Raw genomic sequence first — 55,910 nt, forward strand, 5'->3', positions numbered from 1 at the left:
GCAACCACCAGGCGCTTCCCCTGTTCACCGGCGTTCATGCGCCCGTCGCCGGCCCCCGTCCGGGGCCCGCCGGGGCGTTCGGCGGGTGCCGGGCGGAGGGCCGGCGAGGGGGCCGGGAGGGCGGGGTCAGCGGATGGCGAAGCCGTCGTACCCGCCCCGGGGTGTGCTCCATATCTCGGTGACCCCGTCCACGCGGCCGGGCGTGTCGCCGGTCCGCAGCCAGTCGAGGAGACGGTGGCAATGGTCACTCGGACCCTCGGCCACCACCTGCACCCGGCCGTCGTCGAGGTTCAGGGCGAAGCCCGTGAGGCCGCCGATCTCCAGGGCGTTTGCCCTGGTGAACCAGCGGAAGCCCACTCCCTGTACCCGTCCGCGCACCCAGGCGGTCATCCGTACGTCGTCGCTCATGGCTGCACGCTAGCGGGCGGATTGCCCGAACAGCACGTCGCGGCGGCTTCCCATGGCGTACAGTCCGACGAAATGCGCCTCACCCACACGGGTGCACGTCTTTCGGTCATTCCCACGCAGCGTGACGCTCCGTGGCACATCCATGCCGAAAGCAAAGGCCGCAAAGACCCAGCAAAGAGCCAGCTCAGGGAGGCAGGGCAGATGGGACGCCACCGTCGCTCCGGCGCCGCGCCCGCCGAGGCAGACTACGCGACCGGCACCGACCACGGTCAGGGGGGTGCCCGCCGCAGGCGGCGCGGCCACCCCGTCCGCACGGGACTGCTCGGCGCCTCGGCGGCGGTCGCCGTCGGCGCCGTCGCGGTCGCCACGGGTCTCCTCCCGGGCGGCGAGACCCTCACCGCGGGCAGCGCGGGCAGCAGCCGGCCGGTCGCCACGGAGGCCCGGCAGGCCCCCGAGCTGACCACGCAGGGCGGGGCGACCCGGACCCCGGCGGACGAGTCGGCGGGCACCGGCACCCGTACGGGCACGGGCTCGGGTTCCGGCGGGGAGGCGCCCACGGCCGCACCGAAGACCCCGGCGTCCGCGTCGGCCTCCCCCAAGGCGGCCCCCAAAGCGACTCCCACGCCCACCCCCACGCCCGCCCCCACGAAGACCGCCGCCCCCTCCCCCACGCCGTCGAAGGCCCCCGCCCGGACCCCTGCGGCCCCCGCCACGCAGGCCGCTCCGAAGCCCTCGAAGGCACCGGCCACCACTCCGGCCGCCCAGGACTCCGCCACCCCCGCCCGGACCCAGGCCCCGGCCACGGCCCCGGCCCAGGAGGCCCGGACGAGCGAGGCGGCCGGGGCCGGTTCCACCGCCGACCGCGCGGACGCGGCCGAGGCCGAGGTGCTGCGCCTGGTGAACACCGAGCGCGGCAAGGCGGGCTGCTCCCCGCTGCGCCCCTCGGAGGACCTGGACCGGCTGGCCGGCGCCCTCAGCGCCGACATGGCGAACCGCTCCTTCTTCGGCCACACCGACCCCGACGGCGCCACCCCCTGGGACCGCGCCCGGGCGGCGGGCGTCACCGGCCTCGGCGCCGAGAACATCGCCCGCGGCCAGGTCGACGCGGCCGCCGTGATGGTCTCCTGGATGAACAGCGACCAGCACCGCGCCAACATCCTGAACTGCGACTTCACCACCCTGGGCGTCGGCGTCCACTTCGCCGACGGCGGCCCCTGGTGGACCCAGGACTTCGGCTCCTAGGCCACGCCTTCCGGAGCGACGACCCGCCCGCCCCACGCGCTCACTTTTCGAAAGCGCACTCTGGTGGCGAGCGGGTCGCGCGCGTACGGTGGAGGGCATGACCGACGATCTCGCCTTCGACGTGTTCGCGCGCGGATGCGCCTCGCGGGTGACGCTGGAGCACGTCACCGGACGCTGGGGCGGCCTCACCCTCGGGGCGCTGCACGAGGGGTCCTTCCGCTTCAACGAGCTGCGGCGCCGCGTCGACGGCGTCAGCGAGAAGATGCTGGCGCAGACCCTGCACGCCCTGGAGCGGGACGGACTCGTGCACCGGGAGGCGCAGCCGGTCAATCCGCCCCGCGTCGACTACCGGCTGACCCCGCTCGGGCGGGAGGTCGCCGAGCGGCTCGTCGGGCTGATCGAGCTGGTGGAGGGGCGGATGCCGGAGATCGTCGCGGCCCGGGAGGCGTACGACGCCGGGCGGGCGCCCGTCACGGGCTGACGCGCGGCGGGCGCTGGCAGCGCGGGCAGAAGTAGCTGGACCGGTTCATCCAGGCGCGGCGGCGCATCGGCGTGCCGCAGCGGCGGCAGGGCTCGTCCTCCCGGCCGTAGGCGTCGAGCGAGCGGTCGAAGTAGCCGGACTCGCCGTTCACGTTCACGTAGAGGCTGTCGAAGCTGGTGCCGCCGGCCGCGAGCGCCGCGTTCATCACGTCGCGGACGTGGCCGAGGAGCTCGGCCGAGCGGGGGCGGGTGAGGGTGGCCGTCGGCCGGTCGTAGTGCAGCTTGGCGCGCCACAGCGCCTCGTCGGCGTAGATGTTGCCGACGCCGCTGATCAGCGACTGGTCGAGGAGCGCCCGCTTGATCGTCGTGCGGCGCAGCCGGAGCGCGGCGTGGAAGGCGGCGTCGTCGAAGGCGGGGTCCAGCGGGTCGCGGGCGATGTGCCCGATGACGTCCGGCAGTCCGTCGGCGCTGTCGGGGGCCGTGTCGTGGAGCGAGAGGCCGCCGAAGGTGCGCTGGTCGACGAAGCGGAGTTCCGTGCCCGTGGTGTCGGCGAAGCGGATCCGGACGCGCAGGTGCTTCTCGTCGGGGGCGTCCTCCGGCTGCACCAGGAGCTGTCCGCTCATTCCGAGGTGGCCGAGGACGGAGCCGGCGCCGTCGGCGAGCGGCAGCCACAGGTACTTGCCCCGGCGGCGGGCCGGCTCGAAGCGCTGCCCGGCCAGCCGGGCGGCGAAGTCCGCGCCGCCCGCCGGGTGGCGCCGCACGGCCCGCGGGTGCAGCACCTCGACCCCGGCCACGGTCCGGCCGGCGACCCAGCGCTCCAGTCCGCGCCGGACGACCTCGACCTCGGGCAGCTCGGGCACGGCACTCCTCCGGAGGACGACGAAAACGGTGGTCCTCGCAGCCTACCGCCGTCCCGTCCCCGCCCGGTTCCCCCCGGGGCGGCGCCCGGAAACGGCTCCGCCCGCCCCCTGGGGAGGGGCGGGCGGGGAGAAAGACTTCCGCTGAAGGGAGCGGGAGCCGGAGGAACGGTCAGGCGGTGGCCGGAGCGGCCCCGTCCTTCCGGTCCGGGCCGGTGTCGGCCGCGGCCTTGGCCGCCGCCTCGCGCTCGTCCGCGTCGGCGCGGATGGCGCGCCACGCGGATTCGGCGGCCTGCTGCTCCGCCTCCTTCTTGCTGCGGCCGGTGCCGGTGCCGTACGAGACACCACCGACGCGGGCGGCAGCGGTGAAGGTCTTCTCGTGGTCGGGGCCCTCCTCGGAGACGAGGTACTCCGGCACGCCGAGTCCCTCGGCCGCCGTCAGCTCCTGGAGACTGGTCTTCCAGTCCAGGCCGGCACCGAGGTTCGAGGACTTCTCGATCAGCGGGTCGAAGAGCCGGTGCACCAGCTCGGACGCCGCTTCGAGGCCCTGGTCGAGGTAGACCGCGCCGATCACCGCTTCCAGGGTGTCGGCGAGGATGGATGCCTTGTCCCGGCCGCCCGTGCCCTCTTCGCCCCGGCCGAGCCGGATGAAGGAGCCCAGGTCGAGGCCGCGCCCGACGTCCGCCAGCGCACGCGAGTTGACCACCGCGGCCCGAAGCTTGGCCAGCTGGCCTTCGGGGAGATCGGGGTGGGTGCGGTAGAGGGTGTCGGTGACCACCAGGCCGAGCACGGAGTCCCCGAGGAACTCCAGCCGCTCGTTGGTGGGCAGACCGCCGTTCTCGTACGCGTACGAGCGGTGGGTCAGCGCACGCACCAGAAGGGCGGACTCGAGGTGATACCCGAGCCGCCCTTCCAGAAGCGTGTGGGACGAGGCGCTGTTGATGTTGTCAGACATCGTGCCTCTCACCAGCCCGCTCAGACCGAGAGGACCTGGCGCTTGTTGTAGGTGCCGCAGCTCGGGCACGCGATGTGCTGCAGCTTCGGCTCCTGGCAACGCTCACACGAAACCAGGGTGGGGACCGCAGCCTTCCACTGCGACCGGCGGTGGCGCGTGTTGCTGCGCGACATCTTCCGCTTCGGAACAGCCACGGCTACTTCTCCTGCTTCTCGTCGACACCGGTAGCGGCGTCGCTCATGTTGTCCTTCTCGTCGGCTCCCAGCGAACCGGCGAGTTCCTGCAGTGCCGCCCAACGGATGTCGGTGGCGTCGTGGTGGTGGTCGGGGTTCTCGTTCAGGTTGATTCCACAGTCGGAACACAGACCTGCACAGTCCTCCCGGCACACCGGCTGCATGGGCAGCGCGAGCACCACTGCGTCACGCAGCACGGGTTCGAGGTCGAACATGCCGTCCTCGAGGGGGATCATGTCCTCGTCTTCATCGTCCTCGCCGTCCGCGGCCGCCTTGACGCGGCCCCGGTCGTCGGAGTCGGGGTACGAGAACATCTCCTGGAAGTCCGCGTCGAGCTCCAGCTCGACGGGCTCCAGACACCTTACGCACTCCCCCTCGGCCGATGCACGGGCGGTGCCTGTGACAAGCACCCCTTCCATGACCGACTCGAGTCGGAGCTCGATCTCCACCGGGGCGCCCTCGGGCACTCCGACGACCCCCGCGACGCCGAGATCGGCGGGCGCTTCGATCGTGCGGGAGATCCGCTGGAGGGCACCGGGACGCCGCCCCAGCTCGTGTGTGTCGAACACGAGGGGGTTGCGGTGGTCGAGGCGCGTGCTCAGGGTTCTTCCTGCTTTCGGATCGTTCGCGTCGCAAGTCTTCAGGGGGCTGCCGCTCGCGGGCAGCATGGATCGCGGCATACACGCGACCGAAGGGCCAGGATACTGGACGCTTCGCCCAGGGCCCAATCCGGTCCCTTCGGGGGCTACTGCCCCTGTTCGTACCGGCGCAGCTGCTCCAGGTCGATCATGCTCGTGTCGAAGAAGCTGGTCTCGTCGAGCGCCGCGGCCTGCGGCTGGACCTGCGGCTGCTGCTGGTACGCGTACGGGTCCTGCTGCTGGTAGGCGTACGGATCGGCCTGCGGGGGCTGCTGGTACGCGTAGGGGTCCTGCTGCTGGTAGGCGTACGGGTCCGTCTGCGGGGGCTGCGGGTAGCCGTAGGGGTCCTGCTGGGCCGGGATCTGGGCGGCGACGGGCGCGTGCGCCGGGGCGGCGGGCGCGACGGCGGCCGGCTCCGGGTCGGCGAGCTCGGCGAGGCCCGCCAGGTAGTCGGCGTCGCTGGTGTGCACGGCGTGGCCGAGGCCGTCCTGGGCGGCCATGTGCTCGCCGAGGGCGTCGGTGGCGATCCGGCCGTGCAGCTTCTGCCGGCCGCGTCCGACGGCCTCCAGGGTCTTGGAGAGGACCGCCTCGAAGGCGCCCAGCTTGGCGTCGACGTACGCGTCGGCCCGCTGGATCAGGGTCTGCGGGTCGGCGCTGTACTCGGGGGCGTCCTGCTCCGGGTAGCCGTTCTCGTCAAGGCCCGGACCGCGGCCGAGGAGCTTCTCGCGGCCCCGGTCGACGGAGCCGATGGTCTTGTTGAGGACGACCTCGAAGTTGGCGAGCTTGGAGTCGACGTACTCGTCGGCCTCGGCGCGGATCTCCTCGGCCTCGCGGCGGGCCTCGGAGAGGATCCGGTCGGCCTCCTCCTGGGACTGCCGGGCGATCTGGGTGTCGGAGACGATCGTGCCGCGCTCGGCGTGGGCGGCCTCGATGATCCGCTCGGCCTCCTGGCGGGCCTGCTCGACCATCTGCTCGCGCCCGCCGATGAGCTCCTGGGCCTGGGCGAGGGAGTTCGGCAGGGCGTCCCGCACCTGGGCGAGGAGGTCGAGCAGATCGGCGCGGTTGACCACGCAGGAGGCCGACATGGGCATCGAGCGGGCGTTCTGCACCGTCGCGACGATCTCTTCGAGCTTCTTCTGCACGTCCACCGGGTGCTCGCCACTCTCTACAGCTGGATGGAGACGGACGGGACGACTGTAAGGGCAGTCGCGGCCCGTCCGACACCAGGTGACGGAGCGTCAGCGGCGGTGGCCGCGCGTCACTTCTCCCGGAGGCGCTCGGCGAGCCGCTCCTGGACCACCGGCGGCAGCAGGTGGGAGACGTCGCCGCCCCAGGCCGCGACCTCCTTGACCAGGGAGGACGACAGGAAACTGTAGGTCGGGTTGGTGGGCACGAACAGCGTCTCGACGCCCGACAGACCGTGGTTCATCTGGGCCATCTGGAGCTCGTAGTCGAAGTCGCTGACCGCGCGCAGGCCCTTGACGATGGCGGGGATGTCGCGCTGCTTGCAGAAGTCGACGAGGAGGCCGTGGAAGGACTCCACCTCGACGTTGCCGAGGTCGGCGGTGGCCTCGCGGATCAGGTCGATCCGCTCCTCGACCGTGAACAGGCCCTTCTTGGCGGGGTTGATCATCACCGCGACGTGCACGACGTCGTAGAGCTTGGAGGCCCGGCCGATGATGTCGAGGTGTCCGTTGGTGATGGGGTCGAACGACCCGGGGCAGACGGCGCGGCGCATCGTGTCTTCCTCGCTCTCCGGTGCGGTCATCAGAGGTCCTCTCCGGCCGCGACACGGCCGTACCAGAACGTTCCCTCACCGTAGCGGCGGGAGCGCAGGGCCTCGAAGCCGTCCGGCCAGCCGAACTCCCCGCCCCGCGTGGCGCGCTCCACGGTGACGACGGCATCCTCGCTCAGCCAGCCGCCCGCGCGCAGTGTGAGGAGGATCTCCCGCAGCTCCTCGTCGGGGACGGCGTAGGGCGGGTCGAGGAAGACCAGGTCGTACGGCTCGGCCGGGGCCGGTCCCGCGGCGACCTGCTCGGCCCGGCCGGTGCGGGCCTCGGCGCCGGGCAGGCCGAGCGCGCGGACGTTCTCCCGGACGGTGCGGGCCGCGCGGGCGTCGGCCTCGACGAGCAGGGCGTGGGCGGCGCCGCGGGAGAGCGCCTCCAGGCCGACGGCTCCGGAGCCCGCGTACAGGTCGGCGACCCGGGCGTCCTCGATGCCGTGGAGCGCCTCCCAGGTGGAGAAGAGGCCCTCGCGCGCCCGGTCGGAGGTGGGGCGGGTGCCGTTGCCGGGGGGCACGGCCAGGCGCCGTCCGCCGGCGGTGCCGGCGATCACGCGGGTCATCGTCGTCCTCGATCGTCGCTCGCGTACCGCGTCCGCGGCACCCGACCAGCTTAGGACGGCTCCTCCCGTCACCCCTTCTCCAGGTACTCCTCCCGCTCCTCGCTCAGCAGGGCGTCCAGGGCGGTGCGCAGCCCGGGGTGGGCTTCGAGGTCCGGATCGGCGAGGACGAGGGCGGTGGCCTCCTCGCGGGCGGCGGCGATGACCTCCTCGTCGTCGATGACGGTGAGGACGCGGAGGGAGGAGCGGGCCCCGGACTGGGCCTGGCCGAGGACGTCGCCCTCGCGGCGCTGTTCGAGGTCGATGCGGGAGAGCTCGAAGCCGTCGAGGGTGGCGGCGACGGCGCCGAGGCGCTGCCGGGCGGGACTGGCCTCGGGCATCTCGGTGACGAGGAGGCAGAGGCCGGGGGCGGAGCCGCGGCCGACGCGGCCGCGGAGCTGGTGGAGCTGGGAGACGCCGAAGCGGTCGGCGTCCATGATCACCATGGCGGTGGCGTTGGGCACGTTGACGCCGACCTCGATGACGGTGGTGGCGACGAGGACGTCGAGGTCGCCGGCGGCGAAGCGGCGCATGACGTCGTCCTTGTCGTCGGGGTGCATGCGGCCGTGCAGGGCGGCGATCCGGAGTCCGGCGAGGGGCCCGGCCCGGAGCTGGTCGGCGACGTCGAGGACGGCGAGCGGGGGCCGCTTCTCGGCGTCGTCCTCGGCGGAGGGCTTGCGCTTGGCGGCCTTCTTCCGGTCCTCCTCGTCGCCGATCCGGGGGCAGACCACGTACGCCTGGTGGCCGCCCTCGACCTCCTCGCGGACCCGCTCCCACGCGCGGGCGAGGAAGTGCGGCTTGTCGGCGGCGGGGACGACGTGGCTGGCGATCGGGGAGCGTCCGGCGGGGAGCTGGTCGAGGACGGAGGTCTCCAGGTCGCCGAAGACGGTCATGGCGACGGTCCTGGGGATCGGGGTGGCCGTCATGACGAGCAGGTGCGGGGGCTGCTTGCCCTTGCCCCGCAGGGCGTCGCGCTGCTCCACGCCGAAGCGGTGCTGCTCGTCGACGACGACCAGGCCCAGGTCGTGGAACCCGACCTTGTCCTCGATGAGGGCGTGGGTGCCGATGACGATCCCCGCCTCCCCAGTGACCAGGTCGAGGAGGGCCTGGCGGCGGGCGGCGGCGCCCATGGAGCCGGTGAGCAGCACGACCTTGGTGCCCTGGTCCGCGCCGCCGAGCATCCCCCCTTCGGCGAGCTCGCCCATCATCTCGGTGACGGACCGGTGGTGCTGCTGGGCGAGGACCTCGGTGGGGGCGAGCATGGCGGCCTGTCCCCCGGCGTCGACGACGGCGAGCATGGCCCGCAGCGCCACCATGGTCTTGCCGGACCCGACCTCTCCCTGGAGGAGGCGGTGCATGGGGTGGTCGGTGGCGAGGTCGTCGAAGATCTCCCTGGAGACCTTGTTCTGGCCTTCGGTGAGGGTGAAGGGGAGCTTGGCGTCGAAGGCGGTGAGGAGGCCGTCGGCGGCGGGGCGGCGGGGGACGGCGGGGAGCTGGGTGTCGGCGTGCCGGCGGCGGGCGAGGGCGACCTGGAGGACGAAGGCCTCGTCCCACTTGAGCCGGTCGCGGGCGGCGGCGACGTCGGCCTTGGTGCGGGGGCGGTGGATCAGCGTCAGGGCCTCGGGGAGGCCGGCGAGGCCGCGGCCCTCGCGGAGCGTGCCGGGGAGCGGGTCGACGGCCTCGGCGGCGAAGGGGAGGACGCTGTCGACGGCCTTGGCGATCTTCCAGGACTCCATCTTGGTGGTGGCCGGGTAGATCGGGATGAGGGCGCCGGCCCAGGTGTCCACCGCCACGTCCCCGTCGCCGCGCAGGAGTTCGTAGGCGGGGTGGGCGAGCTGGAGGCGCCGGTTGAAGAGCGAGACCTTGCCGGAGAACATCGCGCGGGTGCCGGGCAGCAGGTCGTGGTGCGGCTTGTGGACGCCCTTGCCGAAGAAGACCAGCTGGAGGCGGCCGTAGCCGTCGGTGAGGGTGACTTCGAGGCGCTGGGTGCGTCCCTTGGCGCCGTTGAAGGTGTGCACCCGGGCGTCGGCGACCTGGGCGACCACCGTGACGTGCTCGTCGAGGGGCAGCTCGGAGAGGGTCGTCAGCTCGCCCCGCTCCGTGTACCGCCGGGGGTAGTGGTGGAGGAGGTCGCCGACCGTGTGCAGGTCGAGGGCCTCGGCCAGGACCTTGGCGGTGGCGGGACCGAGGTGCTTCTTGAGGGGTTCGTCGAGCGCGGGCACGCGTCCCATTGCACACCACGGCGCCGACAATCGGGGCGAGGGCCGTGGACGACCCACTGGCGGCCTCCCGGCTACTCGACCCCGATGAGGAGCGGCGGGGCCCCCTCGCCCGCGTGGTACGTGACGGTGTCGACGGCCAGGTAGCCGCGGCGGACGTGGGTCTCCAGGGTGTCGGCGAGGCCGGGCGGGGTGCCGTCGGCGACGACGAGGGTGACGAGTTCGCCGCCGGCCTGGAGCATGCGGTCGAGGACCGTGCGGGCGGTCTCGGTGAGGTCCTGGCCGATGACGGCGACGTCGCCCTCGATGAGGCCGAGGACGTCGCCGGCCTGGCAGACTCCGGCGGAGGTGAAGGACTGGCGTTCGGCGACGGCGAGTTCGGCGTAGCGGGTGGCGCCGGCGGCGGCCGTCATGGCGACGACGTCCTCGTCGAAGCTGCGTCCGGGTTCGTGGACGGCGAGGGCGGCGATGCCCTGGACGGCGGCCCGGGTGGGGATGAGGGCGACCCGGATGCCCTCGGCGCGGGCCCGTTCGGCGGCGGCCGCGGCGGCGGCCCGCAGGTCGGTGTCGTTGGGCAGGAGGACCACCTCGCGCGCGTGGGCGCGGCGGACGGCGGCGAGGAGTTCGTCGCCGGCGGGGGGTTCGCCGGGCCGGGCCTGGACGGTGGTGGCACCGGCCTCGGCGCAGAGTCCGGCGAGGCCCTCGCCGGGGAGGACGGCGACGACGGCGCGGGGGGCGCGTTCCTCGCGCGCGTGGCCGGGCTCCTCGACGGGGGCGCCGGGGGCCGGGGCGGCGGACGGGCCGGGGGCCGGGGCGGGGAGGGTGCTCGCGAAGTGGGTGATGCGGATCCGGTGCGGCCGGCCGGCCTCGACTCCGGCCTCGACGGCGGCGCCGGGGTCGTCGACGTGGACGTGGACGTTCCACAGGCCGTCGCCGCCGACGACGACGAGGGAGTCGCCGAGGGCGTCGAGGCGGGCCTTGAGGAGGTCGACGGCCGCGTCCCCGGCCTCCAGGAGGTAGAGGACCTCGTAGGCGGGCCCCTGCGCGGCGGGCCCGCAGCCCTCCCCCGTACCGGCCCCGCCCGGCTCCCCCGAAGCCGAAGCCGGTGCCGAAGCCGAAGCCGGTACCGATGCCGAAGCCGGTGCCGGGACCAGGGGCGGCGAGGGGACCCCCGCCGGGGACGGCTGCCGCGGCGCGCGGCCGGTCACGGTCTCCACGAGCGCGCCGAGGACGGTCACCAGGCCCCGTCCGCCGGCGTCCACGACCCCGGCGCGGCCGAGGACGGCCAGCTGGCCGGGGGTGGCCTCCAGGGCGGTCCCGGCCGCCTCGTGGGCCCTCCTGGCCACGTCCGGGAGGGTTCCGCCGCCCGCGCAGCCCGCGGCCGCGGCGGTGGCGACGGTGAGGATGGTGCCCTCCTCGGGGTGGGCGACGGCCGCGCGGGCGGCGCGGGCGGCGGCGTCGAGGGCGCGGGCGAGGTGGTCGCCGTCGGCGGCCTCGGCGAGCACCCCGGCCATGCCGCGCAGCAGCTGGGACAGGATCGTCCCGGAGTTGCCGCGGGCGCCGAGGAGGGCGCCGTGGGCCAGGGCCCGCACGGCGTCGGCGGTGTCGGGGGCGGAGGCGCCGGCGGCCCCGGGGGCGGTGAAGACGGCCTCGACGGCCCGGTGGGCGGCGTCGGCGGTCAGGTAGAGGTTGGTGCCGGTGTCCCCGTCGGCGACCGGGTAGACGTTGATGGCGTCGATCGCGGCGCGTTCCCGCCCGAGGGCCTCGGCCGTCCGCGCGCTCCAGGCTCGGACCGCCTCCGCGTCGAGGACGAGACGCTCGTCACTCCGGACGGCGGGGTCGAAGGGCTGCGGGGCGCGCGACAACGGGGGTCCTCCTTCGGCGGTGAAGCTCACCGCAGGGTAGACCGGGGTCCTCGTGACCCGGGGGCCGGGACGGGGTCGGCCCGGACCGTGGTAGTTTCGTTCCACGGAAGCAGTCGTTGTATGCTGCTTCGGTTGCCCGGCACTCGCCGGGCCATCCCCGGCAAGCCACTTCAGACTCCTGATTCCGGTGCGCCGGATCTCACTGTAAATCTGAAGTCTTTGGAGTGACCCGTGGCTGCCAACTGCGACGTCTGCGGCAAGGGGCCGGGCTTCGGCAACAACATTTCGCACTCGCACCGCCGTACGTCTCGTCGCTGGAACCCGAACATCCAGCGTGTGCGTGCCGTGGTCGGTCGGACGCCGAAGCGGCTCAACGTCTGCACCTCGTGCATCAAGGCCGGCAAGGTCTCGCGCTAATTCGCGACGTTTCCGTGTCGTAGCGCAGCCCCTGCGGTTGCCTTGAAAGGCCGGTTCACCTCGGTGAACCGGCCTTTTGCCTTCTCTGCGCCACGAGCCCTGCCCGCTTGACGCGAAGGGCGGGTCCGACCTCGGGGGTCGGACCCGCCCTTCGTCGTGCCGGTGGGTCAGCGGCGCAGTTCCCACCCGTGGTCCACGGGCCCGATGCCCGCGCCCAGGGAGAATCCGGCGGCGACCGCCCCGGTCACGTACGCCTTCGCCGCCCGTACCGCCTCCGGGACGGCCAGGCCCTTCGCGAGGCCCGAGGCGATCGCCGAGGCGAGCGTGCAGCCGGTTCCGTGGGTGTGCCGGTTGTCGTGGCGGGGGGCGCGCAGCCAGTGCTCCTCGGTGCCGTCGGTGAGCAGGTCCACGGCCTCGGCGCCGGTGGGCAGGTGGCCGCCCTTGATCAGGACCCACTCCGGTCCGTACGACAGCACGCCCTCCGCCGCGTTCCTCATGTCGCCCTCGTACACGACGTGCACGCCCGTGAGCTGTGTCACCTCGTCCAGGTTGGGCGTGGCGACGGTCGCGACGGGCAGCAGGGCGTTCCGCACGGAGTCCAGGGCGGAGGCGGCGAGCAGCGGGTCGCCGTGCTTGGAGACCCCGACCGGGTCCACGACCACCGGCACCCCGGGGGTGCCGGCGAGGAGTTCGGCGACGGTCTCGACGAGGACGGCGGAGGCCAGCATGCCGGTCTTCACGGCCTGGACGCCGATGTCGTCGACGACGGCCCGGTACTGGGCCCGCACGGCCTCCTCGGGCAGCTCCCAGGCCCCCCGCACGCCCTGCGAGTTCTGTGCGGTGACGGCGGTGATCACGCTCATGCCGTGGACGCCGAGGGCGAGCATGGTCTTGAGGTCGGCCTGGATGCCGGCGCCGCCGCCGGAGTCGGACCCGGCGACGGTCAGCACCAGGGGCGGCCGGGCGGTCACTCGGTCTCCCCGAAGTGGTCCCAGCCGCCCGCGCTGTGCCAGGGGGCGCCGTCGACGGTCACCTGGGGCAGCGCGGAGGGGGCGATGACCTCGCCGATGACCTTCCAGCGGGCGGGCAGCTTCACGTCGGGCGGGAAGGTGGCGACGATCGCGTGGTCCTCGCCGCCGGTGAGGACCCACTGGAGCGGGTCGACGCCGACGGCCTGGCCGATGTCGTGCATCTGGCCGGGGATGTCGATGAGGCCGGAGCGCAGGTCGATGCGGACGTTGCTGGCCTCGGCGATGTGGCCGAGGTCGGCGATGAGGCCGTCGCTGACGTCGCACATGGCGGTGGCGCCGAGTCCGGCGGCGGCGGGGCCCGCGTGGTACGGCGGTTCGGGGCGGCGGTGCGCCTCGACGAAGGCCCGCGGGGAGCGGAAGCCCCGGGAGAGGACCGCGTAGCCGGCGGCGGACCAGCCGAGCCAGCCGGTGTAGGCGACGACGTCGCCGGGCTCGGCGCCGCCCCGGGTGACCGGGTCGTGGTTGCGGAGGTCGCCGAGGGCCGTGATGGAGACCATGATCGTGTCGCCGCGGACGACGTCGCCGCCGACCACCGCCGCGCCCGCGACCTGACATTCGTCGCGCAGGCCGTCCATGAGTTCCGTGGGCCAGGTGACGGGGAGTTCGGCGGGGACGACGAGGCCGAGGAGCAGGGCGGTGGGGACCGCGCCCATGGCCGCGATGTCGGCGAGGTTCTGCGCGGCGGCCTTGCGGCCGACGTCGTACGCCGTCGACCAGTCGCGCCGGAAATGACGTCCTTCGAGGAGGATGTCCGTGCTGGCCACCACGCGCCGGTCGGGGGCGGAGACCACGGCGGCGTCGTCGCCGGGCCCGATCCGTACCGCCGGGGTGGAGGTGAGCCGGGACGTGAGCTCCTTGATGAGCCCGAACTCGCCCAGTTCTCCGACTGTGCCCTTCACCGCGTCTCACCTCGTGTCGTCGTGCCGGCCGGCCCGCGGCGGAGCGTCCGCTCGCGCCGCGGGTCGCGGGCCGTCACCGTGCTGGGTACCGTCAAGTTGACCGTCAACTTCTGTCCTGTGTACGCCACACCCCGAGTGCCCCGGAAGGCGCGGGTCTCCCCGCGGCCCTCGGCGACGCGGTACCGTGGCGTCCCTTTCTCCCACAAGATCCTCGTGGCCGCCCTGGAGGTTCCGTGGTACAGGCGTACATCCTGATTCAGACCGAGGTGGGCAAGGCGTCGACCGTCGCCGACACCATCGCCAAGATCCCGGGGGTGATCCAGGCAGAAGACGTGACCGGACCGTACGACGTGATCGTGCGGGCCCAGGCCGACACGGTCGACGAACTCGGCCGCATGGTGGTCGCGAAGGTCCAGCAAGTGGACGGCATCACGCGCACCCTGACCTGCCCGGTCGTCCATCTGTAGCCCCCGTCTACCCTTGGCCGGTGATGTCTTCCCACCGGCCTCTCGGCCTGCCCGTCTCAGCCGCCGTCCTGCTGCTGGCCGTGACCGGCTGCTCCGCCGGCGCCCGGGCGTCGGTACCGGCACCGGCCCCGCCCGCGGCGGAGGCGGCGCTCTGCCGTGCGCTGGCGAAGGAGCTCCCGGACACCGTGGCGGGGCAGGAGCGGAGCGATCCGTCCCCCGACTCCGAACTGACCGCGGGGTGGGGCGACGGAGCGATCGTACTGCGCTGCGGGGTCCCCCGGCCCGAAAAGATGAGCGATCCGCAGGCGCGGGCGATATCCGCCGACGGCGTGCGCTGGATGCTGGAGCAGCCGGAGGGCGGCGGCCCGCGGTTCACCACGGTGTACCGCGAGACGTACGTCGAGCTCGCCCTGGACGAGCGGTACGCCCACGACGTCGCGCCGCTGGTCGACCTGGCCGCCCCGGTGGAACGCGCGGTGCCCTGCGCCCTGGAGCCCGAGTGCCGCTAGGGCCCGCCGCGCCGTGGGGACCCCACGCGCCGTGAGGGCCCGCCCCCCTGCCGGGGACGGGCCCGGCAGGGCTAGCGCAGGCCCGTGGAGCGGGTCAGCGCGGCCTGGATGAGCCGGTCGACCAGCTCGGGGTAGCTCACGCCGCTCTCCTGCCACATGCGCGGGTACATGGAGATCGGGGTGAAGCCGGGCATGGTGTTGATCTCGTTGATGACGAAGTCGCCTTCCTCGGTGAGGAAGAAGTCGGCGCGGACCAGGCCCTCGCAGGAGACGGCCTCGTAGGCGGCGACGGCGAGGCGCTGGACCTCGGCGGTGGCCTCGTCACCGATCGGGGCGGGCACCAGGCCGGAGGCCGAGTCGATGTACTTGGCCTCGAAGTCGTAGAAGTCGTGGTCGGTGACCGGCGGGATCTCGGCGGGCACGCTGGCGCGCGGGCCGTCCTCGAACTCCAGGACGCCGCACTCGATCTCGCGGCCGCGCAGCAGCGCCTCCACGATGATCTTCGGGTCGTAGCGGCGGGCCTCCTCGACGGCCTCGTCGAGGCCGGAGAGGTCGTCGACCTTGGTGATGCCGACGGAGGAGCCGCCGCGGGCGGGCTTCACGAAGAGCGGCCAGCCGTGGTCGGCGGCGAACTCGACGATCTTCTTGCGGGCCTCGGCCGGGTTGCGGTCCCACTCGCGCGGCCGGATCACCTCGTACGGGCCGACGGGCAGGCCGTAGGAGACGAAGACGCGCTTCATGTACTCCTTGTCCTGGCCGACGGCGGAGGCGAGGACGCCGGCGCCGACGTACGGGATGCCGGAGAGTTCCAGGAGGCCCTGGAGGGTGCCGTCCTCGCCGTACGGGCCGTGGAGCACCGGGAAGACGACGTCGACCTCGCCGAGGGCCTGCGGCAGGCTGCCGGGCTCGTGCAGGACGACCTCGCGGCTGGCCGGGTCGACGGGGAGGACCACGCCGCCGGTCTCCGACTCGGCGAGCTGGGCGACGTCCGGCAGGGAACGCTCGGCGATCGCCATCCGCTCGGGGGCGTCGGCGGTCAGCGCCCAGCGCCCCTCCCGGGTGATGCCGATGGGCAGCACGTCGTACTTGGTCCGGTCGATCGCCTTGAGGACGGCGCCGGCGGTGACGACGGAGATGGCGTGCTCCGAGCTGCGTCCGCCGAAGACGACGGCCACGCGCGGCTTGCGGGGGCTCTGGGTGTTCTCGCTCATATCGCGTTGAGCGTACCTTGCGGTGTCCGAACTCCTGAGCGCCCCGCTGACCGCCTCCCGCGTCCGGCTCAGCGGCGTTCGGGCTTGGCGCTGCGCGACATCAGTTCCTTGAGCGCGACCGTCGGCGGCTTGCCGTCGTGGACGATCGAGACGACCGTCTCGGTGATGGGCATGTCGACGCCGTGCCGGCGGCCCAGGTCGAGCACCGACTCGCAGGACTTGACGCCCTCGGCGGTCTGCCTGGTGGCCGCGACGGCCTCCTGGAGGGTCATCCCGCGGCCCAGGTTGGTGCCGAAGGTGTTGTTCCGGGAGAGCGGCGAGGAGCAGGTGGCGACGAGGTCGCCGAGGCCCGCGAGGCCGGAGAAGGTGAGCGGGTCGGCGCCCATGGCGAGGCCGAGGCGGGTGGTCTCGGCGAGGCCGCGGGTGATGAGCGTGGCCTTGGAGTTGTCGCCGAGGCCCATGCCGTTGGCGATGCCGACGGCGAGGCCGATGACGTTCTTCACCGCGCCGCCGAGCTCGCAGCCGACGACGTCGGTGTTGGTGTACGGGCGGAAGTACGGGGTCATGCAGGCGGCCTGGAGCCGCTGGGCGACCGACTCGTCGACGCAGGCGGCGACGGCGGCGGCGGGCTGCCGGGCGGCGATCTCGCGGGCCAGGTTGGGGCCGGTGAGGACGGCGACGCGCTCGGCGGGGACGCCGGCGACCTCGGTGATGACCTCGCTCATCCGCTTGGCGGTGCCGAGTTCGATGCCCTTCATCAGGGAGACGAGCACGGTGTCGGGGCCGAGTTTCGGAGCCCAGGCGGCGAGGTTCTCGCGCAGGGTCTGGGAGGGGACGACGAGCACGGCGAAGTCGGCCCCCTCGGCGGCCTCGGCCGCGTCGGCGGTGGCCGTGATGCCCTTGGGGAGTTCGACGCCGGGCAGGTAGTCCGGGTTGGTACGGGTCTCGTTGATGGTCCCGGCGAGCGCGGGGCGGCGGCCCCAGAGGCTCACCTCGCAGCCCGCGTCGGCCATCACCATGGCGAAGGCGGTGCCCCAGGACCCGTTTCCGAAGACGGCGGCCTTGGTCACTTGGCGCCCTCCTCTGCGGCCTTGCGGCGCTTCTCCCGGAGGGCGCGGCGCGGGTCGTACGGCTCGGCGGGGGCCTGCTCGCCGCGGACCTCCTCCAGGAGGGCGGTGATGGCGGCCATGATCGTCTCGGTGGCCTCGCGCAGCACGTCGGGCGTGGGCTCCAGGCCGTCGAAGCGGGAGAGGTCGACCGGCGGGCCCGCCTGGACGATCAGCGTCTTGCGCGGGAAGAGCTTGAACTTGTCCTTCTTGGCGTACGGCGGCATGGCGAGGTTCGCGCCCCACTGGGCCACCGGGATGACGGGCGCCTTGGTGAGCAGGGCCACGCGGGCGGCGCCGGTCTTGCCCGGCATGGGCCACATGTCGGGGTCGCGGGTGAGGGTGCCCTCGGGGTAGAAGGCGACGCACTCGCCCCGTTCGATGGCGTCGACGGCGGCGCGGAAGGCGCCCACGGCGTCGGCGGTCTCGCGGTAGACGGGGATCTGCCCGGTGTTGCGGAGCATGGTGCCGACGAAGCCGGACTTGAAGAGGCCCGCCTTGGCCAGGAAGCGGGGCACCCGGCCGGTGTTGTACTGGTAGTGCGCGTAGGAGAGCGGGTCGAGGTAGGAGTTGTGGTTGACCGCGGTGATGAAGCCGCCCTCGGCGGGGATGTGCTCCGTGCCGCGCCAGTCCCGCTTGAACAGAACCACCAGGGGGGGTTTGGCGATGACCGCCGCGAGGCGGTACCAGAAGCCGATTCTGCGGCGGGGCACTCGGGGCACCTTTCTCCGGGTCTTGCTGGCAGGGGGTCAAGTGTCGCCCCATGCTCCTGCTCTGTCGAGTGACACCGTACGCCCCGGGACCGGGGCCGTCCCGCACGGGCGGGACAGAAGGGCGGCGATGAACACGGATGAGGACGACGGGTGGTCCCTGGTGGTGCCCCTGAAGCCCCTGGCCCTCGCGAAGAGCCGGCTGGCCCCGGCCTCCGGGGAGCGGCTGCGGCCCCGGCTGGCCCTGGCCTTCGCCGAGGACACGGTGGCGGCGGCGCTGGCCTGTCCGGAGGTGCGGGACGTGGTGGTGGTCACGGACGACCCCGCGGCGGGCCGGGCGCTGGCCGGGCTGGGGGCGCGGATCGTGCCGGACGCCCCGGCGGCGGGGCTCAACGCGGCGCTGGCGCACGGGGCCCGGGCGGTACGGGAGCGGCGGCCACGCGCGCGCGTGGCGGCGCTGAACGCGGACCTGCCGGCGCTGCGGCCCGGGGAGCTGGCGCGGGTCCTGGCGGCGGCCCGGCAATTCCCCAGGGCATTTCTCGCGGATGCCGCCGAAATAGGTACGACATTCCTCTCGGCCGGTCCGGGCGTGGAATTGGAACCGGCTTTCGGAGGTCCGTCGCGGCTTCGGCATTTGTCGTCGGGAGCGGTGGAAATACGGCTGACCGGGGTGGATTCCGTGCGCCGGGACGTGGACACCGGCGAGGACCTGGCGGCGGCGGGGGCGCTGGGGCTCGGCCCCCGGACGGCGGTCCGGCGGGCGGCGCCGGCCGGATAGGCTGCGGCCCATGCAGGCGACCGCGTACACGTACGACCCCGAGACCCGCAGCGGCAGTGTGCTGCTCGACGACGGCACCCCGGTGGAGTTCGGGACGGATGCCTTCGACGCGGGCGGGCTGCGGCTGCTGCGGCCAGGCCAGCGGGTCCGCGTCGAGACGGCTCCGGGGACCTCGGGCCCGGACCTCCGCATCACCCTGGTGACGCTCCAGACCTTCTGACCGGCCGGGCCGGATCCTCCCCGGCCTCCCCGCCCTTTTCGGGTCTTCGGGGCCTCCAGGGCCCCGGGGGGTCTCGCCCCCGCTCCCCCGCTCCCCCGTCCCGTCCGCCGGAACGCGCCGCGGGCCGGGCTCCCGTGCGGGAGCCCGGCCCGGCGGACCTGCGACGACCGGCCTGCTACTTCTTGGCCGCGGTCTTCTTCGCCGCGGTGGTCTTGCGCGCCGTCGTCTTCTTGGCGGGCGCCTTCTTCGCCGTGGCCTTCTTGGCCGGGGCGGTCTTCTTGGCGACGGTCTTCTTCGCCGCGGGGGCCGGGGTGGCCTTCTTGGCGGCGGCGGTCTTCTTGGCGGCCGCCGCCGTCTTCTTGGTGGCCGCGGAAGTCTTCTTCGCGGCCGCGGCGGTGGTCTTCTTCGCCGGGGTCGCCTTCTTCGCGACGGTGGCGGTGGTGGTCTTCTTCGCCGGCGTGGCCTTCTTGGCGGCGGCCTTCTTGGCCGTGGTGGCCTTCTTGGCCGCGGCCTTCTTCACGGTGGCGGAGGCGCCGCCGGTCAGGCTGCCCTTGGGGGCCTTCTTGACGGAGACCTCACCACCCTTGGGGAGCTTCTTCGAGCCGCTGACCAGGTCCTTGAAGCCCTGGCCCGCGCGGAAGCGCGGCACGGAGGTCTTCTTGACCCGCACGCGCTCACCCGTCTGGGGGTTGCGGGCGTAACGGGCCGGGCGGTCGACCTTCTCGAACGAGCCGAAGCCCGTGACCGAGACCCGGTCGCCCGAGACCACGGCGCGCACGATGGCGTCGAGCACGTGGTCGACGGCTTCGGCGGCCTGCTGGCGACCGCCCAACTTGTCGGCAATCGCTTCTACGAGCTGCGCCTTGTTCACGTCTTCCCCTTCGGAGACTTTGCCAGAACGAAACTGTTCAAGCTTTTTCGCACGTTAGGCATGTATATACCGCAAATCAAACACGAAACGGTCTAATCACCCTAGTGCCGCAACGCGGAAGTGCCGTTGCGGAGTTCCTGGTGTCAGTCGCCTTCGGGGAATCGACCCTCGTCGAGGTCCTTCATCAACCGGTCCAGACGCGTCGCCGCGTCCGCGAGATCGTGCTTCGCCGCGGCCGTGACGACCAGCAGCTTCCGGGACAGCGCCATCCTTACGCCCTCCGGGACTTGCAGTGCGCGCACCCGGGAGTGCGCTTCCTTCAATCGGTCGGCGACTTCCTCGTAGAGCTTGAGTTGGTTGTCGCGTTCCATGCACCGATTGTGCCATCTAGGGCGAGTTGTCGCCCGACAGGGTCTCAACAAGCGACTGCGCCCCCCACCGGAGGGTGGGGGGCGCAGTCTTGGAAAAGCGCTGCTCAGGCCGTAATTGTACGGGGCTTGAAGGACGGCCTGGCCGCCTCGTAGGCCGCGATGTCGGCTTCGTTCTGAAGGGTGAGGCTGATGTCGTCCAGGCCGTTCAGGAGCCGCCAGCGGGCGTTCTCGTCGAGCTCGAAGTCGGCGTCGATCCCGGGTGCCAGGACCTTGCGGGACTCCAGGTCGACGGTGACCTCGGCGGTCGGGTCGGCCTCGGTCAGCGCCCAGAGGGCGTCGACGGTCTCCTGCGGCAGGACGACGGTCAGCAGACCGTTCTTCAGCGAGTTGCCGCGGAAGATGTCGGCGAAGCGGGAGGAGATGACGGTCTTGAAGCCGTAGTTCTGGAGCGCCCAGACGGCGTGCTCGCGGGAGGAGCCGGTGCCGAAGTCGGGGCCGGCGACCAGGACCGTGGCGCCCTGCCGCTCGGGGCGGTTGAGGACGAACTCGGGGTCCTTGCGCCATGCCTCGAAGAGGCCGTCCTCGAAGCCGTCGCGGGTGACCTTCTTGAGCCAGTGCGCGGGGATGATCTGGTCGGTGTCGACGTTGCTGCGGCGCAGCGGGACGGCCCGGCCGGTGTGCGTGGTGAAAGCTTCCATGGTTCCTCAGACCCCCGCGGTGGTGACGGCGTCGGACAGGTCGGCCGGGGAGGCCAGATGGCCCAGTACGGCGGTGGCGGCGGCGACCTGGGGGGAGACCAGGTGGGTGCGGCCGCCCTTGCCCTGCCGGCCCTCGAAGTTGCGGTTGGAGGTGGACGCCGAGCGCTCGCCGGGGGCCAGCTGGTCGGGGTTCATGCCCAGGCACATGGAGCAGCCCGCGTGCCGCCATTCGGCGCCGGCCTCCTTGAAGACCTTGTCCAGGCCCTCCTCGACGGCCTGGAGGGCGACCCGGACGGAGCCGGGGACGACCAGCATGCGGACGCCGTCGGCGACCTTGCGGCCCTCCAGGAGCGAGGCGGCGTTGCGCAGGTCCTCGATGCGGCCGTTGGTGCAGGAGCCCACGAAGACGGTGTCGACCTTGATGTCGCGCAGCGGCTGCCCGGCGGTCAACCCCATGTACTCCAGGGCCTTTTCGGCGGCGAGGCGCTCCGAGGGGTCCTCGTACGCGGCCGGGTCGGGGACGTTCGCCGAAAGCGGGGCGCCCTGGCCGGGGTTGGTGCCCCAGGTGACGAAGGGGGCCAGCGCGGCGGCGTCGATGACGACCTCGGCGTCGAAGACGGCGTCCTCGTCGGACTTCAGGGTCTTCCAGTACGCGACGGCGGCGTCCCAGTCCTCGCCCTCGGGGGCGTGGGCGCGGCCCTTGAGGTAGGCGAAGGTGGTCTCGTCGGGGGCGATCATGCCCGCGCGGGCACCGGCCTCGATCGACATGTTGCAGATGGTCATGCGGGCTTCCATCGAGAGCTTCTCGATGGCGGAGCCGCGGTACTCCAGGACGTAGCCCTGGCCGCCGCCGGTGCCGATCCGGGCGATGATCGCGAGGATCAGGTCCTTGGCGGTGACGTCGGCGGGCAGCTCGCCGTCCACGGTGATGGCCATGGTCTTCGGGCGGGCCATGGGCAGCGTCTGGGTGGCCAGGACGTGCTCGACCTGGCTGGTGCCGATGCCGAACGCCAGGCCGCCGAAGGCGCCGTGCGTGGAGGTGTGGGAGTCGCCGCAGACCACGGTCATGCCGGGCTGGGTCAGGCCCAGCTGCGGTCCCACCACGTGGACGACGCCCTGCTCGACGTCGCCGAGCGGGTGGAGCCGTACGCCGAACTCCGCGCAGTTCTTGCGCAGGGTCTCCAGCTGGGCGCGGGAGACGGGGTCCGCGATCGGCTTGTCGATGTCGAGGGTGGGGGTGTTGTGGTCCTCGGTGGCGATGGTGAGGTCGAGGCGCCGCACCTGCCGGCCGTTCTGACGGAGACCGTCGAAGGCCTGGGGGCTGGTCACCTCGTGGAGCAGGTGAAGATCGATGAAGAGGAGATCGGGCTCGCCCTCGGCGCGCCGGACGACGTGGTCGTCCCAGACCTTCTCCGCGAGTGTCCTACCCATCGCTTTCCCTCCGGCCGGCGGCTGCGCCGGCACCACTAGAGACCGTTTCGCGGTCCGTTGTGCGGCCGCCTCACCAGAGTGACAAGTTCCTCGGGAAATTGAACTTGCGTTTCACAGAGTGAGACGCGAATATCGTTGCATGGACAACTCTAGCGGCGTAGGCGTTCTCGACAAGGCAGCCCTTGTCCTGAGCGCTCTGGAGTCCGGTCCGGCCACCCTCGCAGGACTGGTCGCGGCGACGGGACTCGCACGACCCACGGCCCACCGTCTGGCCGTGGCATTGGAACACCACCGGATGGTCGCCCGCGACATGCAGGGCCGTTTCATCCTCGGTCCGCGGCTGGCGGAGCTGGCCGCCGCGGCGGGCGAGGACCGTCTCCTGGCGACGGCCGGGCCGGTGCTGACGCACCTGCGGGACGTCACGGGCGAGAGCGCGCAGCTCTACCGGCGCCAGGGCGACATGCGGATCTGCGTGGCGGCGGCCGAGCGGCTGTCCGGCCTGCGGGACACCGTCCCGGTGGGCTCGACGCTGACCATGAAGGCCGGCTCGTCGGCGCAGATCCTGATGGCCTGGGAGGAGCCCGAGCGGCTGCACCGGGGCCTCCAGGGCGCCCGTTTCACGGCGACGGCCCTGTCGGGCGTGCGGCGCCGCGGCTGGGCCCAGTCGATCGGCGAGCGGGAGCCGGGCGTCGCGTCCGTCTCCGCGCCCGTGCGGGGCCCGTCGAACCGCGTGGTGGCCGCCGTGTCGGTCTCGGGTCCGATCGAGCGCCTGACGCGCCACCCCGGCCGCATGCACGCCCAGGCGGTCATCGACGCCGCCGCCCGCCTCAGCGAGGCCCTGCGCCGCAACGGCTGAGCTTCCTCTGTTGATCTGTACGTTCCCCGGCCCACCGCTCCAACGCCGCAGCGGTGGGCCGGAGTTGTGTCCGGACGCGCGCCGGACCCGGGTACAGCGAAGAAGCCCTCCCCCGAAGGGAAGGGCTTCTCTGTCGCGTACCCCCGACCGGATTCGAACCGGCGCTACCGCCTTGAGAGGGCGGCGTGCTAGGCCGCTACACAACGGGGGCTTTGGATCTTGCGGGCGGTGAATTCACCGTCGCAGATCCGAGCTGGTCTACCAGGACTCGAACCTAGACTAACTGAACCAGAATCAGTCGTGCTGCCAATTACACCATAGACCAATACGTGGTTAGACCAGCGTCGTACCCCCGACCGGATTCGAACCGGCGCTACCGCCTTGAGAGGGCGGCGTGCTAGGCCGCTACACAACGGGGGCCCTAGCGATCCTGCATCGGCATCATCGGGAGCTACCCAGGTGATGCCGCGGGAAGGATCTGTACCCCCGACCGGATTCGAACCGGCGCTACCGCCTTGAGAGGGCGGCGTGCTAGGCCGCTACACAACGGGGGCTCGTGGATGCCAATCCACTGTTTGCAGATGAGCTCTGCGAGCTGGCCTACCTGGACTCGAACCAAGACTAACTGAACCAGAATCAGTCGTGCTGCCAATTACACCATAGGCCACCGGGGCAACTTCCCCACCAGGGAGGATCTTGCTCGGCTTGCGCTTTGCGGGTTCCTGCCTTTTGGCTTGTTCCCCTCGGCGCAGGAAGAACATTACCCGAAGGTGGACGGTGCTCCAAAACGGGTATCGCCGAGGAGCAGCGGGGGGAGCTGGTGGAGGTCGGTGACCCGGTGCAGGCCGGGCTGCCCGCCGGTGCCGGCGCGGTCCAGCCAGATGCCGAGGAGCCCCGCCTCCCGGGCGCCGAGCGCGTCGGTGTCGGGGCGGTCCCCCACGTACGCCACCTCGTGCGGCGGCAGGCCCAGGGCCGTACAGGCGGCGTGGAACGCCTCGGCGGCCGGTTTGGCGGAGCCCAGCTCGGCGGCGCACAGGACGGCCTCGAAGTGGTCGCGGACGCCGAGGGCCCGCAGCTTGGGCTCCTGGGCGTGGATGCTGGAGTTCGACAGGACGGCCTGCCGGTAGTCGCGGGCGAGCAGGTCGAGGACGGGCAGCGCGTCCGGGAAGAGCTCCCAGGCGGCCTCGTAGTGGGTGACGTACCGGTCGAACCAGGCGTCGGCCTCGGCGTCGGTCATCGCCCGGAGGTCCAGGAAGTCGCGGACCCGCCGGCGGCGCTGGTCCTGCCAGGTGCCGGTCGGGTCCTCCTCGTAGAGCCGCCAGTGCAGCTCGGTGAGCTCCTTCCAGCGGACCAGGGCGTCCTCGACGGAGCCGTGCAGCCCGGCCAGGCCCTCGGCGGCGAGGTGGGCGCGCATCCCGGCGCGGTCGGCCGCCGCGTAGTCGAAGAGCGTGTCGTCCACGTCCCAGAGGACGGCGCGGATGGTCATGGGACCGACGGTACGCCGCCGGGGGGCCGGCGGGAGCGGTTTCAGAGGGCCTTGGCGAAGCGGAAGGGCCGGAAGTCCGTGACGAAACAGGCGACCTCGCCGTCGGCGTCGCGGCCGACCCAGGTCGGGTAGAGCCCGTCGCCCCAGCCCGAGCCGAAGACGGCGACGCTGTGGCCGTTCTCACCCTCGGCGACGAAGGCGTCCGGGTTCTCCGGGCCGTCCAGGACCTCCCAGATGACGCCCTCCTCGTCGGCGGTGCCGGGGAAGGAGTGGTGGGCGGCGGCGTCGAGGAAGCAGCCGAGCCCGGCGTCGACGCCGTAGCCGAAGCAGTCGTCCTCCGGGGCGGGCTCACCAGGGACCAGGGCGGGCTCCCAGCGGACCGCGGGGACGTCGCGGACGACCAGGCGGGCGGCGGCGTTCACGGTGTGGCCGTAGGGGTACGTGAAGGACGCCTCGGCGGTCTGGACGCGGTAGCGGCCGGGCGGGACCCCGACCACGAAGGGCTCGGGGGGCTCCTCGTCGTCCCCGAGGTGGACGATCGGGTCGCAGGCGACGAGCCGGCCGGTGGGGAGGGTGATCTCCCCCACCTCCCGCACCCGGAAGACGACGTCCCCGCGGTCCTCGGTCGGCACGACCGCTCCGGGGGTGAACCAGTGGGCGAAGTCAGGCACTGTCATGGACATGCGCCGACTGTAGAGGGCGGGTGCGACAAGGGGGCGGGCACGGCGACGGGGCGGCGGCCGGAGGGGTGCTCCGGCCGCCGCCCCGTGGCGTGCGTGGTGCCGTGGTTACGCGGCGAGCTTCGCCAGGGCCGCGTCGATGCGGGCCAGGGTCCTCTCCTTGCCCAGGATCTCCAGGGACTCGAAGAGGGGCAGGCCGACGGTGCGGCCGGTGACGGCGACGCGGACCGGGGCCTGGGCCTTGCCGAGCTTGAGGCCGTGGGCCTCGCCGGCGGCGAGGACCGCGCCCTTGAGCGACTCGGCGTCGTTCCAGTCGGCGGCGTCGAGCTTCTCGCGGGCGGTGGTGAGGAGGGCCGCGGGCTCGCCCTTCATCGCCTTGTCCCACGAGGGCTGGTCGAAGACCGGCTCGGGCAGGAAGAGGAAGTCGACGTTGGCCGTGATCTCGGAGAGCACGGTCAGCCGGGTCTGGGCGTAGGGGGCGATCCGCTCCCAGGCCGCGCGGTCGAAGTCCTCCGGCGCCCAGGGGGCGTGCGGGGCCCGGAGCCAGGGCTCGCAGGCATCGGCGAAGGCCTTCTCGTCCAGCATGCGGATGTGGTCCGCGTTGATGGACTCGGCCTTCTTGAGGTCGAAGCGGGCCGGGTTGGAGTTGACGTCGTCGATGTCGAACTTCGCGACCATGTCCTCGATCGAGAAGACGTCCTGGTCGGCGGAGAAGGACCAGCCGAGGAGCGAGAGGTAGTTCAGGAGGCCCTCGGGGAGGAAGCCGCGCTCCCGGTAGAGGTTGAGGGACGCCTGCGGGTCGCGCTTGGAGAGCTTCTTGTTGCCCTCGCCCATCACGTACGGCAGGTGGCCGAACTGCGGGATCTCCTTGGCGACGCCCAGCTCGATCAGCGCCTTGTACAGGGCGATCTGGCGGGGGGTGGAGGAGAGCAGGTCCTCGCCGCGCAGGACGTGGGTGATCTCCATCAGCGCGTCGTCGACCGGGTTGACCAGGGTGTACAGCGGGGCGCCGTTGGCGCGCACGATGCCGTAGTCGGTGACGTTCTCCGGCTGGACGGTGATCTCGCCGCGGACCAGGTCGGTGAAGGTGGTCGCCTCGTCCGGCATCCGGAAGCGGACGATGTGGCTGCGGCCCTCGGCCTCGTACGCCTGCTTCCGCTCGTCCGTGAGGTCGCGGCAGTGGCCGTCGTAGCCCGAGGCGCGGCCGGCGGCGCGGGCCGCCTCGCGGCGCTCGTCGAGCTCCTCGGTGGTGCAGTAGCAGGGGTACGCGTAGCCGCCGGCGATCAGCTTGTCGGCGACGTCCTTGTAGAGGTCCATCCGCTGCGACTGGCGGTACGGCGCGTGCGGGCCGCCGATCTCGGGGCCCTCGTCCCAGGTGAAGCCGAGCCAGCGCATCGAGTCGAGCAGCTGCTGGTACGACTCCTCCGAGTCGCGCGCGGCGTCGGTGTCCTCGATGCGGAAGACGAACGTGCCCCCGTTGTGCCGGGCGAAGGCCCAGTTGAAGAGAGCGGTGCGGACCAGGCCCACGTGGGGGTTGCCGGTCGGCGAGGGACAGAAACGGACGCGGATATTCGCGTTAGCCACGCTTGATCACCTTGTTGGTGAGAGTGCCGATGCCTTCGATGGTGACGGCGACCTCGTCGCCGACGGTGAGGGGGCCGACCCCGGCGGGGGTGCCGGTGAGGATGACGTCGCCCGGGAGCAGCGTCATGGCCTCGGTGATGTGGACGACCAGGTCCTCGATGGAGCGGATCATGTCGCTCGTCCGACCGAGCTGGCGTTGTTCGCCGTTGACCGTGGCCTGGACGGCGAGGTCGCTCGGGTCGAGGTCGGTCTCCACCCAGGGGCCCAGCGGGCAACTCGTGTCGAAGCCCTTGGCGCGGGCCCACTGGGCCTCGTTCCGCTGGACGTCGCGGGCGGTCACGTCGTTGGCGCAGGTGTAGCCGAAGATCACGTCCTTGACGCGCTCCCGGGGCACCTCGCGGCACATGCGGCCGATCACCACGGCCAGTTCGGCCTCGTGGTGCAGCTCGCTGGAGAAGGAGGGGAACTCGATGGCGTCGCCGGGGCCGATCACCGAGGTGGTCGGCTTGAAGAAGGCGACCGGGACCTCAGGGACCTCGTTGCCGAGCTCCTCGGCGTGCTCCGCGTAGTTGCGGCCGATGGCCACGACCTTGTTGGGGAGCACCGGCGGCAGGAGGCGGACCTTGCTCAGCGGGACCTTGGTGCCGCTGAGCTCGAAGTCGGTGTACGGGATGCCCTTGATGATGTCGATGACCAGGCCGCCGGACTCGACGGTCCCCTCGCCCTCGACCGCGCCGAAGGCGACGTTGCCGTCGATGGAGAATCTGGCGATGCGCACGAGTGCTGTCGCCCCTCACTTGGTACTGGCTGGAGTCTGACGCTCCAGGCTAACGCGGCGGGGGCGGCCGACCGGCGGGGACGCCCGCCGGAGGGGCGGGGCCGGTCCGGTCAGACCTCGGCGAGGTAGGCCGGCACGTAGGGCGCGGGGGCCTGCATGAGGACCGTGCGGCGCGGGTTGGCCGTGGTGCCGGGGAGCTCCGCCGCGTACTCGGGGGTGGCGCCGCGGCCGAGGTCGGCGGCGTCCGGGAGGTGGGCGAGCGTGGAGCGGCGCGGGTTGGCCGTGGTGGCGGGCGTGGGTGCAGTCATCGCGCTGGCAGACCTTGTTCCGGGACGGGCGCCCGTGGGGGCGCGAGGATGGGCTAAAGCGTCAGGCTAAATCAAGACGTTCCCTTCGAATGCATGGCCAAGACATCCACGGACGTGTGAGTTTGCTCACCACTGGGCGAATATTCCGGGCATTACGGGCGTCGATGTCAGGTCACGGAAAGGGACATTCCGCCACTGAAGCATTTATTCCGCTCCTGATCATCGCGACTGGGACACTCGGGGACGCCCAGCCATTGGAGGGGAAAAGTCCGAATCCTCCGTGATCATCTTCTACACGCGGTGATCTCCCGCGTACGGGTTGTCATCCCTTCTGCGGTACAGACCTCAGCCCTTGTTGGAGGTCCGGCACTGTGCTGGAATTCCCGCACCGCCGCGGGTTTCGACGCCGGCACGCAGGGGGCGCAACGCAGCGCCGGCCGAGTGGCGGAGAAGGGGGATCTGCGCCGGTCACCGACGACCACCCGGGGCGTGCCGACGCGCCCCGAAGACGCCGACACCGTCCTTCCGGTTTTCACCCGGAAGGACGCCTGGTCCAGAGGTTGCGACGCTAGTGCAGGGACGTTTCAAGAGGGATGGCGCGGGCTCCGCCCCGGCCCGCAAGGGCCGCGCGGAGGCTCCGGCGGAGCAGGAACCGCGTGCCGGGACCGATCGTGGTCCCGCGGCCCCGCACTCCGCCCAGCAGGCGCCCGGCCAGGGTGCCCAGGGCAGGAAGCGGGACAGGACCGCACGGCCGAACGGCGAGCCCGGCGAGGGCTCCGCACGCCGTTCCGGCCCGTCCGCCGCGCCCGGCGAGCAGGCCGGCGCGCCCGACGCCGGCGAGCGGCGCGGCGACAAGGGCGGCGCCCCGGCGGTCCCCGAGAACGCGGTCGGCCCCCGAATAGCCCTGCGCAACTGGCGCATCTCCACGCGCCTCGTGGCCCTGCTGACCCTCCCCGTGGTCGCGGCCACCTCCCTCGGCGGCATCCGCATCAGCGAGTCGCTCCAGGACATGGAGCAGCTCGACCACATGCAGCTGCTCACCAAGCTGACCCGTGAGGCGACCGGCCTCGCCCAGGCCCTCCAGGCCGAGCGCGACCTGTCCGCCGGTCCGCTGGCCAACGGCCGCCCGGCGAGCGACTACCAGGTCGCCAACCCGCGCCGGAACACGGACCGCAAGTACAACGCCTTCCTCGACGCCACCCGCGAGGTGCCCAGCGCCGCGGAGGACGAGGCGCTGCGGAGCATCCGCTCCAACGTCAACACCATCGCCTCCCAGGTGCTGGACCTCCACAACATCCGGACGAACGCCTACAAGGGCGGCGTCTCGCACTCGGTGACGGTCGAGGCCTACAGCCGGCTCATCCGCTCGCTGCTCAGCCTGTCCCAGGACATGGCGCAGGCGACCAGCAACCCCGACATGATCAAGCGGACCCGCGCGCTCGCCGCGTTCTCGTCCGCCAAGGAGTACGCCTCCATCCAGCAGGCGATCATCGCGGGCGCCCTGCCGGCCAGCGACAAGACCTCCGGCCGGATCCAGCCCGGTGACCGCCTCTACGGCGAGGCCGCGCTCAACGGCGAGAGCAACGCCTTCAAGTCCTTCACCGCGGTCTACGAGGCGACCGGCGGCCAGGCCACCGACCTCACCGACTCGCTGCGCTCCGGCAACCCCACGATCGTGGACGCCGAGAAGTACGCCGAGCGCGTGCTGAAGTCCGACGAGGCCATGCCCAGCGGCGCCAAGCGCGGCTACCTCAACTTCACCGACGAGTACGAGACCAAGATCGCGGCCATGGGCCGCATCGAGAACGAACTCCTCGGCGACATGGAGACGATGGCGCGTGAGCTGCGGCAGGAGTCGCAGCGCGAGGCCATCATCAACGGTGCGCTGATCCTCCTCGTCCTCGGCGTCTCGCTCGTCGGCGCCTTCGTCGTGGCCCGGTCCATGATCCGCTCGCTGCGCCGCCTCCAGGACACCGCGACCAAGGTCGCCCAGGAACGCCTGCCCGAGCTGGTCAAGCAGCTCTCCGAGTCCGACCCGCAGGACGTCGACACCTCCGTCGAGTCCGTCGGCGTGCACTCCCGCGACGAGATCGGCCAGGTGGCCGCGGCCTTCGACGACGTGCACCGCGAGGCCGTCCGCCTCGCCGCCGAGCAGGCCCTCCTCCGGGGCAACGTCAACGCGATGTTCACCAACCTCTCGCGCCGTTCGCAGGGCCTCATCCAGCGCCAGCTCTCGCTCATCTCCGAGCTGGAGTCCCGCGAGGCCGACCCGGACCAGCTCTCCTCGCTCTTCAAGCTGGACCACCTCGCGACCCGTATGCGCCGGAACGGCGAGAACCTCCTCGTCCTCGCCGGCGAGGAGCCGGGCCGCCGGTGGACCCGCCCGGTCCCGCTGGTCGACGTGCTCCGCGCCGCCGCCTCCGAGGTGGAGCAGTACGAGCGCATCGAACTGGCCGCGGTCCCGGCGACGGACGTCGCCGGCCGGGTCGTCAACGACCTCGTGCACCTCCTCGCCGAGCTGCTGGAGAACGCCACCTCGTTCTCCTCCCCGCAGACCAAGGTCCGGGTCACCGGTCACGCGCTGCCCGACGGCCGCGTGCTCGTCGAGATCCACGACACCGGCATCGGCCTCTCCCCCGAGGACCTGGCGGCGATCAACGAGCGGCTCGCCTCGCCGCCCACCGTGGACGTCTCCGTCTCCCGCCGCATGGGCCTCTTCGTGGTCGGCCGCCTGTCCCTGCGGCACGGCATCCGGATCCAGCTGCGTCCGTCCGACTCGGGCGGCACCACCGCGCTCGTCATGCTGCCGGTCGACGTCGCCCAGGGCGGCCGCAAGCCGGCCCCGAAGACGGGTCCCGGCTCCCAGGGCCCGGCCCCGCAGGGCGGCAACGCCCCCGGCGGGCGGCTCCCCGGCGGCCCCGGCGCGGCCGGTGGTCCCGGTGCGGGCGGTCCCGGCGGTCGTCCGGGCCTCGGCGGTCCGGCGGCCCCGGCCGGCCGGCTCGGCGCCGGTCCCGGTGCCGCGCGTCCCCAGGTCGGTCCCGCGGGCGGTCCGCGCACCGCGCTGCCCACCCGGGACGGCGCGCCGCTCCCGGGCGGTCCGCAGGCGCCCCAGGCCCCGCAGCCCCAGCAGCCCCAGCAGCCCCAGCAGCCCCAGCCGGCCAACGCCCAGCTGGAGCAGACCGGTCAGCTCCCGCAGCTCCCGCAGCCTCCGCAGCCCGGCCCCGGCGCCGGTCTCATCGGCGGCGCGGCCAGCGCCATCCCGTCCCGTACGGACGTGTGGGGCGGCCGTCCGCAGGGACCGCAGAACCCGCAGGCGCCCCAGGCCCCGCAGCAGCAGGACCCGCTGGGCGCCCCGAACGGCTTCCCGCGCGCCGAGCTGCCCGGCGGCAACCCCCAGCCGCAGCGCCCGCAGGCCGCGAGCTGGGGCAGCGACCCGGCCCAGCAGCAGCCGGTGCGCCGCCCGCAGCAGGACATGACGCCGCTGGACGCCCCGCGCGGCCACGACGACATGGAGTCCACGGGCTCGTACGCCGCGCCGCAGGGTCCGGGCTCCACGGGCCAGTTCCCGCGGCCGGACTTCGACGCCCCGCAGGCGCCCCAGGCACCGCAGGCCCCGCAGTACCAGGACCCGGCGTCCACCGCGCAGTTCGCGCGGCCGGACTACGACGCTCCGCAGGGCCCCGGCTCCACGGGCCAGTTCCCGCGCCCCGACTTCAACGCCCCGCAGGCGCCCCAGGCGCCGCAGGCGCCCCAGGGTCCGGACTCCACGGGCCAGTTCCCGCAGTACCAGGGCGGCCGGCAGCAGTACGGCAACCAGCCCTTCGTGCCGCAGGCGCAGCCCCAGCAGCACGGCTTCCCGCAGAACGCGCCGCAGCAGGCCCCGCAGCGGAACGGCTTCGCCCCGGCGCCCCAGGCCCCGGCCCCGCAGCACCAGGCCCCCCAGGCCCAGCAGCAGGCGCCGTACCAGGCGGCCGGGCCGCAGGCCCCTCAGCAGCAGGCGCCGCAGGGTGTCGAGCCGCGCCGTCCGCAGCTCGGCCGACCGCGCCGTCCGGAGGCCCTGCCTCCGGCGCCGGGTGGCCCGGGTTCGCCCGGCGAGGGCCGCACGCCGCTCTACGACTCCCTGGAGACCAACTGGTTCCAGCAGGAGCAGGGGCAGCAGCAGGGCCAGCAGCAGGCTCCGGTCCCGCCGGCGCCGCGGCAGCGGACGCCCGAGGTCGAGCAGACCATGCAGACCCCGGTCGTGCAGCAGCCCGCCCAGGGCACCCCCGACGGCGGACGGCCGGCCAACTGGCGGCCCTCGCCCAACGACGATCTGGTGCGCCAGGCCGAGCGGGCGCGCAAGCCCTCCGCCGGCGGGGTCACCACCTCCGGTCTTCCGCGCCGCGTGCCGAAGGCCAACCTCGTGCCCGGAACCGCCCAGGAGCAGGCCCACTCGGCCGGCCCCCAGGTCTCCCGGGCACCCGACGACGTCCGCGGCCGGCTCACCAATCTGCGCCGCGGTATCCAGCAGGGCCGTCAGGCGGGCAACTCGACCACGGGTAGCTTCCACCTCGGTCCGAACCACCAGCAGGAGCGATAGTTGAGTGCGATGAGCCAGGCGGCGCAGAATCTGAACTGGTTGATCACCAACTTCGTGGACAACACCCCCGGGGTGTCGCACACGGTGGTGGTCTCCGCCGACGGCCTTCTGCTGGCCATGTCCGAAGGGTTCCCCCGCGATCGCGCCGACCAGCTGGCGGCGGTCGCGTCCGGGCTCACCTCGCTGACCGCGGGCGCCTCCCGGATCTTCGAGGGCGGTCCCGTGGCACAGACCGTGGTGGAGATGGAGCGCGGCTTCCTCTTCCTCATGTCGGTCTCGGACGGCTCCTCGCTGGCCGTGCTCGCCCACCCGGAGTGCGACATCGGCCTCGTGGGGTACGAGATGGCGCTGCTGGTCGACCGGGCCGGCAGCGTGCTCACCCCGGATCTCCGCGCGGAGCTCCAGGGCAGCCTGCTGCACTAGCGGTCCCCACCCGCCCGCGGCGCCTGTCCCCGACGGGGCGGTACCTCCCCCACACGTACCGCCCCGGCCACCGTTCATCGTCCGGCCGCCCCATCCGGCCCCCCACCGGCCCCATCAGACGGCAGACGTCTTGCTGTCACGCCCGGAGGATTCATGACCCCGCCCCCCGCCACTCACGATCCGTACGGCGGTTCGTCCCTGGACGATCCGTACGGTCATGAGGGCGACCAGCCGCTGGTCCGTCCGTACGCGATGACCGGCGGCCGGACCCGGCCGCGCTACCAGCTCGCCATCGAGGCGCTGGTCAGCACCACGGCCGACCCGGCGCACCTCGCCACGCTCCTCCCCGAGCACCAGCGCATCTGCCACCTGTGCCGTGAGGTCAAGTCGGTGGCCGAGGTGTCCGCCCTGCTGTCGATGCCGCTCGGCGTCGCCCGGATCCTCGTGGCCGACCTGGCCGAGGCGGGCATGGTGGCCATCCACCAGCCGGGCAACGGAGAAGCCGGCGGCACGCCGGACGTGACACTGCTCGAAAGGGTGCTCAGTGGACTTCGCAAGCTCTAACGGCGACGCCGCCAGATCGACCACCAGCGCGAAGATCGTGGTGGCGGGTGGCTTCGGCGTGGGCAAGACCACGTTCGTCGGCGCCGTCTCGGAGATCAACCCGCTGCGCACCGAGGCCGTGATGACCGCGGCCTCCGCCGGGATCGACGACCTCACGCACACCGGCGGGAAGACCACCACCACGGTGGCGATGGACTTCGGCCGCATCACGCTGGACCAGGACCTGATCCTGTACCTGTTCGGCACCCCCGGCCAGGACCGCTTCTGGTTCATGTGGGACGACCTGGTGCGCGGTGCCATCGGCGCCGTCGTCCTGGTCGACACCCGTCGTCTCGCCGACTGCTTCCCGGCCGTCGACTACTTCGAGAACTCGGGCCTGCCCTTCGTGATCGCGCTCAACGGCTTCGACGGCGCCCAGCCGTACACGCCGGACGAGGTCCGCGAGGCGCTCCAGATCGGTCCGGACACCCCGATCATCACCACCGACGCCCGTCACCGCGCGGACGCCAAGAGCGCGCTCATCACTCTCGTCGAGCACGCCCTCATGGCCCGTCTCAAGTAGTCTTGCCCCCGGGGCAGTTGTCATATGCCCCGGTCCGGGACCGCGCGGAGTCGATCTGTGTCCTTCGACACGGCGGCCCCGGGATTCATAACGTTTCGACAGAGAATTCGGGCGCCTCGGACACCCGACGCGTTCGATCGGTGCCGCTGCGCTCATACGAGCCCCGCCATTTGGCGGGGCTCGTTCTTTATGCCCGTTTTATACGAGGCATGGACCACTGAAAACTTCCGCATCCCACTGTTTGGAACGGACCCCCTTCACGTGCTGGAATTCATGAACTCCCGAGTAGTACGGCCCTGAACGAAACACCGGCACGACGTAGGTGCCGACGCCGAGAGGTTGTTGGTCGAGTGAGGCGCAGCATGGATGGCTCCGCGGAGCAGGAGGCGCGGGGCAACTTCACCCCGCCGTCGCGCAGCGCGGTGTCGCCCGCGGACGTACCGGTGACTCCCCCGCCCGCCCCCGCTCCCCGGGGCAGCTCCAGCAAGCTGTCCCCGCGCAACTGGCGGGTGCCCACCCGGCTGAACGCCATCCTCCTCATACCCGTGCTCGTCGGCCTCGTCATGGGCGGCTTCCAGGTCAAGGGAGCCATCGACACCTGGCAGGAGGCGCAGGACGCGGAGAAGACCGCGCTCATCGTGCGCGCCGCCTCGCAGTACTCCACCGCCCTCCTGAACGAGCGCGACCTGACGGCCGTCCCGCTGCTCTCCGGCAAGGACCGGGCCGGCGAGGAGATCACCCGGGCGTACGCGAACACCGACGCGGCCCGCGCCGAGTTCGACAAGGCCGTCCGGAACATGCCCTCGGGCCAGGGCCTCGAACGGCGCCTCCAGGCGTTCAAGAACGAGGAGCCCAAGCTCGCGGCGCTCCGCAAGGCCGCCTACACGGCCGCGCTCGACCCGGTGAACACCCAGCTCGGCTACACCGGCGTGCAGCACTACCTCATGGAGTTCTCCAACGAGCTCGGCCTGGGCACCGGCAACATCACCAGCTACGGCCGCACCGTCTACGCGATCCAGCTGGCCCAGGCCGCCGGTTCGCTCCAGCGCTCCATCGGCACCCAGCTGCTCGTCCGGCCCAGCGCCGAGGACGACGTCTTCGCCCAGCAGTCCGTCGCCTTCAACTCGTACAACTACCTGGAGCAGATCGCCCTCGGCGAGTACAACTCCGGTGGCACCGCCGAGGACGTCGAGCGCCTGAAGAAGGTCATGGCGGGCAAGGCCGCCGAGGGCGAGAAGCAGATGCGGGCCGCCGACGTCACCCTGCCCAAGGGCAAGGACGGCTCGGTCTACTCCGGCGTCGCCGGCCGGATCGGTTCCGCCGAGGACGCGGACGCGATCAAGGCGCTCGCGCCGAAGGGCATCACCGCCGAGACCTGGATGGCGATCGCCACCGCCAAGTTCGACGGCTACAGCGAGGTCGAGAAGAGCCTCGTCGACAAGGCCGTGGCCGAGGCCGCCGAGATCTCCTCCGACGCCCAGACCGACGCCTGGGTCATCGGCGCCGTCGTCGTCGTCGCCCTGCTCGCCGCCTTCGTCCTCGCCGGGATGATGGCCCGGCAGATGAGCCGCTCGATGCGCGAGCTGCGCACCGCGGCCTTCGGCATCGCCGAGCAGCGCCTGCCGATGCTGGTCGACCAGCTCTCCCGCACCGAGCCGGGCCGGGTCGACACCCGGGTGCAGCCCATCCCGATCGACTCGCAGGACGAGATCGGCGAGGTCGCCCGCGCCTTCGACCAGGTCCACCGCGAGGCCGTGCGGCTCGCCGCCGAGCAGGCCATGCTCCGCGGCAACGTCAACGCGATCTTCACCAACCTCTCGCGCCGCAACCAGTCGCTGATCGAGGGCCAGCTGACCCTCATCACCGACCTGGAGAACAACGAGGCCGACCCGGACCAGCTGGAGAACCTCTTCAAGCTGGACCACCTCGCGACCCGCATGCGCCGCAACGGCGAGAACCTCCTGGTCCTCGCCGGCGAGGAGCCGGGCCGCCGCTGGGACCAGCCGGTTCCGCTGGTCGACGTGCTCCGCGCCGCCTCCTCCGAGGTGGAGCAGTACGAGCGCATCGAGATCGCGGGCGTGCCGGAGGCCGAGATCCACGGCCAGGCCGTGACCGACCTCGTGCACCTGCTCGCCGAGCTCCTGGAGAACGCCACCACGTTCTCCTCCCCGCAGACCAAGGTCCGCGTGACCGCGACCCGTCTCCCCGACGGCCGCGTGATGGTCGAGATCCACGACAAGGGCATCGGCCTCACCGCCGAGGACTTCGCGGACATCAACCACAAGCTGGCGAACCCGCCGACCGTGGACGCGGCCGTCTCCCAGCGCATGGGCCTCTTCGTGGTCGGCCGGCTCTCCGACCGGCACGGCATCCGGGTCCAGCTCCGCCCCTCGGGCGAGCAGGCCGGCACCACCTCGCTGGTCATGCTGCCGGACGCGATCACCCACGGTGGCGGTGGCGAGCAGCCGGCCCAGGGCGACTTCACGGTCTCCCAGATCATCCCGCACCAGCAGCAGCAGGGCGGCTTCGAGGCCCCGGCCCCGATGCGGACCGCGGCGGAGCTCGGCTTCGACGACTCGCGCTACGAGCAGCAGGGCGAGGGCCAGCAGCTGGACCCGGTCAACCGCTCGCTGATGCGCGAGGAGCGCCGGGCGGCCCTGGAGGCCCAGGTGCAGGGCGGCGAAGAGGCGCCCTACGCCGCCGAGGAGCCGCAGGCCGGTCAGGAGTACGGCTCCGAGTACGTCCAGGAGCAGGGTTACGGCCAGGAGTACGCCGCCGGGTACGAGCAGCCGCAGGGCCAGGAGTACCCCGAGGGCTACGGCCAGGAGTACGCCCAGGGCTACGAGCAGCAGCCGCAGGACGGCTACGGCTACCCCCAGCAGCAGGGCTACGAGGGGTACGACCAGCAGACCGGGGCGTACCCGCAGCAGGCGTATGCGGAAGCCGCGTACGCTCCCCAGGAGACGACTCCCGCCGGATACGACCAGGCGTTCGATACCCGTTCCCACCAGGGCGAGTGGCCGGAGCAGGGCTCCTACCAGGGCGCTTTCGACCAGGGTTACCGGCCGGAATCGGAATCTTCGCAGGCCGCTCCCGAACAGGGCCCCGAGCGCGTAGGCTTCGACCGTCCGGCTCCGGCTCCGAGCCCGCTGCCGGACACCGGCAGCGGACTGACCGACGCCGGTCTGCCGCGCCGCGGCGGTGTCGCCCCGCAGACGCCCCAGGCGCAGCGGCCCGCGCCGCCGGCCCAGCCCGCGCCGCCGGTGGGGCAGGACGAGAAGAACGAGAACGACGGCTCCGAGGAATGGCGCTCGGCCAACGACGAGCGCTGGGAGCAGGCCAAGAAGCTCCGCGAGCCGAAGGCGGGCGGGGTCACTCCGTCCGGCCTCCCCCGGCGCGTCCCCAAGGCCAACCTGGTCGAGGGCACCGCGGAGCAGACCCCGCAGGGCGGCCCCCAGGTCTCCCGCGCACCCGAGGACGTGCGGGGCAGGTTGAGCAACCTGCGCCGCGGCGTCCAGCAGGGGCGCACCGCGGGGTCCGACACGAACGGATCGGGCTTCGGCCCGGGTAATACCTACAACCAGGAGCGTTAGTGTGAGCGCGATGAGCCAGGCGGCGCAGAATCTGAACTGGTTGATCACCAACTTCGTGGACAACACCCCCGGGGTGTCCCACACGGTGGTGGTCTCCGCCGACGGTCTCCTGCTGGCCATGTCCGAGGGCTTCCCCCGGGACCGTGCCGACCAGCTGGCGGCGGTCGCCTCCGGACTGACCTCGCTGACCGCGGGCGCGTCCCGGATCTTCGAGGGCGGCGCGGTCAACCAGACCGTGGTGGAGATGGAGCGCGGCTTCCTCTTCATCATGTCGGTCTCGGACGGCTCCTCGCTGGCCGTCCTCGCCCACCCCGAGTCCGACATCGGTCTCGTGGGCTACGAGATGGCCCTCCTCGTGGACCGCGCGGGCTCCGTCCTCACCCCGGACCTGCGTGCGGAGCTCCAGGGAAGTCTTCTCAACTAACAGACACACAGTGCGTTTCACGTCACCGCACCGTTAGGGTGCGGTGACGCGGCTCCAAGGGACATGGACCGCGAGGCAGTCGGAGGAGGAGACGTGGGAACACCCCCGGGGGCGAACCCCTACAACGGTTTCGACGCGCATCAGGCGCCGCTCGGCGACCCCGCGCAGAACCGGTACAACTTTCCCTCCGCACCCAGCAGACAGGGCGTCCACCAGTCCTACGGGGCTCCGCAGGCTCCCCAGCCGCCGTCCGTCCCGCGTGCGGCGGGCGGGAGCGGGGGCGGGCACAACCCGCTCGTGCGGCCGTACGCGATGACCGGCGGCCGGACCCGGCCGCGCTACCAGCTCGCCATCGAGGCGCTGGTCAGCACCACGGCCGACCCGTCCAGGTTGCAGGGGCAGCTGCCCGAGCACCAGCGGATCTGCCGGCTGTGCTTCGAGATCAAGTCGGTCGCGGAGATCTCGGCCCTTCTCTCCATCCCCCTCGGCGTTGCCCGGATCCTCGTCGCCGACCTGGCCGAGGCCGGACTTGTCGCCATTCACCAGCCCGGCGGCGACGAGGCCGCCGGCGGTCAGCCAGACGTGACACTGCTCGAAAGGGTGCTCAGTGGACTTCGCAAGCTCTAGCGGCGGCGCGGCCCGTTCAACCACCAGCGCGAAGATCGTGGTGGCGGGTGGCTTCGGCGTGGGCAAGACCACGTTCGTCGGCGCCGTCTCGGAGATCAACCCGCTGCGTACCGAGGCCGTCATGACGTCCGCTTCCGCGGGCATCGACGACCTCACCCACACCGGCGACAAGACGACGACGACCGTCGCCATGGACTTCGGCCGCATCACGCTGGACCAGGACCTGATCCTGTACCTGTTCGGCACCCCCGGCCAGGACCGCTTCTGGTTCATGTGGGACGACCTGGTCCGCGGCGCCATCGGCGCCATCGTCCTGGTCGACACCCGGCGCCTCGCCGACTGCTTCCCGGCCGTCGACTACTTCGAGAACTCGGGCCTGCCCTTCGTCATCGCCCTCAACGGCTTCGACGGCAGCCAGCCCTACACGCCGGACGAGGTCCGCGAGGCCCTCCAGATCGGTCCGGACACCCCGATCATCACCACCGACGCCCGTCACCGCGCGGACGCCAAGAGCGCGCTCATCACCCTCGTCGAGCACGCCCTCATGGCCCGCCTGCGGTAACCGTCCCGCCGGGCTCGTCGGCAGACACCGGAAAGGCCCCCCGCTCCTTCGAGGAGCGGGGGGCCTTTCCGTGCGGTGCCGGCGGGGGCGTCAGCGCCAGCTGTGCGGGGCGCGGAAGCCGCCCTCGCGCTCCAGACGGCGCCAGCCGGCGGAGGTGCGGCCGTGGTGGGCGGCGGCCGGCTCGGGCTGCGAGGCGGCGCGGGCGAGCAGGACCGCGGTGATGGCGGCCAGCTCCTCGGGGTCGGCGTGGCCCTTCTCGACGCGGAGAAGGTTGGCTGTGGCAGGCGTGGTCACTTCGGTGGACTCCTTTTGCCGAGTCTTACTGAGGCGGGTTGCCGTGCTTGCGGGACGGCAGGTCGGCGTGCTTGGTACGGAGCATGGCGAGGGACCGGATGAGCACCTGGCGGGTGTCGGCGGGGTCGATGACGTCATCGACGAGACCGCGCTCGGCCGCGTAGTACGGGTGCATCAGCTCGGCCTTGTACTCCTTGACCATGCGGGCGCGCATGGCCTCGGGGTCCTCGGCCTCCGCGATCTGCTTGCGGAAGATCACGTTGGCGGCGCCCTCGGCGCCCATGACCGCGATCTCGTTGGTCGGCCAGGCGTACGTCAGGTCGGCGCCGATGGACTGGGAGTCCATGACGATGTAGGCGCCGCCGTACGCCTTGCGCAGGATCAGCGAGATCCGGGGCACGGTCGCGTTGCAGTAGGCGTAGAGGAGCTTCGCGCCGTGGCGGATGATTCCACCGTGCTCCTGGTCGACGCCGGGCAGAAAGCCGGGTACGTCCAGAAGGGTGATGATCGGGATGTTGAAGGCGTCGCACATCTGAACGAAGCGGGCGGCCTTCTCGGACGCCTCGATGTCGAGGACGCCGGCGAGGGACTGCGGCTGGTTGGCGACGATGCCGACGACCTGGCCGTCGAGGCGGGCCATCGCGCAGATGATGTTGCGCGCCCAGCGCTCGTGGATCTCCAGGAAGTCGCCGTCGTCGACGAGCTCCTCGATGACCTTGTGCATGTCGTACGGGCGGTTGCCGTCGGCGGGCACCAGGTCGAGCAGGACGTCGGAGCGGCGGTCGGCCGGGTCCTCGGAGGCGACGGTCGGCGGGTTCTCGCGGTTGTTCTGCGGGAGCATCGACAGGAGGTAGCGCACCTCGGCGATGCAGGTCTCCTCGTCGTCGTACGCGAAGTGCGCGACGCCGGAGGTCTCGGCGTGCACGTCGGCGCCGCCGAGGCCGTTCTGGGTGATCTCCTCGCCGGTGACCGCCTTGACGACGTCCGGGCCGGTGATGAACATCTGCGAGGTCTCGCGGACCATGAAGACGAAGTCGGTGAGGGCGGGGCTGTAGGCCGCGCCGCCGGCGCACGGGCCGAGCATCACGGAGATCTGCGGGATGACGCCGGACGCCCGGGTGTTGCGCTGGAAGATGCCGCCGTAGCCGGCGAGGGCGGAGACGCCCTCCTGGATGCGGGCGCCGGCGCCGTCGTTCAGGGAGACCAGCGGGGCACCGGCCGCGATGGCCATGTCCATGATCTTGTGGATCTTGGTGGCGTGGGCCTCGCCGAGGGCGCCGCCGAAGATCCGGAAGTCGTGGGCGTAGACGAAGACCGTGCGGCCCTCGACGGTGCCCCAGCCGGTGACGACGCCGTCGGTGTAGGGCTTCTTGGCCTCCAGGCCGAAGCCCTGGGCGCGGTGCCGGCGGAACTGCTCGACCTCGTTGAAGGAACCCGGGTCGAGGAGCAGCTCGATGCGCTCGCGCGCGGTCAGCTTGCCCTTAGCGTGCTGGGCCTCGGTCGCGCGCTCGCTGGGGCCGGCCAGTGCCTGCTCGCGCAGGACGTGCAGTTCGGCGACGCGGCCACGTGCGTCCGTGGGCTCGCTCGGGATCTCGTCGACAAGGGTCATGTACCGACCCTACGAAGTCGACCCCGGAAACTCCGCCGTCGACTCCGTACAGTCTCGCGTGTCGATTCCTGGTGGGGACGGACAGAAGCGCGGGGTCTTCAGGGTGACTCGACAGCCAGGAGCCCCTTCTGGTTATGGGGTCCCCACAAAAGGGAAGCGCGGGCGCCCGTGGTGACGGGGGCCCGCGCCCGAGGGGGCGGCGTCGTTCAGCAGCCGCCGCAGTTGTAGAAGGTCACGTCCCAGTGGTTGCCCTCGTCGGCGTAGACGTTACCCGCACCGGAGCGCCACTGCGGAGCGCCGTCCCCGCGCAGGCCGATGTAGGTGAAGGTGTTCTTGATGTAGCTCCCGAGGCACGTGTACTTGCTGAAGTCGAGCTTGTAGCCGTTCCAGTGCGAGTAGGTGCCGCTCGCGTGGCCGGTCTCGGTGCCGCCGGTGATGTTGAGGGCGCAGCCGCTGGCGCTCTTGAGGGTCTGGGCGCCCTGGGCGGTGGCGAGGTTGAGCTGCTCGAAGGAGGTGCAGGTGGAGTTGTAGCGGTCGGAGCAGCCGCCGGAGGAGGACCAGGTGATGCCGGAGTTCCGGAACATCGAGGTCGCGGTGGCGTGGCTGATCTTGGTGGCGGCGTGGGCCTCGCCGGCGGCGGTGAGGGCGCCGAAACCGGGGGCGAAGAGGGCGCCGAGGACGAGGGCCAGGGCGGTGAGGACGGGGCGGAGCTTCACGGGGGCCTCCTGCTGGTGACCGTGACGGGGGGGATGGCCGGGGGTGCAGGTGGTGCGGGCGTGCTCGTCGCGCAGGGGGATGATGCCGCAGTTCTACGCGCGTCCGCCAGAGGGCGTCGGGGCGGGGCGAGGGGCCGTCCGGAAGGGCCCGGTCCATAGATGTTGAAAGTTGAACGGAATGGGGTTACAGTCATTCTCGTTGAAGGTTCAACAACCCCCCGCACAAGGAGCACGTCATGGGCATCTTCGGCCGCAAGAACACGTCGACCGCCGTCACCACCACCCCCCGCCCCGTGGACCCGGCCCTCGCCGCCCTGACCGGCGACTACACCATCGACTCCGCCCACAGCAGCATCGGCTTCACCGTCCGGCACGCCATGGTGACCAACGTGCGCGGCTCCTTCGGCGAGCACGAGGGCTCCCTGAAGCTCGACGGCAGCGACCCGGCCGCCTCCACCGCCTCCATCGACGTCAAGATCGCCTCCATCGACACCGGCATCGCTGACCGCGACAACCACCTGCGCAGCGGCGACTTCTTCGACGCCGAGCAGTTCCCCCTCATGACCTTCCGCTCCACCCGCGCGGCCCACCTGGGCGGCGACACCTACCGGATCATCGGCGACCTCACCATCAAGGACGTCACCAAGCCGCTCTCCATCGACCTGGAGTTCAACGGCTCCGCCACCGACCCGTACGGCAACGAGCGCGTCGGCTTCGAGGGCTCCGCCGAGATCCTCCGCTCCGAGTGGGGCCTGACCTGGAACGCGGCCCTGGAGACCGGCGGCGTCATGGTCAGCGACAAGGTCAAGCTGAACTTCGACATCTCCGCCATCAAGAACGCCGCCTGACCCGGCCGACCCGCCGGATCCGTCCGGCCCGACCGATCCGTACGGCCCGTCCGGCCCCGTCAGGTCCGCCGCCCTCCCGGCGGCACCCCGGAAACACGAGCGCGCCCGCCCTCCGCATCCCTGCGGACGGCGGGCGCTCGGCGTTCCGGGGCACCGGGCGGGCGTCTCCCGGACGCCTCCCGGGCGGTTCAGCCCCGCGCGCGGGCCGCGGCGACGACCGCCTCGACCAGGCGGACGTTCTCCGGCGCGCCGGGACCGGACATGAAGCCGAAGCGGCGGCGGGTGTAGCTGTAGGCGAGGCCGGTGGCGGGGTCGGCGAAGGACTGCGTGCCGGGAGCGCCGCTGTGGCCGACGGCGAGCGGGCTCAGCGAGGGGTAGAGGGTGGCGAGCGGGACGAGCCCGAGGCCGAAGGCGTTCTCCTCGCCCGTCACCAGGTCGGTGCCCTTGGAGTGGATCCGCGCGGACTCGGCCAGCGTCTCCGCGGTGAGCAGCGGGGGCCGCCCGTCGAGTCCGCCGACGGCCGCCGCGTACAGCCGGGAGAGGCCGCGCGCGGTGCCGACGCCGCCGCCGGAGAGCGGCGAACCGGCGTGCACGGCGCGGGAGTTCCCGTACTCCAGGAGGTCGACGGGGGGCTCGGAGGTCAGCCCGAAGGCGGTGGCCATGAGGCTGTCGGGGGCGATGGGGTTCGCCTCCAGGAAGGCCCGCTGTTCCGGGGTGGGGAGCAGCGGCAGGGCGGGGGCGAAGCGGGCTTCGAGCTCCTCGGGCAGGCCGAGGTGGTAGTCGAGGCCGTACGGTGCCCGCAGCCGCTCCTCGTAGTGCTCCTGGACCGTGCGGCCGGTGGCGCGCAGGACCACCTCGCCGACCAGGGCGCCGAAGGTGAGGCCGTGGTAGCCGTGGCCGGAGTCCGGCTCCCAGTAGGGGCGGTGGACGGCGAGCCGGGCCGCGACCCCCCGGTCGTCGGCCAGCTCCTCGAGGGTGAACCCGCCGTCGACGCCGATCGACCCGGACCGGTGCGCGAGCAGGCCGCGCAGGGTGGTCCCGCCCTTCCCCTCGGCCGCGTACTCCGGCCACCAGGAGGCCACCGTCCGGTCGAGGTCGAGCACTCCCTCCTGCACGAGGAGGGCGACGACGAGGGAGGTGACGCCCTTGGCGGAGGAGTAGAGGGCGAGCAGGGAGTCGCCGTCGACGCCGTCCCCGCCCCAGAGGTCGACCACCAGCCGGCCCCGGTGGTGGACGGCGAGCTGCGCGCCGCCGTCGCGCGCCTCGTCCGCCGCGATCCCCGCGAACACCTCCCGCACCGGCTCGAACCCGGGCTCCACCGTGCCGTGGACCTCGTTCATCGCGTTCCCCCTTCGTCGGATGATCATGTGACCACTCTCCCGAACCACCGGGGCGGCCTCCCGATTCCCGCCGCACGGCCCGTTGTCAGTGGCGGCGGCTAGCGTCGGCCGCATGGAAATCCGTATCGACAGCGGCGTGTTGACCGACGCCGTCGCGTGGGCCGCGCGGGTGCTGCCCGTCCGTTCGCCGATGCCCGTGCTCGGCGGGCTGCTCCTGGAGGCGGGCGAGGGCGGCGGGCTGAGCGTCTTCGGGCTCGACCACGAGGCGTCCGCGCGGGTGGAGGCCGAGGCCGAGACCGTGGTGCCCGGCCGCGCGCTGGTGCTCGGGCGGCGGCTGCTCGACATCTGCAAGGTGCTGCCGCGCGGACGGACCGTGCTGGCCGTGGAGGGCTCCCGGCTCTCCGTCTCCTCGGACGGGGTCCGCTTCGGGCTCTCGCTGCTCCCGCTCGACGCCCACCCGGCCGCCCCGGCGCTGCCGCCGGTCCTCGGCGAGGTCGACGGGGACGCCTTCGCGCGGGCCGTCGGGCAGGTCGCGGCGGCGGCCGGGCGGGACGACGCGCTGCCGGTCCTCACCGGGATACGGCTGGCGCTGGACGGCCCGGTGATGACCCTGGCCGCCACGGACCGCTACCGCTACGCGGTCCGCGCCCTGGAGTGGCACCCCGGCCCCGGCGCGGCCGGCGCCGGACCCGCCGACGTGGTCGTCCCGGCGCGGCGGCTCGCCGAGGCCGCCCGCTCCCTCGCGGGCGCGGGCCGGGCCCGGATCGGCCTGGACGCGCACACGATCGGCTTCGAGCGGGACGGCCTGCGCACCACCGCCCGGCTCCTCGACGGCCGGCTCCCCCGCCACGACAAGCTCTTCGCGCTCGGCGACCACGCGGTCGCGGTCACCGGCCGGGCCGCGCTGGTCGAGGCCGTGAAGCGGGTCGCGGTGGTCGCGGAGGGCGACAGCCCGGTCCAGCTGGCCTTCGAGGGGACGTCCGTCCGGCTCGGGGCGGGGTACGAGGACGACGTCGCCTCCCAGACGCTCCCCGCCTCCCTCGACGGCCCCGGTCCCGTGACGGTCGCCTTCAACCCGGGCTATCTGCTGGACGCCCTGGGCTCCTTCACCGCCCCGGAGGTACGGCTCCACCTGCTGGGCCCCGGCCAGCGCGCCCTGCTGGCCGACGGCGACGGCGACGCCCACCGCCACCTGCTGATGTCGGTGAAGCCGCTGGTCTGATCCCGGCCGGCCCCCGCGGGAGGACCCTCCTGGGGGCTTCCGCGGAAAGGCACAGACCGGAAAGGGCCGGGCTCAGAAGCCCCCGCCGCCGTCGAAGCCGCCGCCCCCGCCGAAGTCCCCGCCGCCGAAGCCGCCGCCGTCGCCGAAGCCCCCGCCGTCCCCGAAGTCGCTCCCGCCGAAGTCCTGGCCCCCGAAGTCGCCGGAGCCGTCGCCCTGGAAGTCGGGGCCGCCGTACTCGGCCGCGTACGCCGGGGTGGAGAGGGCGGAGCCGAGCATCGTGCCGACGAGGAGGCCGGGCAGCAGGCCGCCGCCGAAGTAGCCGCCCGCCCAGGGGCCGTAGGCGGGACCCGCCTCCCAGTAGGGGCGGCGGCCGGAGTCGGTCTCGACGGTGCGGGCGCGCGGGTCCTCGCCGTCGTCGAGGCGGGCCGCGTCGGCGGCGCAGACCGGGACCTCGCGCGCGGCGCCGCCGGCCGGGGTCCAGGTGCGGTCCGCGGTGGCCGGGCCGTGGCGCGGGTCGAAGAAGCACGGCGGCCGGCGCTCGGGCAGCGGACGGGACTCGCGGCGGGCGGCGAGCACCGCGAGCGAGAAGCGGCCGTCCTCCAGGGCCTGGGTGACCGCGCGGACGTCGTGCGGCCGGGCGGCGGAGGCCATCAGGGACTTCGCCCGGTCGTAGGAGTCCAGGGCGTGCTCGTAGTCGGCCCGCATCGGCTCGTCGGCGCCGGCCTCGGCCGGGTGGAAGTCGAGCCGTTCCAGTTCCTCGCCGAAGGCGGTGATGTCCTCGTCGACGACGACCCGCAGCCGGTCCAGGGCGGCCCGCTCCTCGGCCTCCTTGCGGCGGCGCCGCCCGCGCACCACCGCGTAGGCGCCCGCGCCGCCGGCCACCACGACCGCGCCGAGGACGACGAGGCCGGCGACCGGGGCTCCGGAGTCCTCGGCGCCGCCGGGCCAGGCGGCGGGCGCGGAGCCGCGCATCGCGGGGAGGGCCTGGTCGGCGAAGGCGTTCAGTTCGGCGGCGGCGTCGCCGCCGGGCCGGTCGGCGGCCTCGGCCATGTTCGCGGTGGCGGCGGGCGAGAGCACCGAGGCGTCGCTCTTCGCGGCGAACCGGTCGCCGAGCCGGACCGCGTACGTCCCGGCGATGCCGGTCTGGGCCCGCAGGTTCTCGACGAGCCCCTTCGGCGGGTACTGCGCGCCCTCCGGCAGCACCGCGACGAAGAGGGGCTTGTCCGCGGCCTCGATCTTCCGGGCGAGGGCGTCCGCCTCGGCCCGGGAGAGCCGGTCCGCGGCACCGGGGTCGACGTAGACCGGGCCCTGTCTCAGGGCTGCGGCCGCGTCGGGGACGCCCGTGGCCCTGGCGCCCGCGAACGGGGCCAGGACCAGGAGCAGCAGCAGTGTGAGTCCGGCGAGGACGGACCCCGCCGGTAGCGCCCTGGTCCTCATGGTTCGAAATTACCCGAACAATGCCGAACCAGACATCCAGGGCGGGACGGATGCCATCCGGCGGACGCCACCCGTCGGGTGCTGCTCGGCGGCGCTACTCGGCGGGGTCGACCCCGGCGCGCAGCAGACCGTAGGTGAAGGCGTCCTCGACGGCCTGCCAGGAGGCGGCGATCACGTTCTCGCCGACGCCGACGGTGGACCACTCGGCGTTGCCGTCGCTCGTGGTGACGAGGACGCGGGTGGTGGACTCGGTGCCGTGGCGGCCTTCGAGGATGCGGACCTTGTAGTCGACCAGCTCGAACTTGGCGAGCTGGGGGTAGATCCGCTCCAGGGCGACCCGCAGGGCGCGGTCGAGGGCGTTGACCGGGCCGTTGCCCTCGGCGGTGGCGAGCATCCGCTCGCCCTTGGCCCACAGCTTGACCGTGGCCTCGTTGGCGTGGGTGCCGTCGGGGCGGTTCTCGGTGATCGCCCGCCAGGACTCGGTGCGGAAGTAGCGCCGGGCCCGGCCCTCGGCCTCGGCGCGCAGCAGCAGCTCGAAGGAGGCGTCGGCAGCCTCGTACGTGTAGCCCTGGAGCTCGCGCTCCTTGACCCGCTCGACGACCCGGGCGACCAGCGCGCGGTCGCCGCCGAGGTCGACGCCGAGCTCCTTGCCCTTGAGCTCGATGGAGGCGCGGCCGGCCATGTCGGAGACGAGCATCCGCATGGTGTTGCCGACCAGCTCGGGGTCGATGTGCTGGTAGAGGTCGGGGTCGACCTTGATGGCGGAGGCGTGCAGGCCCGCCTTGTGGGCGAAGGCGGAGACGCCGACGTACGGCTGGTGGGTGGAGGGGGTGAGGTTGACGACCTCGGCGATGGCGTGCGAGATGCGGGTCATCTCGGCGAGGGCGCCGTCGGGCAGCACCCGCTTGCCGTACTTGAGCTCCAGGGCGGCGACGACGGGGAAGAGGTTGGCGTTGCCGACCCGCTCGCCGTAGCCGTTGGCGGTGCACTGGACGTGGGTGGCGCCGGCGTCGACGGCGGCGAGGGTGTTGGCGACGGCGCAGCCGGTGTCGTCCTGGGCGTGGATGCCGAGCCGGGCGCCGGTGTCGGCGAGGACGGTGGCGACGACGGCCTGGACCTGGGCGGGGAGCATGCCGCCGTTGGTGTCGCAGAGGATGACGACGTCGGCGCCGGCCTCGTGCGCGGCGACGACCACGGCCTTGGCGTAGGCGGGGTTGGCCTTGTAGCCGTCGAAGAAGTGCTCCATGTCGACGAAGACCCGGCGGCCCTGGGCGACCAGGTGGGAGACGGTGTCGCGGACCATCTCCAGGTTCTCGTCGAGGGTGGTGCGCAGGGCCAGCTCGACGTGCCGGTCGTGGGACTTGGCCACCAGGGTGATGACGGGGGCGCCGGAGTCGAGGAGTGCCTTGACCTGGGGGTCGTCGGCGGCGGTGCCGCCGGCCCGGCGGGTGGCGCCGAAGGCGACGAGCTGCGCGTGCCGGAAGTGGATCTCCTGGCGGGCGCGGGCGAAGAACTCGGTGTCCCGCGGGTTGGCCCCGGGCCAGCCGCCCTCGATGAAGCCGACGCCGAACTCGTCGAGGTGCCGGGCGATGGTCAGCTTGTCCGCGACGGTGAGGTTGATGCCCTCACGCTGGGCTCCGTCGCGGAGCGTCGTGTCGAAGACGTGGAAGCTGTCGTCGGCCGGGCCGGCGCCCGGACGGGGGCTCTCGCCGTTCTCGGTGGTCATGACTGTGTTGGCTCCTGTCGGATGTGGCTCCGGAAGGTATGGATCCACTTGCCCCCATTCTCACGCGCCGTCCGTTCCCGGCGTGGGTGGGGCCGGAAAACGAAAAAACCCCTCGCGGGTGCGAGAGGTCTGCGCGCGGGTCTGGGGCACGGTGTCCACCGCCGCGGGGGTCGTGCCGCGGTTCAGTGGTCACTGCGGACCGGCGCGCTGCTGCCGATAATCATCGTGGGAGCAGGCACGTTCGCAGTGTGCCACAGGCCCGCGCGCCCCCGGACCGGGATCTCACGATGCGGAATCCAGGGCGTCGGCCTTCCGGGCGGGCGGCACGGGGGCGCCCGCGGGGGTGCCGACCCGGCCGAGGTCGATGTCGCGGGTCTCCCGCATGGTGAGGTAGACGACCAGGGAGACGGCCGCGCACCCGGCGACGTACCAGTAGTAGCCGGACTCGGCGCCGGAGTCCTTGAACCACAGGGCGACGTACTCGGCGGTGCCGCCGAAGAGGGCGTTGGCGATCGCGTAGGGCAGGGCGACGCCGAGGGCGCGGATGCCGGTCGGGAACAGCTCGGCCTTCACGCAGGCGTTGATGGAGGTGTAGCCGGTGACGACGAGCAGGGCGAGGAGCGAGAGCCCGAGCGCGGGCCAGAAGGACCCGGCGTGCTTCAGCATCGTCATGATCGGCACGGTGAGCAGCGTGGAGCCGACGGCGAAGGTGACGAGCAGCGGCCTGCGGCCGATCCGGTCGGAGAGCCGGCCGGCGAGCGGCTGGAGGCAGGCGAAGACGATCAGCGCGCAGAAGGAGACCAGGGTGGCGGTCTGCTTGGGCAGTCCGGCGGAGTTGGACAGGTACTTCGTGAGGTAGGTGGTGTACGTGTAGTAGGCCACCGTGCCGCCCATGGTGAGGGCGACGACGAGGAAGGCCTCGCGCCGGTGGGCCCACAGGGCCTTGAGGGTGCCCTTGTCGCCGCGCGCGACGCCGTCGTCGGCGGTCTCCTCGTACACCTCGGTCTCCAGCATGTTCCGTCGCAGGTAGAAGACGACGGCGGCGCCGAGGGCGCCCACGACGAAGGGGATGCGCCAGCCCCAGCCGTGCAGGGTCTCGGCGGACATGGTCCGCTGGAGGACGATCTGGAGGCCGAGGCCGAGGATCTGGCCGGCGGTCATGGAGACGTACTGGAAGCTGGAGGCGAGGCCCCGGCGGCCGGGGGCGGAGGCCTCGGTGAGGTAGGTGGCGCTGGCCGCGTACTCGCCGCCGACGGAGAGGCCCTGGAGGAGGCGGGCGACGAGGAGGACGGCGGCGCCGCCGTACCCGGCGACGGCGTAGGTGGGGGCGACCGCGATGAGCAGCGCGGAGGCCGACATGAGGGTGACGGTGAGGGTGAGGGCGGCCTTGCGGCCCTTGCGGTCGCCGACCCGGCCGAGGAGCCAGCCGCCGACCGGCCGCATGAAGAAGCCGACGGCGAAGATGCCGGCGGTGTTCATGAGCTTGGCGGTGTCGTCGCCCTCGGGGAAGAAGGCGCCGGCGAAGTAGGTCGCGAAGCTCGCGTACACGAACCAGTCGAACCACTCGACCATGTTCCCGGCCGAGCCGACCCAGATCTTCTTCCAGTGCTCTCGTCCCATGGCCCGGAACCGTGCCGGACCCGGCCGGGGGCGGGCAAGGGTGCAGGGGGCAACGATCGGGAGTACTTGCGTGCGTTACGTTCGCGGCATCAGGGTTTCGTCGAGGAACTCCCGCACCTGCGCGAGGACTTCGCTCCGCCCGGTGCCGGGCAGGCCGACCGCCACGTGCACGCTGAAACCGTCGAGGAGCGCGCGCGTACGGGTGGCGAAGCGGTCCGGGTCGACGGGCCGGAACTCGCCGCGCGAGACGCCCTCGGCGAGGATCGCGACGAGGTCCCGGTGCCAGGCCCGCTCGATGGCGGCCTGGCGGGCCCGGGCGTCCTCGTCGGCGCTCTGCGAGCGGTTCCAGACCTCCAGCCAGAGCGTCCAGTGGGGGTCGCGCGGCCCCTCAGGCACGTACACCCCGACGTATCCGTCGAGCCGGTCCCGGGCGCTGCCGGGCGCGGACAGCAGCGCCCCGCGCTCGGCGCCGAGCCGCCCCTCGCTCCACTCCAGGGTCTGGAGCAGCAGCTCGTCCTTGGTGCGGAAGTAGTAGAGGAGGTGGCCGCTGCTCATGCCGACCTGCCGTCCGAGCCCGGCCATGGTCAGCCCGTCGAGTCCCCGCTCGGCCACGGTGTCCATGGCCGCCGCGAAGACGTCCTCCCGGGGCGGGGCGGGCTGGTTCCGGCGTCGGGGTGCCGGGTCCCGGCTGCTGCGCTGACTCACTCGTACGTTCTACACCGCGGGCTGCTGCTGGGTGATGCAGTGGATGCCGCCGCCCGCCGCGAAGATCGTCCGGGCGTCGACGAGGACGACCTCGCGGTCGGGGAAGAGGCGGCGGAAGATCTCGGCGGCGAGCTCGTCGTGGGGGTCGTCGAAGGCGCAGAGGATCACGGCGCCGTTGCAGAGGTAGTGGTTGATGTAGGAGTAGTCGACCCAGTCGCCCTCCTCGTCGGTGAGGACGGTGGGGGCGGGGATCTCGATGACCTCCAGGGGGCGGCCCTGGGCGTCGGTCTGCGCCCTGAGGAGCTCCACGTAGGCGCGGGAGCGCTCGTGGTCGGGGTGGCGGGGGTCCCGCTGGCCGTGGACGAGGACGGTGCCGGGGCGGGCGAAGGCGGCGACGATGTCGACGTGGCCCTGGGTGCCGTACAGGCCATAGTCGCCGGCGAGGCCGTGCGGCAGCCAGATCGCCTTGGTGGTGCCGAGCCTGGCGTGGACCTCCCGCTCGACCTCCTCGCGGCTCCACCCGGGGTTGCGGCCGGAGCCGAGCTGGACGGTGTCGGTGAGGAGGACGGTGCCCTCGCCGTCGACGTGGAGGCCGCCGCCCTCGTTGACGAGCGGGGAGGACAGGACGGGGACGCCGGCGGCGTCCGCGACGTGGCGGGCGATCTTGGAGTCGTGTTCCCAGCGGGCCCAGTCCTGGGCGCCCCAGCCGTTGAACACCCAGTCCACGGCGGCGAGGGAGGTGCCGTCGGTGACGAAGGTGGGGCCGATGTCCCGCATCCAGGCGTCGTCGAGCTCGCGCTCCACCAGCTCGACGTCCTCGCCGAGCAGCGCGCGGGCGCCCTCCGCGTCGCCGGGGGCGACGACCATCGTCACCGGCTCGAAGCGGCGGACGGCGCGGGCGACGGAGGCCCAGGCCGCGCGGGCCGCGGCCAGCTCCTCGTCGTCGGTGAAGGTGGGGTTGGGGCTCGGCCAGGCCATCCAGGTCCGCTCGTGCGGGGTCCACTCGGCGGGCATGCGGTACGGGGTCATGGGCGGGTCCTAGAGGAAGTAGAGGCGGTTCAGGGAGACGGACTCGGCCGGCTCGGAGCGGATGGGGGCGCCGTCGAGCGAGACGAGGCCGGTGCGGTCGTCGACCTGGACGTCGCCGGTGCGGGAGTTGAGGAGGAGGTCGGCGGGGCCGATGCCGCGGGTGCCGCGCACGGCCACCCGGCGGCGGCGGGTCGGCAGCCGGTCGCCGCCGAGGTCGACGGCGGCGCGGGCGACGAAGGCGACGGAGAGGTCGGCGGGGGCCATGCCGTGGGCGCCGAACAGCGGTCCGAGGACGAGCGGTTCGCAGGTGTCGGTGGCGGCGTTGGGGTCGCCGGTGACCCCCCAGGCGGGGAAGCCCGACTTCAGCACCATCTGGGGCTTGGCGCCGAAGAACTCGGGCCGCCACAGGACGATGTCGGCCATCTTGCCGACCTCGACGGAGCCGATCTCGTGCGCGAGGCCGTGGGCGATCGCCGGGTTGATGGTCAGCTTGGCCAGGTAGCGCAGCACGCGCGCGTTGTCGTCGTGCGCGCCGTCGCCCTCCAGGGGCCCGAGCTCGGCCTTCATCTTCCCGGCCATGGCGAAGGTCCGGCGTACGGTCTCGCCGGCCCTTCCCATCCCCTGCGCGTCGGAGGAGGTGATCCCGATCGCGCCGAGGTCGTGCAGGACGTCCTCCGCGCCCATCGTCCCGGCCCGGATCCGGTCGCGCGCCATGGCGGCGTCGCCGGGGAGGTCGGTCTTCAGGTCGTGGACGGAGACGATCATCCCGTAGTGCTCGGCCACCGCGTCGCGGCCGAAGGGCAGGGTGGGGTTGGTGGAGGAGCCGATGACGTTCGGCACGCCCGCCATCTTCAGGACGTTGGGGACGTGTCCGCCGCCGCAGCCCTCGATGTGGAAGGCGTGGATCGTACGGCCCTCCAGGACGGCGAGGGTGTCCTCGACGGAGAGGCACTCGTTGAGGCCGTCCGAGTGGAGGGCGACCTGGACGTCGTGCTCCTCGGCGACCCGCAGCGCGGTGTCCAGGGCCCGGGTGTGGGCGCCCATGTCCTCGTGGACCTTGAAGCCGGACGCCCCGCCCTCGGCGAGGGCCTCGACGAGCGGAGCCGGGTCGGAGGAGGAACCCCGGGCGAGGAAGCCGATGTTGACCGGCCAGGCGTCGAAGGCGCCGAAGGCGTGCTTCAGCGCCCACGGGGAGTTGACGCCGACGCCCCAGACGGGGCCGAACTCCTGGCCGATGATCGTGGTGACGCCGGAGGCGAGCGAGGCCTCCATGATCCGGGGCGAGAGCAGGTGGACGTGGGTGTCGACGGCCCCGGCGGTGGCGATCAGGCCCTCGCCGGAGACGATCGTGGTGCCGGTGCCGACGACGACGTCGACGCCGTCGAGGGTGTCGGGGTTGCCGGCCCGCCCGATGGCGTGGATGCGGCCCTCGCGGATGCCGATGGACACCTTCCGGATGCCCTGGACGGCGTCGATCAGCAGGACGTTGCTGATGACGACGTCGCAGGTGTCGCGGACGGCGGCGGCCTTCAGGTGGAGGCCGTCGCGGGCGGTCTTGCCGAAGCCGGCCAGGAACTCCTCGCCGGGCCGCTGGGAGTCGGCCTCGACCCGGACGACGAGTCCGGAGTCGCCGAGGACCACGCGGTCGCCGGCCCGGGGGCCGTGCACGGAGGCGTACTCGTACGGGTCCATCAGTGCTCCTCCTCGGCGGACGGGACTCCCAGGTAGCCGCAGGCGGCCGCGCGGCGCAGCGCCTCCTCCTTCGCGCCGGGCGCGTCCAGCGGCCCGTCGACGAGTCCGGCGAAGCCGATGGCGACGCGCGCGCCGCCGATGGGGACGAGGCCGACCTCGGCGCGGCCGCCGGGGTCGAAGCGGAAGGAGGCGCCGGCCGGGATGGCCAGGCGCATGCCGTAGGCGGCGGCGCGGTCGAAGTCGAGGCGCGGGTTGGCCTCGAAGAAGTGGAAGTGGGAGGTGACGCTGACCGGGACCGTGGCGGTGTTGTGCACGGGGAGGGTGAGCGCGGGCTCCTGCGCGGGGTGGCCGGGGCCGGGGCGCAGCGCGCCGGGGGCGTCCACGCCGAGCGAGCCGCCGCCGATCGGGTCGGTGACGACGGCGAGCCGGGAGCCGTCGTCGAAGACGGCCTCGACGTGGACCTCGGTCACCACGTCGGCGACGCCGGGCAGCACGTCGTCGGGGCCGAGGACGGAGCGGGCCGCCTCGATGGCCTCGGCGAGCCGCCGGCCGTCGCGGGCCGCCTCGCAGACGGTGTCGGCGACGAGCGCGGTCGCCTCGGGGACGTTGAGCCGCAGTCCGCGGGCCCGGCGGGCCCGGGCGAGTTCGGCGGCGCCGAAGAGCAGCAGCCGGTCGCGCTCGGTGGGGGTCAGTCGCACGTCGTGCACCTCCTGTTTGAGCGACACTCTAAACGGTGGTGACGATGCTTCCAAGCATTGACGGGCGGTAAGGCGAAGGTCACATTGAACGCCGCTCGAAAATCCCTCGTTCCGCTTGCGGCGCCCCGGGACCGAAAGGTGCCCAGGACTGCGAGGCGTCCGGGGCTGCGAGGCGTCCGGGAACGCGGGACGCCCGGGACGGAAGGACCGTCCCGGGCGTCCCGGTGCCTCTGACTAGCGGGTCACTTGCCCAGCTCGTGCATCCAGCCGTGGGCGTCCGCGGCCTTGCCGGTCTGGATCGCGAGCAGCGCGTCGCGCAGCTTCATGGTGACCTCGCCGGGCTCGCCGCCCGACTGCTGCCACTCGCCGCGGGCCGACTTGACGGTGCCGACGGGGGTGATGACGGCGGCGGTGCCGCAGGCGAAGACCTCGGTGAGGCTGCCGTTCGCGGTGTCCTCCTGCCACTGGTCGATGGAGACGCGGGCCTCCTCCGCCTCGTAGCCGAGGTCGCGGGCGACCTGGAGGAGCGAGTCGCGGGTGATGCCGGCGAGCAGCGAGCCGGTGAGGGTGGGGGTGACGATCTTGTTCCCGTACACGAAGTACAGGTTCATGCCGCCGAGCTCCTCGACCCACTTGTGCTCGACCGCGTCGAGGTAGCAGACCTGGTCGCAGCCCTTGGCGGCCGCCTCGGCCTGGGCGAGCAGGGAGGCGGCGTAGTTGCCGCCGGTCTTGGCGTCGCCGACGCCGCCGGGGACGGCGCGGACGCGGTCCTCGGAGGCCCAGATGGAGACCGGCTTGACGCCGCCCGCGAAGTACGGGCCGGCCGGGGAGGCGATGACGACGAAGAGGTACTCGTTGGCCGGGCGGACGCCCAGGCCGACCTCGGTCGCGATCATGAAGGGGCGCAGGTAGAGCGAGTCCTCGCCGCCGTGCGCGGGCACCCAGGCGGCGTCCTGGCGGACCAGGGCGTCGCACGCCTCGATGAAGGTCTCGACCGGGAGCTCCGGCATGCCGAGGCGGTGCGCGGAGGACTGGAAGCGGCGGGCGTTGGCGTCGGGGCGGAAGGAGGCGACCGAACCGTCGGGGCGGCGGTAGGCCTTCAGGCCCTCGAAGATCTCCTGCGCGTAGTGCAGGACGTTGGTGGCCGGGTCGAGGGAGAGCGGGCCGTACGGCACGAGCTGGCCGTCGTGCCAGCCGCGGCCCTCGGTCCAGCGGATGGTGACCATGTGGTCGGTGAAGTGGCGGCCGAATCCCGGGTTGGCCAGGATCGCCTCGCGCTCCGCGTCGGACAGCGGGCTGGAGGAGGGCTTGAGCTCGATCGTGGGCTTCGTCATGAGTGCGTGTCCTTCACCGGTTGTGTGGGTCGGACCGCGCCCACGGCGTGCCCGCATGCCGCGGCCCCACGTTCGATTATCGCCCGGGGAGACCGGTGGACGAAACGGGTGTACGCGACGCGGGTGCGCGCGGTCCGGTGTCAGAGAGGTTAGGGGGTCCGGCGCCCCGCGGTCGCGTACGACGAAGCAGCCGCCGGGCGTGGATACGACCCGGCGGCTGCTTCGTGGTGTCAGTGGCGCGCGCGGGTCAGCTCGCTACTCGCGCGGCGAGCGCGTCGCCGATCTCGTCCGTGGTGCGGACGGCGGCGCCCCGCTCGGTGAGGTCGGCCTCGACGGCGGCCTCGACCCGGGCGGCCTCGGCCTCGTGACCGAGGTGGCGCAGCAGGAGGGCGACGGAGAGGACGGTGGCCGTGGGGTCGGCCTTGCCCTGGCCCGCGATGTCCGGCGCGGAGCCGTGGACCGGCTCGAACATGGACGGGAAGTCGCGGCTCGGGTTGATGTTGCCCGAGGCGGCGACGCCGATGCCGCCGGAGACGGCAGCGGCGAGGTCGGTGATGATGTCGCCGAAGAGGTTGTCGGTGACGATGACGTCGAAGCGGGCCGGGTCGGTGACGAGGAA

55 protein-coding genes and 5 tRNA genes (1 of these 60 only partly in view) are annotated in these 55,910 nt (G+C 72.6%); 18 read left to right on the forward strand and 42 right to left on the reverse strand.

Going from position 1 to position 55,910, the window contains the following annotated elements; genetic code table 11:
- Positions 1-126 precede the first annotated feature (126 nt).
- Positions 127-408: an acylphosphatase gene (locus IE326_RS04625; protein ID WP_150232008.1), complete on the reverse strand. Its 282-nt coding sequence runs from the start codon at positions 406-408 to the stop codon at positions 127-129.
- A gap of 201 nt (positions 409-609) precedes the next feature.
- Between IE326_RS04625 and IE326_RS04630 the strand changes: the two genes are divergently transcribed.
- Positions 610-1,650 carry a CAP domain-containing protein gene (locus tag IE326_RS04630; protein ID WP_190040893.1) on the forward strand — a complete coding sequence of 347 codons (1,041 nt, stop codon included), beginning with the start codon at positions 610-612 and terminating at the stop codon, positions 1,648-1,650.
- 97 nt (positions 1,651-1,747) lie between these two features.
- Positions 1,748-2,131, forward strand: a complete 384-nt coding sequence (locus IE326_RS04635; RefSeq protein ID WP_150232006.1) for a winged helix-turn-helix transcriptional regulator — start codon at positions 1,748-1,750, stop codon at positions 2,129-2,131.
- Here the strand turns inward: IE326_RS04635 and mutM are convergent.
- The 9 genes from mutM to fakA form a co-directional block, all read right to left on the reverse strand.
- Positions 2,121-2,990: a bifunctional DNA-formamidopyrimidine glycosylase/DNA-(apurinic or apyrimidinic site) lyase gene (mutM, locus tag IE326_RS04640; RefSeq protein ID WP_150232004.1), complete on the reverse strand. Its 870-nt coding sequence runs from the start codon at positions 2,988-2,990 to the stop codon at positions 2,121-2,123. The two genes, IE326_RS04635 and mutM, sit on opposite strands and share 11 nt — an antisense overlap.
- A 169-nt stretch (positions 2,991-3,159) precedes the next feature.
- Positions 3,160-3,942, reverse strand: coding sequence for a ribonuclease III (rnc, locus tag IE326_RS04645; protein ID WP_190040894.1), 783 nt, complete (start codon positions 3,940-3,942; stop codon positions 3,160-3,162).
- A 20-nt stretch (positions 3,943-3,962) separates the two neighbouring features.
- Positions 3,963-4,136 (reverse strand): 50S ribosomal protein L32, encoded by a 174-nt coding sequence (gene rpmF, locus IE326_RS04650; RefSeq protein ID WP_015036448.1) that lies wholly within the window; start codon positions 4,134-4,136, stop codon positions 3,963-3,965.
- Positions 4,137-4,138: 2 nt separating this feature from the next.
- Positions 4,139-4,843, reverse strand: coding sequence for a YceD family protein (locus IE326_RS04655; RefSeq protein WP_229915201.1), 705 nt, complete (start codon positions 4,841-4,843; stop codon positions 4,139-4,141).
- Positions 4,844-4,920: 77 nt separating this feature from the next.
- Positions 4,921-5,961, reverse strand: a complete 1,041-nt coding sequence (locus IE326_RS04660) for a cell division initiation protein (RefSeq protein ID WP_150232000.1) — start codon at positions 5,959-5,961, stop codon at positions 4,921-4,923.
- A 110-nt stretch (positions 5,962-6,071) separates the two neighbouring features.
- Positions 6,072-6,551 (reverse strand): pantetheine-phosphate adenylyltransferase, encoded by a 480-nt coding sequence (gene coaD, locus IE326_RS04665; RefSeq protein WP_190042149.1) that lies wholly within the window; start codon positions 6,549-6,551, stop codon positions 6,072-6,074.
- Positions 6,552-6,580: 29 nt separating this feature from the next.
- Positions 6,581-7,156 carry a 16S rRNA (guanine(966)-N(2))-methyltransferase RsmD gene (gene rsmD, locus IE326_RS04670; protein ID WP_030763367.1) on the reverse strand — a complete coding sequence of 192 codons (576 nt, stop codon included), beginning with the start codon at positions 7,154-7,156 and terminating at the stop codon, positions 6,581-6,583.
- 68 nt (positions 7,157-7,224) lie between these two features.
- The gene (gene recG / locus IE326_RS04675) at positions 7,225-9,423 is read right to left on the reverse strand and encodes an ATP-dependent DNA helicase RecG (RefSeq protein WP_150231995.1); all 2,199 of its coding nucleotides are present in this window, start codon (positions 9,421-9,423) and stop codon (positions 7,225-7,227) included.
- A 62-nt stretch (positions 9,424-9,485) separates the two neighbouring features.
- Positions 9,486-11,276: a DAK2 domain-containing protein gene (gene fakA / locus IE326_RS04680; protein WP_190040895.1), complete on the reverse strand. Its 1,791-nt coding sequence runs from the start codon at positions 11,274-11,276 to the stop codon at positions 9,486-9,488.
- Between the two features lie 231 nt (positions 11,277-11,507).
- Here fakA and rpmB point away from each other — a divergent pair, with 231 nt between their 5' ends.
- The gene (gene rpmB / locus IE326_RS04685) at positions 11,508-11,693 is read left to right on the forward strand and encodes a 50S ribosomal protein L28 (protein WP_003957616.1); all 186 of its coding nucleotides are present in this window, start codon (positions 11,508-11,510) and stop codon (positions 11,691-11,693) included.
- 167 nt (positions 11,694-11,860) lie between these two features.
- On the opposite strand, the gene thiD is transcribed toward rpmB, so the two are convergent.
- Positions 11,861-12,664, reverse strand: coding sequence for a bifunctional hydroxymethylpyrimidine kinase/phosphomethylpyrimidine kinase (gene thiD, locus IE326_RS04690; RefSeq protein ID WP_190040896.1), 804 nt, complete (start codon positions 12,662-12,664; stop codon positions 11,861-11,863).
- On the reverse strand, positions 12,661-13,623 hold the full coding sequence (locus tag IE326_RS04695; RefSeq protein ID WP_030750682.1) for a thiamine-phosphate kinase: 963 nt from the start codon (positions 13,621-13,623) through the stop codon (positions 12,661-12,663). Before IE326_RS04695 ends, thiD begins: the two co-directional genes overlap by 4 nt.
- Positions 13,624-13,856: 233 nt before the next feature.
- On the opposite strand from IE326_RS04695, the gene IE326_RS04700 reads away from it, so the two are divergent.
- Both IE326_RS04700 and IE326_RS04705 read left to right on the forward strand, forming a co-directional pair.
- Positions 13,857-14,090 (forward strand): Lrp/AsnC family transcriptional regulator, encoded by a 234-nt coding sequence (locus IE326_RS04700; protein ID WP_030496958.1) that lies wholly within the window; start codon positions 13,857-13,859, stop codon positions 14,088-14,090.
- A 23-nt stretch (positions 14,091-14,113) separates the two neighbouring features.
- Positions 14,114-14,599 (forward strand): DUF3515 domain-containing protein, encoded by a 486-nt coding sequence (locus IE326_RS04705; protein ID WP_150233154.1) that lies wholly within the window; start codon positions 14,114-14,116, stop codon positions 14,597-14,599.
- Between the two features lie 71 nt (positions 14,600-14,670).
- On the opposite strand, the gene IE326_RS04710 is transcribed toward IE326_RS04705, so the two are convergent.
- The 3 genes from IE326_RS04710 to IE326_RS04720 form a co-directional block, all read right to left on the reverse strand.
- Positions 14,671-15,810, reverse strand: coding sequence for a D-alanine--D-alanine ligase family protein (locus tag IE326_RS04710; protein ID WP_150231986.1), 1,140 nt, complete (start codon positions 15,808-15,810; stop codon positions 14,671-14,673).
- A gap of 68 nt (positions 15,811-15,878) precedes the next feature.
- Entirely contained in the window at positions 15,879-16,880 is a 1,002-nt protein-coding gene (locus IE326_RS04715; RefSeq protein ID WP_150231984.1) for an NAD(P)H-dependent glycerol-3-phosphate dehydrogenase, read from the reverse strand.
- On the reverse strand, positions 16,877-17,629 hold the full coding sequence (locus IE326_RS04720; RefSeq protein ID WP_190040897.1) for a lysophospholipid acyltransferase family protein: 753 nt from the start codon (positions 17,627-17,629) through the stop codon (positions 16,877-16,879). The genes IE326_RS04715 and IE326_RS04720 overlap by 4 nt, the downstream gene beginning before the upstream one ends.
- Positions 17,630-17,756: 127 nt before the next feature.
- Here IE326_RS04720 and cofC point away from each other — a divergent pair, with 127 nt between their 5' ends.
- Both cofC and IE326_RS04730 read left to right on the forward strand, forming a co-directional pair.
- Positions 17,757-18,404, forward strand: a complete 648-nt coding sequence (cofC, locus tag IE326_RS04725; RefSeq protein ID WP_190040898.1) for a 2-phospho-L-lactate guanylyltransferase — start codon at positions 17,757-17,759, stop codon at positions 18,402-18,404.
- Positions 18,405-18,414: 10 nt separating this feature from the next.
- Complete coding sequence (locus IE326_RS04730) at positions 18,415-18,624, forward strand: hypothetical protein (protein WP_030750700.1); 210 nt, start codon at positions 18,415-18,417, stop codon at positions 18,622-18,624.
- Between the two features lie 175 nt (positions 18,625-18,799).
- Here the strand turns inward: IE326_RS04730 and IE326_RS04735 are convergent, their stop codons facing one another.
- The 4 genes from IE326_RS04735 to leuC form a co-directional block, all read right to left on the reverse strand.
- Entirely contained in the window at positions 18,800-19,495 is a 696-nt protein-coding gene (locus IE326_RS04735) for an HU family DNA-binding protein (protein ID WP_150231979.1), read from the reverse strand.
- 143 nt (positions 19,496-19,638) lie between these two features.
- Positions 19,639-19,866, reverse strand: a complete 228-nt coding sequence (locus IE326_RS04740) for an SCO5555 family protein (protein WP_150231977.1) — start codon at positions 19,864-19,866, stop codon at positions 19,639-19,641.
- 104 nt (positions 19,867-19,970) lie between these two features.
- Positions 19,971-20,564, reverse strand: coding sequence for a 3-isopropylmalate dehydratase small subunit (leuD, locus tag IE326_RS04745; RefSeq protein ID WP_150231976.1), 594 nt, complete (start codon positions 20,562-20,564; stop codon positions 19,971-19,973).
- Between the two features lie 6 nt (positions 20,565-20,570).
- Positions 20,571-21,995 (reverse strand): 3-isopropylmalate dehydratase large subunit, encoded by a 1,425-nt coding sequence (gene leuC / locus IE326_RS04750; protein WP_150231974.1) that lies wholly within the window; start codon positions 21,993-21,995, stop codon positions 20,571-20,573.
- A 139-nt stretch (positions 21,996-22,134) separates the two neighbouring features.
- On the opposite strand from leuC, the gene ndgR reads away from it, so the two are divergent.
- Complete coding sequence (gene ndgR / locus IE326_RS04755; protein WP_005311436.1) at positions 22,135-22,851, forward strand: IclR family transcriptional regulator NdgR; 717 nt, start codon at positions 22,135-22,137, stop codon at positions 22,849-22,851.
- Between the two features lie 138 nt (positions 22,852-22,989).
- Here the strand turns inward: ndgR and IE326_RS04760 are convergent.
- From IE326_RS04760 to IE326_RS04805, 10 genes are all read right to left on the reverse strand, one after another.
- Positions 22,990-23,062, reverse strand: a tRNA-Glu gene (locus tag IE326_RS04760).
- Positions 23,063-23,104: 42 nt separating this feature from the next.
- A tRNA-Gln gene (locus tag IE326_RS04765) sits at positions 23,105-23,176 on the reverse strand.
- Between the two features lie 22 nt (positions 23,177-23,198).
- Positions 23,199-23,271 (reverse strand) — tRNA-Glu (locus IE326_RS04770).
- Between the two features lie 61 nt (positions 23,272-23,332).
- Positions 23,333-23,405: transfer RNA gene (locus tag IE326_RS04775), tRNA-Glu, on the reverse strand.
- A gap of 41 nt (positions 23,406-23,446) precedes the next feature.
- Positions 23,447-23,518 (reverse strand) — tRNA-Gln (locus IE326_RS04780).
- A gap of 93 nt (positions 23,519-23,611) precedes the next feature.
- The gene (locus tag IE326_RS04785) at positions 23,612-24,337 is read right to left on the reverse strand and encodes an HAD family hydrolase (RefSeq protein WP_190040899.1); all 726 of its coding nucleotides are present in this window, start codon (positions 24,335-24,337) and stop codon (positions 23,612-23,614) included.
- Positions 24,338-24,378: 41 nt separating this feature from the next.
- The gene (locus IE326_RS04790) at positions 24,379-25,020 is read right to left on the reverse strand and encodes a DUF4241 domain-containing protein (protein WP_190040900.1); all 642 of its coding nucleotides are present in this window, start codon (positions 25,018-25,020) and stop codon (positions 24,379-24,381) included.
- Positions 25,021-25,125: 105 nt separating this feature from the next.
- A complete protein-coding gene (gene gltX, locus IE326_RS04795) occupies positions 25,126-26,601 on the reverse strand; it encodes a glutamate--tRNA ligase (RefSeq protein ID WP_190040901.1) in 1,476 nt (491 codons plus the stop codon).
- Positions 26,594-27,379, reverse strand: coding sequence for a fumarylacetoacetate hydrolase family protein (locus tag IE326_RS04800; protein WP_190040902.1), 786 nt, complete (start codon positions 27,377-27,379; stop codon positions 26,594-26,596). Before IE326_RS04800 ends, gltX begins: the two co-directional genes overlap by 8 nt.
- A 110-nt stretch (positions 27,380-27,489) precedes the next feature.
- Positions 27,490-27,687 (reverse strand): hypothetical protein, encoded by a 198-nt coding sequence (locus IE326_RS04805; protein WP_150231964.1) that lies wholly within the window; start codon positions 27,685-27,687, stop codon positions 27,490-27,492.
- Positions 27,688-28,258: 571 nt separating this feature from the next.
- Between IE326_RS04805 and IE326_RS04810 the strand changes: the two genes are divergently transcribed.
- From IE326_RS04810 to IE326_RS04845, 8 genes are all read left to right on the forward strand, one after another.
- Positions 28,259-32,266 carry a sensor histidine kinase gene (locus IE326_RS04810; protein ID WP_190040903.1) on the forward strand — a complete coding sequence of 1,336 codons (4,008 nt, stop codon included), beginning with the start codon at positions 28,259-28,261 and terminating at the stop codon, positions 32,264-32,266.
- 9 nt (positions 32,267-32,275) lie between these two features.
- On the forward strand, positions 32,276-32,689 hold the full coding sequence (locus IE326_RS04815) for a roadblock/LC7 domain-containing protein (RefSeq protein ID WP_030496942.1): 414 nt from the start codon (positions 32,276-32,278) through the stop codon (positions 32,687-32,689).
- Positions 32,690-32,842: 153 nt separating this feature from the next.
- Positions 32,843-33,253 carry a DUF742 domain-containing protein gene (locus IE326_RS04820; RefSeq protein ID WP_030496941.1) on the forward strand — a complete coding sequence of 137 codons (411 nt, stop codon included), beginning with the start codon at positions 32,843-32,845 and terminating at the stop codon, positions 33,251-33,253.
- Positions 33,234-33,815: a GTP-binding protein gene (locus tag IE326_RS04825; protein WP_150231960.1), complete on the forward strand. Its 582-nt coding sequence runs from the start codon at positions 33,234-33,236 to the stop codon at positions 33,813-33,815. The genes IE326_RS04820 and IE326_RS04825 overlap by 20 nt, the downstream gene beginning before the upstream one ends.
- Before the next feature lie 350 nt (positions 33,816-34,165).
- Positions 34,166-37,408: a sensor histidine kinase gene (locus IE326_RS04830; RefSeq protein WP_190040904.1), complete on the forward strand. Its 3,243-nt coding sequence runs from the start codon at positions 34,166-34,168 to the stop codon at positions 37,406-37,408.
- 10 nt (positions 37,409-37,418) lie between these two features.
- The gene (locus IE326_RS04835; protein WP_030496939.1) at positions 37,419-37,832 is read left to right on the forward strand and encodes a roadblock/LC7 domain-containing protein; all 414 of its coding nucleotides are present in this window, start codon (positions 37,419-37,421) and stop codon (positions 37,830-37,832) included.
- A gap of 93 nt (positions 37,833-37,925) precedes the next feature.
- Positions 37,926-38,459 carry a DUF742 domain-containing protein gene (locus IE326_RS04840; RefSeq protein WP_150231956.1) on the forward strand — a complete coding sequence of 178 codons (534 nt, stop codon included), beginning with the start codon at positions 37,926-37,928 and terminating at the stop codon, positions 38,457-38,459.
- Positions 38,440-39,021 (forward strand): GTP-binding protein, encoded by a 582-nt coding sequence (locus tag IE326_RS04845; protein WP_150231954.1) that lies wholly within the window; start codon positions 38,440-38,442, stop codon positions 39,019-39,021. Before IE326_RS04840 ends, IE326_RS04845 begins: the two co-directional genes overlap by 20 nt.
- A gap of 90 nt (positions 39,022-39,111) precedes the next feature.
- Here IE326_RS04845 and IE326_RS40520 read toward each other — a convergent pair whose 3' ends face one another.
- From IE326_RS40520 to IE326_RS04860, 3 genes are all read right to left on the reverse strand, one after another.
- Entirely contained in the window at positions 39,112-39,315 is a 204-nt protein-coding gene (locus IE326_RS40520) for an acyl-CoA carboxylase subunit epsilon (protein ID WP_229915202.1), read from the reverse strand.
- 25 nt (positions 39,316-39,340) lie between these two features.
- A complete protein-coding gene (locus tag IE326_RS04855; protein ID WP_150231950.1) occupies positions 39,341-40,924 on the reverse strand; it encodes an acyl-CoA carboxylase subunit beta in 1,584 nt (527 codons plus the stop codon).
- 206 nt (positions 40,925-41,130) lie between these two features.
- Positions 41,131-41,640, reverse strand: a complete 510-nt coding sequence (locus IE326_RS04860; RefSeq protein WP_150231948.1) for a hypothetical protein — start codon at positions 41,638-41,640, stop codon at positions 41,131-41,133.
- A gap of 236 nt (positions 41,641-41,876) precedes the next feature.
- Here IE326_RS04860 and IE326_RS04865 point away from each other — a divergent pair, with 236 nt between their 5' ends.
- Complete coding sequence (locus tag IE326_RS04865) at positions 41,877-42,488, forward strand: YceI family protein (protein WP_190040906.1); 612 nt, start codon at positions 41,877-41,879, stop codon at positions 42,486-42,488.
- A 188-nt stretch (positions 42,489-42,676) separates the two neighbouring features.
- Here IE326_RS04865 and IE326_RS04870 read toward each other — a convergent pair whose 3' ends face one another.
- Complete coding sequence (locus tag IE326_RS04870; protein WP_229915203.1) at positions 42,677-43,855, reverse strand: serine hydrolase domain-containing protein; 1,179 nt, start codon at positions 43,853-43,855, stop codon at positions 42,677-42,679.
- An 85-nt stretch (positions 43,856-43,940) separates the two neighbouring features.
- On the opposite strand from IE326_RS04870, the gene dnaN reads away from it, so the two are divergent.
- Positions 43,941-45,050 carry a DNA polymerase III subunit beta gene (gene dnaN / locus IE326_RS04875; protein ID WP_190040907.1) on the forward strand — a complete coding sequence of 370 codons (1,110 nt, stop codon included), beginning with the start codon at positions 43,941-43,943 and terminating at the stop codon, positions 45,048-45,050.
- A gap of 72 nt (positions 45,051-45,122) precedes the next feature.
- Here the strand turns inward: dnaN and IE326_RS04880 are convergent, their stop codons facing one another.
- The 9 genes from IE326_RS04880 to IE326_RS04920 all read right to left on the reverse strand — a co-directional run.
- Positions 45,123-46,487, reverse strand: coding sequence for a hypothetical protein (locus tag IE326_RS04880; RefSeq protein WP_170313877.1), 1,365 nt, complete (start codon positions 46,485-46,487; stop codon positions 45,123-45,125).
- A gap of 94 nt (positions 46,488-46,581) precedes the next feature.
- The gene (gene cimA / locus IE326_RS04885; protein WP_150231942.1) at positions 46,582-48,213 is read right to left on the reverse strand and encodes a citramalate synthase; all 1,632 of its coding nucleotides are present in this window, start codon (positions 48,211-48,213) and stop codon (positions 46,582-46,584) included.
- Between the two features lie 282 nt (positions 48,214-48,495).
- On the reverse strand, positions 48,496-49,833 hold the full coding sequence (locus IE326_RS04890; protein WP_190040908.1) for an MFS transporter: 1,338 nt from the start codon (positions 49,831-49,833) through the stop codon (positions 48,496-48,498).
- Positions 49,834-49,908: 75 nt separating this feature from the next.
- Positions 49,909-50,454, reverse strand: coding sequence for a TetR/AcrR family transcriptional regulator (locus IE326_RS04895; protein WP_190042151.1), 546 nt, complete (start codon positions 50,452-50,454; stop codon positions 49,909-49,911).
- 93 nt (positions 50,455-50,547) lie between these two features.
- Positions 50,548-51,567 carry an agmatine deiminase family protein gene (locus IE326_RS04900; protein WP_190040909.1) on the reverse strand — a complete coding sequence of 340 codons (1,020 nt, stop codon included), beginning with the start codon at positions 51,565-51,567 and terminating at the stop codon, positions 50,548-50,550.
- 9 nt (positions 51,568-51,576) lie between these two features.
- Positions 51,577-53,259 carry an urease subunit alpha gene (locus IE326_RS04905; protein ID WP_150231935.1) on the reverse strand — a complete coding sequence of 561 codons (1,683 nt, stop codon included), beginning with the start codon at positions 53,257-53,259 and terminating at the stop codon, positions 51,577-51,579.
- On the reverse strand, positions 53,259-53,957 hold the full coding sequence (gene ureA, locus IE326_RS04910; protein WP_190040910.1) for an urease subunit gamma: 699 nt from the start codon (positions 53,955-53,957) through the stop codon (positions 53,259-53,261). Before ureA ends, IE326_RS04905 begins: the two co-directional genes overlap by 1 nt.
- Before the next feature lie 242 nt (positions 53,958-54,199).
- Positions 54,200-55,291 (reverse strand): branched-chain amino acid aminotransferase, encoded by a 1,092-nt coding sequence (locus IE326_RS04915; RefSeq protein ID WP_190040911.1) that lies wholly within the window; start codon positions 55,289-55,291, stop codon positions 54,200-54,202.
- 247 nt (positions 55,292-55,538) lie between these two features.
- Positions 55,539-55,910: the final stretch of a 3-isopropylmalate dehydrogenase gene (locus IE326_RS04920; protein WP_150231929.1), read on the reverse strand. It continues 669 nt past the right edge of the window; 372 of the gene's 1,041 nt are visible here — the last part of the coding sequence; its start codon lies off the right edge, out of view — the gene reads right to left on this strand; the stop codon is at positions 55,539-55,541.

The organism is Streptomyces filamentosus (genome assembly GCF_014654895.1).
Taxonomy (GTDB): domain Bacteria; phylum Actinomycetota; class Actinomycetes; order Streptomycetales; family Streptomycetaceae; genus Streptomyces; species Streptomyces filamentosus.

Coding starts and splice junctions, on each gene's coding strand:
- IE326_RS04625 (WP_150232008.1), bottom strand. CDS start 408: ATGAGCGACGACGTACGGATGACCGCCTGGGTGCGCGGACGGGTACAG.
- IE326_RS04630 (WP_190040893.1), top strand. CDS start 610: ATGGGACGCCACCGTCGCTCCGGCGCCGCGCCCGCCGAGGCAGACTAC.
- IE326_RS04635 (WP_150232006.1), top strand. CDS start 1,748: ATGACCGACGATCTCGCCTTCGACGTGTTCGCGCGCGGATGCGCCTCG.
- rnc (WP_190040894.1), bottom strand. CDS start 3,942: ATGTCTGACAACATCAACAGCGCCTCGTCCCACACGCTTCTGGAAGGG.
- IE326_RS04655 (WP_229915201.1), bottom strand. CDS start 4,843: ATGCTGCCCGCGAGCGGCAGCCCCCTGAAGACTTGCGACGCGAACGAT.
- coaD (WP_190042149.1), bottom strand. CDS start 6,551: ATGCGCCGCGCCGTCTGCCCCGGGTCGTTCGACCCCATCACCAACGGA.
- rsmD (WP_030763367.1), bottom strand. CDS start 7,156: ATGACCCGCGTGATCGCCGGCACCGCCGGCGGACGGCGCCTGGCCGTG.
- recG (WP_150231995.1), bottom strand. CDS start 9,423: ATGGGACGCGTGCCCGCGCTCGACGAACCCCTCAAGAAGCACCTCGGT.
- IE326_RS04705 (WP_150233154.1), top strand. CDS start 14,114: ATGTCTTCCCACCGGCCTCTCGGCCTGCCCGTCTCAGCCGCCGTCCTG.
- IE326_RS04710 (WP_150231986.1), bottom strand. CDS start 15,810: ATGAGCGAGAACACCCAGAGCCCCCGCAAGCCGCGCGTGGCCGTCGTC.
- cofC (WP_190040898.1), top strand. CDS start 17,757: ATGAACACGGATGAGGACGACGGGTGGTCCCTGGTGGTGCCCCTGAAG.
- IE326_RS04730 (WP_030750700.1), top strand. CDS start 18,415: ATGCAGGCGACCGCGTACACGTACGACCCCGAGACCCGCAGCGGCAGT.
- IE326_RS04740 (WP_150231977.1), bottom strand. CDS start 19,866: ATGGAACGCGACAACCAACTCAAGCTCTACGAGGAAGTCGCCGACCGA.
- leuD (WP_150231976.1), bottom strand. CDS start 20,564: ATGGAAGCTTTCACCACGCACACCGGCCGGGCCGTCCCGCTGCGCCGC.
- leuC (WP_150231974.1), bottom strand. CDS start 21,995: ATGGGTAGGACACTCGCGGAGAAGGTCTGGGACGACCACGTCGTCCGG.
- ndgR (WP_005311436.1), top strand. CDS start 22,135: ATGGACAACTCTAGCGGCGTAGGCGTTCTCGACAAGGCAGCCCTTGTC.
- IE326_RS04785 (WP_190040899.1), bottom strand. CDS start 24,337: ATGACCATCCGCGCCGTCCTCTGGGACGTGGACGACACGCTCTTCGAC.
- IE326_RS04790 (WP_190040900.1), bottom strand. CDS start 25,020: ATGTCCATGACAGTGCCTGACTTCGCCCACTGGTTCACCCCCGGAGCG.
- IE326_RS04805 (WP_150231964.1), bottom strand. CDS start 27,687: ATGACTGCACCCACGCCCGCCACCACGGCCAACCCGCGCCGCTCCACG.
- IE326_RS04815 (WP_030496942.1), top strand. CDS start 32,276: ATGAGCCAGGCGGCGCAGAATCTGAACTGGTTGATCACCAACTTCGTG.
- IE326_RS04820 (WP_030496941.1), top strand. CDS start 32,843: ATGACCCCGCCCCCCGCCACTCACGATCCGTACGGCGGTTCGTCCCTG.
- IE326_RS04835 (WP_030496939.1), top strand. CDS start 37,419: ATGAGCCAGGCGGCGCAGAATCTGAACTGGTTGATCACCAACTTCGTG.
- IE326_RS04855 (WP_150231950.1), bottom strand. CDS start 40,924: ATGACCCTTGTCGACGAGATCCCGAGCGAGCCCACGGACGCACGTGGC.
- IE326_RS04865 (WP_190040906.1), top strand. CDS start 41,877: ATGGGCATCTTCGGCCGCAAGAACACGTCGACCGCCGTCACCACCACC.
- IE326_RS04870 (WP_229915203.1), bottom strand. CDS start 43,855: ATGATCATCCGACGAAGGGGGAACGCGATGAACGAGGTCCACGGCACG.
- dnaN (WP_190040907.1), top strand. CDS start 43,941: ATGGAAATCCGTATCGACAGCGGCGTGTTGACCGACGCCGTCGCGTGG.
- IE326_RS04880 (WP_170313877.1), bottom strand. CDS start 46,487: ATGAGGACCAGGGCGCTACCGGCGGGGTCCGTCCTCGCCGGACTCACA.
- cimA (WP_150231942.1), bottom strand. CDS start 48,213: ATGACCACCGAGAACGGCGAGAGCCCCCGTCCGGGCGCCGGCCCGGCC.
- IE326_RS04890 (WP_190040908.1), bottom strand. CDS start 49,833: ATGGGACGAGAGCACTGGAAGAAGATCTGGGTCGGCTCGGCCGGGAAC.
- IE326_RS04895 (WP_190042151.1), bottom strand. CDS start 50,454: ATGGACACCGTGGCCGAGCGGGGACTCGACGGGCTGACCATGGCCGGG.
- IE326_RS04900 (WP_190040909.1), bottom strand. CDS start 51,567: ATGACCCCGTACCGCATGCCCGCCGAGTGGACCCCGCACGAGCGGACC.
- IE326_RS04905 (WP_150231935.1), bottom strand. CDS start 53,259: ATGGACCCGTACGAGTACGCCTCCGTGCACGGCCCCCGGGCCGGCGAC.
- IE326_RS04915 (WP_190040911.1), bottom strand. CDS start 55,291: ATGACGAAGCCCACGATCGAGCTCAAGCCCTCCTCCAGCCCGCTGTCC.